Source organism: Massilia sp. ST3 (assembly GCF_018119405.1).
Classification (GTDB): domain Bacteria; phylum Pseudomonadota; class Gammaproteobacteria; order Burkholderiales; family Burkholderiaceae_D; genus Telluria.
Map to the genome: position 1 here is coordinate 1 of NZ_JAGPWC010000024.1, position 56,313 is coordinate 56,313.

Annotated in this window: 49 protein-coding genes and 2 tRNA genes (1 of these 51 only partly in view); 31 read left to right on the forward strand and 20 right to left on the reverse strand. The window is 68.5% G+C overall.

Annotation, left to right across the window (positions count from 1 at the left end; genetic code table 11):
• Positions 1–262 precede the first annotated feature (262 nt).
• From KBW98_RS10345 to KBW98_RS10385, 9 genes are all read left to right on the forward strand, one after another.
• The gene (locus KBW98_RS10345) at positions 263–1,681 is read left to right on the forward strand and encodes an SLC13 family permease (RefSeq protein ID WP_211520052.1); all 1,419 of its coding nucleotides are present in this window, start codon (positions 263–265) and stop codon (positions 1,679–1,681) included.
• 30 nt (positions 1,682–1,711) lie between these two features.
• On the forward strand, positions 1,712–3,379 hold the full coding sequence (gene mdcA / locus KBW98_RS10350) for a malonate decarboxylase subunit alpha (protein WP_211520053.1): 1,668 nt from the start codon (positions 1,712–1,714) through the stop codon (positions 3,377–3,379).
• 9 nt (positions 3,380–3,388) lie between these two features.
• A complete protein-coding gene (mdcC, locus tag KBW98_RS10355) occupies positions 3,389–3,703 on the forward strand; it encodes a malonate decarboxylase acyl carrier protein (protein ID WP_211520054.1) in 315 nt (104 codons plus the stop codon).
• On the forward strand, positions 3,700–4,608 hold the full coding sequence (locus KBW98_RS10360) for a biotin-independent malonate decarboxylase subunit beta (protein ID WP_211520055.1): 909 nt from the start codon (positions 3,700–3,702) through the stop codon (positions 4,606–4,608). Before mdcC ends, KBW98_RS10360 begins: the two co-directional genes overlap by 4 nt.
• A complete protein-coding gene (locus KBW98_RS10365; protein WP_211520056.1) occupies positions 4,608–5,324 on the forward strand; it encodes a biotin-independent malonate decarboxylase subunit gamma in 717 nt (238 codons plus the stop codon). Before KBW98_RS10360 ends, KBW98_RS10365 begins: the two co-directional genes overlap by 1 nt.
• Complete coding sequence (gene mdcG, locus KBW98_RS10370; protein ID WP_211520057.1) at positions 5,308–5,997, forward strand: malonate decarboxylase holo-[acyl-carrier-protein] synthase; 690 nt, start codon at positions 5,308–5,310, stop codon at positions 5,995–5,997. Before KBW98_RS10365 ends, mdcG begins: the two co-directional genes overlap by 17 nt.
• On the forward strand, positions 5,985–6,869 hold the full coding sequence (mdcB, locus tag KBW98_RS10375; protein ID WP_211520058.1) for a triphosphoribosyl-dephospho-CoA synthase MdcB: 885 nt from the start codon (positions 5,985–5,987) through the stop codon (positions 6,867–6,869). Before mdcG ends, mdcB begins: the two co-directional genes overlap by 13 nt.
• 1 nt (position 6,870) lies before the next feature.
• Positions 6,871–7,788, forward strand: coding sequence for an ACP S-malonyltransferase (locus KBW98_RS10380; protein WP_211520059.1), 918 nt, complete (start codon positions 6,871–6,873; stop codon positions 7,786–7,788).
• Positions 7,789–7,913: 125 nt separating this feature from the next.
• Complete coding sequence (locus tag KBW98_RS10385) at positions 7,914–8,054, forward strand: hypothetical protein (RefSeq protein WP_211520060.1); 141 nt, start codon at positions 7,914–7,916, stop codon at positions 8,052–8,054.
• Positions 8,055–8,225: 171 nt separating this feature from the next.
• Here KBW98_RS10385 and KBW98_RS10390 read toward each other — a convergent pair whose 3' ends face one another.
• Entirely contained in the window at positions 8,226–9,371 is a 1,146-nt protein-coding gene (locus KBW98_RS10390) for a GNAT family N-acetyltransferase (RefSeq protein WP_211520061.1), read from the reverse strand.
• Between the two features lie 102 nt (positions 9,372–9,473).
• Here KBW98_RS10390 and KBW98_RS10395 point away from each other — a divergent pair, with 102 nt between their 5' ends.
• Positions 9,474–11,522 (forward strand): NAD(+) synthase, encoded by a 2,049-nt coding sequence (locus KBW98_RS10395; RefSeq protein WP_211520062.1) that lies wholly within the window; start codon positions 9,474–9,476, stop codon positions 11,520–11,522.
• 24 nt (positions 11,523–11,546) lie between these two features.
• On the forward strand, positions 11,547–11,885 hold the full coding sequence (locus tag KBW98_RS10400; RefSeq protein WP_211520063.1) for a P-II family nitrogen regulator: 339 nt from the start codon (positions 11,547–11,549) through the stop codon (positions 11,883–11,885).
• Between the two features lie 100 nt (positions 11,886–11,985).
• Here the strand turns inward: KBW98_RS10400 and KBW98_RS10405 are convergent, their stop codons facing one another.
• From KBW98_RS10405 to trxB, 4 genes are all read right to left on the reverse strand, one after another.
• A complete protein-coding gene (locus KBW98_RS10405; RefSeq protein WP_211520064.1) occupies positions 11,986–12,591 on the reverse strand; it encodes a trimeric intracellular cation channel family protein in 606 nt (201 codons plus the stop codon).
• A 62-nt stretch (positions 12,592–12,653) separates the two neighbouring features.
• Positions 12,654–14,813, reverse strand: coding sequence for a GAF domain-containing protein (locus tag KBW98_RS10410; protein ID WP_211520065.1), 2,160 nt, complete (start codon positions 14,811–14,813; stop codon positions 12,654–12,656).
• A 181-nt stretch (positions 14,814–14,994) separates the two neighbouring features.
• Positions 14,995–15,663 (reverse strand): Smr/MutS family protein, encoded by a 669-nt coding sequence (locus KBW98_RS10415; RefSeq protein ID WP_211520066.1) that lies wholly within the window; start codon positions 15,661–15,663, stop codon positions 14,995–14,997.
• 18 nt (positions 15,664–15,681) lie between these two features.
• Entirely contained in the window at positions 15,682–16,638 is a 957-nt protein-coding gene (trxB, locus tag KBW98_RS10420; protein ID WP_211520067.1) for a thioredoxin-disulfide reductase, read from the reverse strand.
• 185 nt (positions 16,639–16,823) lie between these two features.
• On the opposite strand from trxB, the gene KBW98_RS10425 reads away from it, so the two are divergent.
• The 11 genes from KBW98_RS10425 to KBW98_RS10475 all read left to right on the forward strand — a co-directional run bounded on the left by KBW98_RS10425 (position 16,824) and on the right by KBW98_RS10475 (position 27,310).
• Positions 16,824–19,325, forward strand: coding sequence for a DNA translocase FtsK (locus KBW98_RS10425; RefSeq protein ID WP_211520068.1), 2,502 nt, complete (start codon positions 16,824–16,826; stop codon positions 19,323–19,325).
• Positions 19,326–19,403: 78 nt separating this feature from the next.
• Positions 19,404–20,039 (forward strand): outer membrane lipoprotein chaperone LolA, encoded by a 636-nt coding sequence (gene lolA, locus KBW98_RS10430; RefSeq protein WP_211520069.1) that lies wholly within the window; start codon positions 19,404–19,406, stop codon positions 20,037–20,039.
• Positions 20,040–20,315: 276 nt separating this feature from the next.
• Positions 20,316–21,632, forward strand: a complete 1,317-nt coding sequence (locus tag KBW98_RS10435) for a replication-associated recombination protein A (RefSeq protein ID WP_211520070.1) — start codon at positions 20,316–20,318, stop codon at positions 21,630–21,632.
• 203 nt (positions 21,633–21,835) lie between these two features.
• A complete protein-coding gene (locus KBW98_RS10440; RefSeq protein ID WP_211520071.1) occupies positions 21,836–22,036 on the forward strand; it encodes a hypothetical protein in 201 nt (66 codons plus the stop codon).
• A 142-nt stretch (positions 22,037–22,178) separates the two neighbouring features.
• Positions 22,179–23,474, forward strand: a complete 1,296-nt coding sequence (serS, locus tag KBW98_RS10445; protein WP_211520072.1) for a serine--tRNA ligase — start codon at positions 22,179–22,181, stop codon at positions 23,472–23,474.
• A 112-nt stretch (positions 23,475–23,586) separates the two neighbouring features.
• Positions 23,587–23,676, forward strand: a tRNA-Ser gene (locus KBW98_RS10450).
• 476 nt (positions 23,677–24,152) lie between these two features.
• Positions 24,153–24,806, forward strand: coding sequence for a MarR family winged helix-turn-helix transcriptional regulator (locus KBW98_RS10455; protein WP_211520073.1), 654 nt, complete (start codon positions 24,153–24,155; stop codon positions 24,804–24,806).
• Between the two features lie 100 nt (positions 24,807–24,906).
• Complete coding sequence (locus KBW98_RS10460) at positions 24,907–25,449, forward strand: carboxymuconolactone decarboxylase family protein (RefSeq protein WP_211520074.1); 543 nt, start codon at positions 24,907–24,909, stop codon at positions 25,447–25,449.
• Positions 25,449–25,997, forward strand: coding sequence for a redoxin domain-containing protein (locus KBW98_RS10465; protein ID WP_211520110.1), 549 nt, complete (start codon positions 25,449–25,451; stop codon positions 25,995–25,997). The genes KBW98_RS10460 and KBW98_RS10465 overlap by 1 nt, the downstream gene beginning before the upstream one ends.
• A gap of 55 nt (positions 25,998–26,052) precedes the next feature.
• Complete coding sequence (locus tag KBW98_RS10470) at positions 26,053–26,298, forward strand: hypothetical protein (RefSeq protein WP_211520075.1); 246 nt, start codon at positions 26,053–26,055, stop codon at positions 26,296–26,298.
• Positions 26,299–26,371: 73 nt separating this feature from the next.
• Positions 26,372–27,310 carry a LysR substrate-binding domain-containing protein gene (locus KBW98_RS10475; protein ID WP_211520076.1) on the forward strand — a complete coding sequence of 313 codons (939 nt, stop codon included), beginning with the start codon at positions 26,372–26,374 and terminating at the stop codon, positions 27,308–27,310.
• On the opposite strand, the gene KBW98_RS10480 is transcribed toward KBW98_RS10475, so the two are convergent.
• Positions 27,307–28,503: a YbfB/YjiJ family MFS transporter gene (locus KBW98_RS10480; protein ID WP_229429106.1), complete on the reverse strand. Its 1,197-nt coding sequence runs from the start codon at positions 28,501–28,503 to the stop codon at positions 27,307–27,309. The two genes, KBW98_RS10475 and KBW98_RS10480, sit on opposite strands and share 4 nt — an antisense overlap.
• 133 nt (positions 28,504–28,636) lie before the next feature.
• Positions 28,637–29,476: an alpha/beta fold hydrolase gene (locus KBW98_RS10485; RefSeq protein WP_229429107.1), complete on the reverse strand. Its 840-nt coding sequence runs from the start codon at positions 29,474–29,476 to the stop codon at positions 28,637–28,639.
• 322 nt (positions 29,477–29,798) lie between these two features.
• On the opposite strand from KBW98_RS10485, the gene KBW98_RS10490 reads away from it, so the two are divergent.
• Both KBW98_RS10490 and KBW98_RS10495 read left to right on the forward strand, forming a co-directional pair.
• Entirely contained in the window at positions 29,799–30,878 is a 1,080-nt protein-coding gene (locus tag KBW98_RS10490; protein ID WP_211520079.1) for an FAD-dependent monooxygenase, read from the forward strand.
• Between the two features lie 99 nt (positions 30,879–30,977).
• Positions 30,978–31,067, forward strand: a tRNA-Ser gene (locus KBW98_RS10495).
• Between the two features lie 285 nt (positions 31,068–31,352).
• Here the strand turns inward: KBW98_RS10495 and KBW98_RS10500 are convergent.
• The 3 genes from KBW98_RS10500 to KBW98_RS10510 all read right to left on the reverse strand — a co-directional run bounded on the left by KBW98_RS10500 (position 31,353) and on the right by KBW98_RS10510 (position 35,328).
• Positions 31,353–33,527, reverse strand: coding sequence for a bifunctional diguanylate cyclase/phosphodiesterase (locus tag KBW98_RS10500; RefSeq protein ID WP_211520080.1), 2,175 nt, complete (start codon positions 33,525–33,527; stop codon positions 31,353–31,355).
• Between the two features lie 100 nt (positions 33,528–33,627).
• Positions 33,628–34,935, reverse strand: a complete 1,308-nt coding sequence (locus tag KBW98_RS10505) for an NAD(P)/FAD-dependent oxidoreductase (protein ID WP_211520081.1) — start codon at positions 34,933–34,935, stop codon at positions 33,628–33,630.
• Positions 34,936–34,971: 36 nt separating this feature from the next.
• Positions 34,972–35,328 carry a hypothetical protein gene (locus KBW98_RS10510; RefSeq protein ID WP_211520082.1) on the reverse strand — a complete coding sequence of 119 codons (357 nt, stop codon included), beginning with the start codon at positions 35,326–35,328 and terminating at the stop codon, positions 34,972–34,974.
• 108 nt (positions 35,329–35,436) lie between these two features.
• Between KBW98_RS10510 and KBW98_RS10515 the strand changes: the two genes are divergently transcribed.
• Complete coding sequence (locus KBW98_RS10515) at positions 35,437–36,408, forward strand: LysR family transcriptional regulator (RefSeq protein ID WP_211520083.1); 972 nt, start codon at positions 35,437–35,439, stop codon at positions 36,406–36,408.
• On the opposite strand, the gene KBW98_RS10520 is transcribed toward KBW98_RS10515, so the two are convergent.
• Both KBW98_RS10520 and KBW98_RS10525 read right to left on the reverse strand, forming a co-directional pair.
• The gene (locus tag KBW98_RS10520) at positions 36,392–37,174 is read right to left on the reverse strand and encodes a DUF1080 domain-containing protein (RefSeq protein ID WP_229429108.1); all 783 of its coding nucleotides are present in this window, start codon (positions 37,172–37,174) and stop codon (positions 36,392–36,394) included. The two genes, KBW98_RS10515 and KBW98_RS10520, sit on opposite strands and share 17 nt — an antisense overlap.
• A 52-nt stretch (positions 37,175–37,226) precedes the next feature.
• Entirely contained in the window at positions 37,227–38,012 is a 786-nt protein-coding gene (locus KBW98_RS10525; protein WP_211520084.1) for a helix-turn-helix domain-containing protein, read from the reverse strand.
• 86 nt (positions 38,013–38,098) lie between these two features.
• On the opposite strand from KBW98_RS10525, the gene KBW98_RS10530 reads away from it, so the two are divergent.
• Complete coding sequence (locus KBW98_RS10530) at positions 38,099–39,316, forward strand: MFS transporter (protein ID WP_211520085.1); 1,218 nt, start codon at positions 38,099–38,101, stop codon at positions 39,314–39,316.
• 70 nt (positions 39,317–39,386) lie between these two features.
• Entirely contained in the window at positions 39,387–40,271 is an 885-nt protein-coding gene (locus KBW98_RS10535) for a cupin-like domain-containing protein (RefSeq protein WP_211520086.1), read from the forward strand.
• Between the two features lie 3 nt (positions 40,272–40,274).
• Here KBW98_RS10535 and KBW98_RS10540 read toward each other — a convergent pair whose 3' ends face one another.
• From KBW98_RS10540 to KBW98_RS10560, 5 genes are read right to left on the reverse strand one after another with little or no spacing between them, the layout of a single operon-like run.
• Positions 40,275–41,024, reverse strand: coding sequence for a FadR/GntR family transcriptional regulator (locus KBW98_RS10540; protein ID WP_211520087.1), 750 nt, complete (start codon positions 41,022–41,024; stop codon positions 40,275–40,277).
• A 31-nt stretch (positions 41,025–41,055) separates the two neighbouring features.
• Entirely contained in the window at positions 41,056–42,372 is a 1,317-nt protein-coding gene (locus tag KBW98_RS10545; protein WP_211520088.1) for an MFS transporter, read from the reverse strand.
• Positions 42,369–43,445: an alpha/beta fold hydrolase gene (locus KBW98_RS10550; RefSeq protein WP_211520089.1), complete on the reverse strand. Its 1,077-nt coding sequence runs from the start codon at positions 43,443–43,445 to the stop codon at positions 42,369–42,371. Before KBW98_RS10550 ends, KBW98_RS10545 begins: the two co-directional genes overlap by 4 nt.
• 9 nt (positions 43,446–43,454) lie before the next feature.
• Complete coding sequence (locus tag KBW98_RS10555; protein WP_211520090.1) at positions 43,455–45,689, reverse strand: TonB-dependent receptor; 2,235 nt, start codon at positions 45,687–45,689, stop codon at positions 43,455–43,457.
• Between the two features lie 58 nt (positions 45,690–45,747).
• A complete protein-coding gene (locus KBW98_RS10560; protein ID WP_211520091.1) occupies positions 45,748–47,148 on the reverse strand; it encodes an FAD-binding oxidoreductase in 1,401 nt (466 codons plus the stop codon).
• Positions 47,149–47,323: 175 nt separating this feature from the next.
• On the opposite strand from KBW98_RS10560, the gene KBW98_RS10565 reads away from it, so the two are divergent.
• On the forward strand, positions 47,324–48,067 hold the full coding sequence (locus KBW98_RS10565; protein WP_211520092.1) for an alpha/beta fold hydrolase: 744 nt from the start codon (positions 47,324–47,326) through the stop codon (positions 48,065–48,067).
• Positions 48,068–48,083: 16 nt separating this feature from the next.
• On the opposite strand, the gene KBW98_RS10570 is transcribed toward KBW98_RS10565, so the two are convergent.
• On the reverse strand, positions 48,084–51,539 hold the full coding sequence (locus KBW98_RS10570) for an indolepyruvate ferredoxin oxidoreductase family protein (RefSeq protein WP_211520093.1): 3,456 nt from the start codon (positions 51,537–51,539) through the stop codon (positions 48,084–48,086).
• 132 nt (positions 51,540–51,671) lie between these two features.
• Between KBW98_RS10570 and KBW98_RS10575 the strand changes: the two genes are divergently transcribed.
• A complete protein-coding gene (locus KBW98_RS10575) occupies positions 51,672–52,142 on the forward strand; it encodes an Lrp/AsnC family transcriptional regulator (RefSeq protein WP_211520094.1) in 471 nt (156 codons plus the stop codon).
• Here KBW98_RS10575 and dalD read toward each other — a convergent pair.
• Entirely contained in the window at positions 52,139–53,542 is a 1,404-nt protein-coding gene (gene dalD / locus KBW98_RS10580) for a D-arabinitol 4-dehydrogenase (RefSeq protein WP_211520095.1), read from the reverse strand. The genes KBW98_RS10575 and dalD overlap by 4 nt on opposite strands.
• A 106-nt stretch (positions 53,543–53,648) precedes the next feature.
• On the opposite strand from dalD, the gene KBW98_RS10585 reads away from it, so the two are divergent.
• Together KBW98_RS10585 and KBW98_RS10590 are read left to right on the forward strand one after the other, a co-directional pair.
• Positions 53,649–54,272, forward strand: coding sequence for a TetR family transcriptional regulator C-terminal domain-containing protein (locus KBW98_RS10585; RefSeq protein WP_211520096.1), 624 nt, complete (start codon positions 53,649–53,651; stop codon positions 54,270–54,272).
• On the forward strand, positions 54,265–55,155 hold the full coding sequence (locus KBW98_RS10590; RefSeq protein ID WP_211520097.1) for an esterase family protein: 891 nt from the start codon (positions 54,265–54,267) through the stop codon (positions 55,153–55,155). The genes KBW98_RS10585 and KBW98_RS10590 overlap by 8 nt, the downstream gene beginning before the upstream one ends.
• 7 nt (positions 55,156–55,162) lie before the next feature.
• Here KBW98_RS10590 and KBW98_RS10595 read toward each other — a convergent pair whose 3' ends face one another.
• Positions 55,163–56,313: the 3' portion of a PepSY domain-containing protein gene (locus KBW98_RS10595; protein WP_229429109.1), read on the reverse strand. Its footprint extends 76 nt past the window's final position; the window shows 1,151 of its 1,227 coding nt (coding positions 77–1,227); its start codon lies off the right edge, out of view; the stop codon is at positions 55,163–55,165.

Sequence of the window (56,313 nt, forward strand, 5' to 3'; positions counted from 1 at the left end):
GGGGGGGGCCGGAGGCTAAACCCCGGGTCGGGTGGAGGCCAGCGCCGCCCACCCTACGAGTACGGCCAACGAGGCGATGAGCGCACCAACCATTTCGCTGACAGTAAACATCCCACGCCCCGCGTAATTGATCTCCTCCGGTTTCGCGGCTACCTTATAAAAACAACAAAAAAGAGCATGCCCTCCACTGCGAGAGGCATATATCCGGAGACGTTTCACCCCGGCCCGGCCAATCCGGCGCCACTTGCGAAGGAGCACCCCCGTGTCCTCTCACATGATTTCCATCTACGTGCTGGCCCTGATGTTCATCGTCGCCACCGTCCTGCCCATCAACATGGGCGTCCTCGCCTTCGTCGGCGCCTTCCTGGTCGGCACCCTGGCCGCCGGCATGACGGCCAAGGGCATCATGGCCGGCTTCCCGGCCGAACTCTTCCTGACCCTGGTCGGGATCACCTTCCTGTTCGCGCAAGCCCAGAACAACGGCACCATCGACTGGCTGGTGCGCCTCGCCGTGCGCGCGGTCGGCGGCAGGATCGCCGCGATACCCTGGGTGATGTTCGCCATCACGGCGATGCTGACCGCCATGGGCGCGGTCAGCCCGGCGGCGGTGGCGATCATCGCGCCGATCGCCCTCGGCTTCGCCGTCAAGCACAACATCAGCCCGTTGATGATGGGCCTGATGGTGATCCACGGCGCCCAGGGCGGCGGCTTCTCGCCGATCAGCATCTATGGCGGCATCACCAACAAGATCGTCCAGAAGGCCGGCCTGCCGATCTCGGAGATGACCACCGCGCTGGTCAGCCTGGGCGTCAATTTCGGCGTGTGCGTGCTGCTGTTCTGCATGATGGGCGGCCTGCGCCTGATGCGTGAAGGACGCCCCGCCGCCCGCGGCGGCGCGATGCCCGCGATGCCCTTCGGCGCCCAGGTGGCGGTGGCCGCGCAGGGCCCGCAGATCTACGGCGACGCCGAATCCGAGGCCTCCAGCGAAGACAAGCTGACCCGCCAGCGCTCGGCCGACTCGCTCGCCTCTGTCGGCGCCGGCGGCGGCTCCGGCGCGGCCGCCCTGGCCAAGGCCGAAGACCATGCAGGCCCGACCTTCCAGCAACTGGCCACCGTGGCCGGCCTGCTGGCGCTGGGCGTGCTGACCCTGATGTACAAGCTGGACATCGGCTTCGTCGCCGTCTGCATCGGCCTGGTGCTGTCGCTGATGGCGCCGCAGGTGCAGAAGCGCGCCATCGGCCAGGTGTCCTGGCCCGAGATCATGCTGATCGTCGGCGTCAGCACCTATGTGGGCGTGATGCAGAAGATGGGCACCATCGACTTCGTCGGCACCAGCGTGGCCAGCCTGACCTCGCCGCTGGTGGTGGCGCTGCTCCTGCTCTTCGTGGGCGCCATCGTGTCCGCCTTCGCCTCGTCGACGGCGGTGCTGGGCTCCCTGATTCCGCTGGCCGTGCCTTTCCTGCAGAGCGGCACCGGTGTCGATCCGATCGGCTTCATCGCCGCGATGGCGGTGGCTTCCACCATCGTCGACGTCAGCCCCTTCTCCACCAACGGGGCCCTGGTGCTGGCCAGCGCCCAGGGCGTCGACCGCGACGCCTTCCTGCGCCAGCTCATGATCTACGGCGGGGCGGTGACGGTGATCGCGCCGGTCGTGGTGTGGCTGCTGTTCGTCGTGCTGTAATGACGCAGGCTTCAATTTTCGGGAAACGCCATGGATGACGCACAACGCCGCTGGGATACACGGCAAACCAACCGCAACGCCCGCCTGGAACGGGCCAGGGCGGCCCTGGGCACCGACCTGCAGGGCAAGATCGTGGGCGCCAGGCGCATCGTCGACCTGCTGCACGCCGTGCTCGAATGCGGCGACCGGGTCTGCCTGGAAGGGAACAACCAGAAGCAGGCCGACTTCCTCGGCAAGGCGCTGACGAAAGTCGACCCGGCCCGCATCAACAACCTGCACATGCTGCTGTCGGTGCTGTCGCTGCCGGAGCACCTGGACGTGTTCGAGAGGGGCATCGGCTCGCGCCTGGACTTCTCCTTCTCCGGGCCGCAGGCCGGCCGCCTGGCCAAGCTGGCCCAGGCGGGCAAGCTGAACATCGGGGCGATCCACACCTACCTCGAGCTGTTCGGCCGCTACTTCGTCGACCTGACCCCGCGCGTGGCCCTGGTGGCGGCCGAGATGGCGGACCGCGAGGGCAACCTCTATACCGGGCCGAACACCGAGGACACGCCGGCCATCGTCGAGGCCACGGCCTTCAAGAGCGGCATCGTGATCGTCCAGGTCAACCAGGTGGTCGACAAGCTGCCGCGCGTCGACATCCCGGCCGATTGGGTCGAGTTCGTGGTGCAGTCGCCCACGCCTTACTACATCGAACCCCTGTTCACGCGCGACCCGGCGCAGATCTCCGAGATCCAGGTGCTGATGGCGATGATGGCCATCAAGGGCATCTATGCGGAATACGAGGTCGACCGCCTGAACCACGGCATCGGCTTCGACACCGCCGCCATCGAGCTGCTGCTGCCGACCTACGCGGCCGAGCTGGGGCTGAAGGGCAAGATCGCCCGCTACTGGGCCCTGAACCCGCACCCGGCATTGATTCCCGCCATCGAGGCGGGCTTCGTGGAGTCGGTGCACTCCTTCGGCTCGGAGCTCGGTATGGAGAACTACATCCGCGCCCGGCCCGACGTCTTCTTCGTGGGGCCGGACGGTTCGATGCGCAGCAACCGCGCCTTTTCGCAGGCGGCCGGGCACTACGCCTGCGACATGTTCATCGGCTCGACCCTGCAGATCGACTTGCAGGGCAATTCCTCGACCGCGACCCTGGGCCGCATCTCCGGCTTCGGCGGCGCGCCCAACATGGGCGCCGACGCGCGCGGACGGCGCCATCCGAGTGCGGCCTGGCTCAAGGCCGGCCAGCAGGCGAGGGAGGGAAGGAACACGATCCCGCGCGGCCAGAAGCTGGTGGTGCAGATGGTCGAGACCTTCCGCGAGCACATGGCCCCGGCCTTCGTGGAAAAGCTGGACGCCTGGCAACTGGCCGAGCAGACCGGCATGGCGATCCCGCCGGTGATGATCTACGGCGACGACGTGACCCACATCCTGACCGAGGAAGGCATCGCCAACCTGCTGCTGTGCCGCAGCATTGAAGAACGCGAGCAGGCGATCCGCGGCGTGGCGGGCTATACGCCGGTGGGCATGGGACGCGACAAGCGCATGGTCGAGAACCTGCGCGACCGCGGCGTGATCCGGCGCGCGGAAGACCTGGGCATCGACAAGCGCATGGCCACCCGCGACCTGCTGGCCGCCAAGAACATGAAAGGCCTGGTGCGCGCCTCCGGCGGGCTGTACGATCCACCGAAGCGCTTCAGGAACTGGTGAGGAAACGACATGGAAACACTGAACTACCGCTTCGAGCACGGCGCCCGGCCGCTGGGCACGATCCCGCAACTGGTGGGCGTGGTCAGCTCCGGCAACCTGGAAGTGCTGATCGAACCCGCCCAGCTGGGCGGCGCCTGCGAGATCGAGGTACGCACCGCGGCCGTCGGCTTCGGCGCCACCTGGCAGGCCGTGATGGCCGATTTCCATGCGCGCTGGGGCCTGGCCGACGCGCGCATCTGCATCAACGACATGGGCGCCACGCCGGCGGTGGTCAGTCTGCGCCTGGACCAGGCGGTGGAGTCGGCGACAGGAGGCCAGCCATGAGCAGCTACCTGGAACTGAGCGCGCGCCAGCGCATCCCGGCGATCTTCGACGAGGGCAGCTTCGAGGAATTCCTGCCGCCTGCGGCGCGCGTCACCAGCCCGCACCTGTCGCAGCTGAACGCCCCGGTTTCCTTCGACGACGGCGTGGTGGTCGGCAAGGGCAAGCTGGGCGGGCAGACGGTGTTCGGCGCGGCCCAAGAGGGCGGCTTCATGGGCGGCGCGGTGGGCGAAGTCCACGGCGCCAAGCTGGTGGGCATGCTGCGCCGCGCGATCGACGAGGGGGCGCACGCGGTCGTGCTGCTGCTCGAATCGGGCGGGGTGCGTCTGCACGAGGCGAACGCCGGCCTGATCGCGGTGTCGGAAGTCATGCGCGCCATCCTCGACGTGCGCGCGGCCGGCATCCCGGTCGTCAGCGTGGTGGGCGGATCGAACGGCTGCTTCGGCGGCATGGGCATCGCCGCGCGCTGCGCCAACGCCGTGATCATGTCGGAAGAAGCGCGGCTGGCCATGTCCGGCCCCGAAGTGATCGAGACCGCGAATGGGGTCGAGGAATTCGACGCCCGCGACCGCGCCCTGGTGTGGCGCACCACCGGCGGCAAGCACCGCTACCTGATGGGCGATTGCCAGGCCCTGGTACCGGACGACACGGAATCCTTCCGCAAGGCCGCGCTGGAAGCCATCGCCCAGGTGCGCGGGGGCGGCGCCGAGCTGACGCTCGAGGAACTGCTGGCCGAGCAGGACATGCTGGCGCGCCGCATCCAGGACACCGAAGGCCTGCGCGAGCCGATGGAGGTCTGGAAGCGGCTCGGCATTCCCGACCCGGCCGCCGTGCCGGTGCTGGAGGCGGACGCCTTCCTGAAGCTGGCCGCCCGCCACCGCGCCACGCAGAGCAAGGGAGAACGATAATGGACTGGCATACTCTGGCGGCCCAGCTGTTCCCGGCCGGGCACGATATCGTCGAGCGCGACAACTTCCTGTCGGGCTGCGCCCAGGTCGACGGGCAGACGGTCGACGTCATCGGCACCACCGAACACGCGCCGATCGGCATCGAGATCGCGCTGGCCCAGGCGAAAGCGGTACTGCGCACGGTGCAGTCGCACCCCGGCCGGGCGATCGTGATCCTGATCGACACGCAAGGCCAGCGCCTGCGCCACCGCGACGAGATGTTGGGCATCAACAGCTACATGGCCCACCTCGGCAAGTGCGTCGACCTGGCGCGGCGCAAGGGCCACCACGTGGTCGGCCTGGTGTACGACCAGGCCCTGTCCGGCGGCTTCATCACCAGCGGCCTGATCGCCAACGCCTGCTACGCGCTGCCGGACGCCCTGATCCGCGTGATGGGCCTGCCCGCGATGGCGCGCATCACCAAGGTGCCGGAGGAACGCCTGACCGAGCTCGCCAAGGACAATCCGGTGTTCGCGCCCGGCGCCCACAACTACCTGCGCATGGGCGGCCTGCACGCCCTGTGGGAAGGCGACCTGGCCGGCGCGCTGGCCGCCGCCCTCAAGGAAGGCGGCGGTGAGGACCGCCGCATGGAACTGGGCCGCGAGCGGGGAGGGCGCCTGCTGGCCCAGCCGGTGGCGGAGGCGGTGCGCCGGGGCGGCGATGTTCGCCCGGCATGACCTGGTCTGGCTGAGCGCACGCGGCTGGGAGCAGGTCCTGGCCGCGGTCCCGCACGCCCAGGTGGGGGCGCTCGACGCCTGGTCGCGCGCCGGCTGGCCGGCGGTGGTGCGGCGGGATGAAGTGACGCAGACGGCTGACCGGCTGGCGGTGGGCTTCGCGCTGCCGCCACGGCCTGCCGATGGACTGAAGGTGAGGGTGGCGGGCAGCGTGGCCATCGCCGATGTGGAGCGCCACGCGGCCCCGCTGCCCCTGCTGGCGGCCATGGACACCGTGCCCGAACGCTGGCGCGCGGGACTGGCGGCGCTGGAGCAGGAAGCGACCGCCCATGGCTTCGTGCTGGGCGCCTACGGCTCGGTCGCGCTGCAGGCGATCACCGGGCAGGCTTACCTGAAGGAGAGCTCGGACATCGACCTCCTGCTGCGGCCCCTGAACGAGGCGCACTTGCGCGACGGACTTGCCTTGCTCGCCCGGCATGCCGTCCTGCTGCCCCTGGACGGCGAGATTGTCTTTCCCGACGGCCGCGCGGTAGCATGGAAGGAACTGCACGCGGCCATGGACGGCACAAGCAGCGCGCTTGGTACGCGGGTGCTGGCCAAGGCCATGGACCGCATTGCGCTCGTCCGGCTCGACGAGCTGCTGGCCAGCCTGGAGGAAGCGGCATGCCCGAACTGACCATCGACCGCCTGGAGGTCCCGACCGGCCCCAGTACCGATCCGCGCTTCGCCGGCCGCATCGCGCGCCTGGCCGTGCGCAGCCTGTACGCCGAGCTGGCCCTGTACCCGAAGCCGGGCCTGGTCTCGCTGGTCGACAACGGGAGCCACGAGGACATGAACGCCGAGACTTTCCTGCGTAGCCTGTTCTCCCTGCGCCGCTATTTCCGCGACATCTGCGAGGCCGGCATGCGCGACGCGCCTTTCCAGGTGCTCAAGCGCCTCGGCATCGAGGCCGAGCAGCGCATGCTGCGGGCGACCCGCGGCGTCAACACCCACCGCGGCGCGATCTTCTGCGTCGGCCTGCTGTGCGCCGCGATTGGCCGCTGCCATGCCCAGGGTGCGGCCCTGGCGCCGGCGGCGATCCGTGGCATGCTGCTGGAGCGCTGGGGCCAGGCCTTGAGCGCCCATACGGCCGACGGCAGCGTGGCCTCGCACGGTACCCGCGCCGTACTGCGCTATGCCGCCAGCGGCGCACGGGAGGAGGCGGCGCGCGGCCTGCCTTCCGTGTTCGAGACCGGTTTGCCCGCCTTGCGCCGCACCCTGGCGGCGGGCCGCGGCATGCGCCTTGCGCGGGTCGACGCGCTGTTTTCCCTGATGGCGCAGGTCAGCGACACCAATGTCTATCATCGCGGCGGCCTCGAAGGGGCGGCCACCGTCCGGCGCCATGCGCGCGCCTTCGTGGCGCGCGGCGGCACGGCGGCGCGCGACTGGATGGCGAGGGCGCAGGACAGCCACCGCCACTTCGTCGCACGGCGCCTGTCGCCGGGCGGCGCGGCCGACCTGCTGGCGGCCGTCTGCCTGGTGCATGCCGCCAGCGGGGGCGAGGCCTAGCATGGCCGCGCGGCTCATCTTGCTGTGTCCGGGGCAGGGCGCCCAGTCGCCCGCCATGTTCGACATGGCGCGCAGCGACCCGCAGGCGAGCGCGTTGCTGGACGGCTGGCTGGCCGACGCGGGCCTCGCGGACCAGCTGCTCGGTCCCGCGCTGTTCACCAACCGCGTCGCCCAGCCGGCCATCGTGGCGGCGACCTTGGCCACCTGGACCGCGCTGGGGGAGCTGAGCCCAAGGCCCGCCCTGGTGGCCGGCTACAGCATCGGCGAACTGGCCGCGCATGCCGTGTCGGGCGCGCTCGATCCGGGCGCCGCCGTCCGGCTGGCGGGCGAGCGCGCGCGCCTGATGGACGCCTGCCGGGCCGATGGCCCGCCCCAGGCCATGGTGGCGCTGTCGGGCCTGACCGTCACCCATGCCGAGGACATCCTCCAGCCTTTCGGTTTCCATCTTGCCATCGTCACCGGCGAAGACAGTTTCGTGGCCGGCGGCCCGGCCGGGCAGCGCGAGGCGCTCGCCACCCGCGCCATCGCCTCAGGTGCGCACGCCACCATGCTGCCTGTGGAAATCGCCTCGCATACGCCGTTCATGAGCGCCGCCGTCGCGCCCTTCGAGGCCCTGCTGCGCGGCCAGGCATGGCGGACGCCGGACCTGCCGGTCCTTTCCGGGATCACCGCCGAGCAGATCGACAGGGGCGGCCTCGCCATCACGCACCTGGCGCGCCAGCTGGCGGAGCCGATCCGTTGGAAGGAATGCATGGACGCCTTCGCCGAGTTCGGCGTGACGGTGGCGCTGGAGCTGGGGCCGGGCGCGGCCCTGTCGCGCATGTTGCAGACGCGCCACCCGCATATCGCCTGCCGTTCGGTGTCGGAGTTCCGTTCCCTGGACGGCGTCCGCTCCTGGCTGAATCGCCACGCAGACTAACATTCACGAAAGCGATATCTGATATTGCCACTCGGAATTGGAAATTCCGGGTGAACGCCCGTATAACGGTAGCATCGTCGTCATAGGCGGTGCCGCCCGCCGGCAGCGCAATCAAGGAGCCGCACGTGAACAAATTCATTTTCGCAGTCAAAGCCACCCTCATGGCCGCCGCCCGCGCGCGCGCCAAGCAGATCATGCTGAAGCAGGAGCAGGTTTCCCAGCCGTGGAAAGAAGTCTACAGCTCGAACGCCGGCGGCTGGAAGTAATCGCGCCGTAGCCGCAGTCGAAACAAACGGGCCCGTCATCGTACGGGCCCGTTTTCTTTTGTGACGTAGGGTTGGCGGCTCTGCCGCCGACGCGTTCAAGCAGCCGCGTCACCCGTTCACATTTCGAGCCGCAAGCGATTGTTGAACGCGTCGGCGGCGTAGCCGCCAACCCTACCGGGCGGCAGGCCCCCGGAAAGGCGTGCGCTCGTTCAGCTCATCCAGGTAGTCGTCAACGCCGCCTGCCTCGCGCTCCAGGAAGCGCTGCACCGCATCCGCAAAGGACGGATGCGCCAGCCAGTGCGCCGACCAGGTCTTGACCGGCAAAAATCCGCGCGCCATCTTGTGCTCGCCCTGGGCGCCGCCCTCGAACACGGCGATCTTCTGCTCGATGCAGAACTCCAGCGGCTGGTAGTAGGACGCCTCGAAGTGCAGGCAGGGCACGTGCTCCAGTTCCCCCCAATAGCGTCCGTACAGTGTCGTCTCGTCATGGATCACCAGCGAGGCCGCCACCGGCTGCCCCGCGCGCTCCGCGATCACCAGCAGGATATTGTCCGGCATGGCGGCGCCGATGCGGCGGAAGAAATCCAGGTTCAGGTAGGGCGTCGAGAAATGCGCCCGGTAGGTGTTGCGGTAGCAGCGGTTGAACAGGACCCAGTCCGCATCCACGGCCTCGCGCCCGCGCACCCGGCGCAGGCTCACCCCCGCTTCACGCACCTTGCGCCGCTCGGCGCGGATATTCTTGCGCTTCTTGTGCTCGAGCGTGGCCAGGAAGTCCTCGAAGCTCGCGTAGCCACCGTTCAGCCAGTGGAACTGCACCCCGCTGCGCAGCATGAAGCCGGCCGCCTCCAGCTGGCGCGCCTGGTCTTCTGGCGGGAACAGGACGTGGGTCGAGGACACCTCGCTCGCGCCCTGGGTGGCCTTGAGCACCTCGACCAGGGCCGCGCGGGCGCGGGCGTCGCGCGCCAGCAGGCGCGGGCCGCTGACCGGCGTGAACGGGATCGCGCTCAGGAGCTTGGGGTAGTAGTCCAGTCCATGGCGCTGATACGCCTCGGCCCAGGCCCAGTCGAACACGTATTCGCCGTAGGAGTGGCCTTTGACGTACAGGGGCAGGGCGGCCGCCAGTGCATCCCCCTCGTAGAGCGCGATGTACTGGGGCTGCCAGCCGGTCTCGGGCGAGGCGCTGCCCGACTCGTGCAGGGCATGCAGGAAGGCGTAGGACAGGAAGGGCGTGGCCCCGTCCTGGGCTTGCACCAGCGCGTCCCAGGACGCCTGGCCTATCTCGGAAAGAGAAGAAACGATATGCGTGCGATAATTCAAAGTGCTTCCCAAAATGACATCGATTGACAGAAGAAGTGAGCGGCCTGCTCACCGGAGCGACTCCGGTCATCCCGCGCTCGTTGCAATGCGAAAGACTCGCCCATGAACAGTCCATTCTTCAACCTCTATTCGCACCACTTCGCCCGCGTCGCGGTGGCCATCCCGCGCTGCCGCATCGCCGATCCCGCCTACAACGTCGAGCAGACCGTCAAGCTGGCGCGCCAGGCGGCGGAGCAGGGCGCGGCCCTGGTGGCCTTCCCGGAACTGGGCCTGTCGGCCTACAGCTGCGACGACCTGTTCCACCAGCGGGCCTTGCTGGACGCCTGCCTGGACGGCCTGGCCGAGATCGTCGAGGCCTCGCGCGGCATGCCGCTGGCCCTGGTCGTCGGCTTGCCGCTGCGGGTCAACCACATGCTCTTCAATTGCGCCGCCGTGGTCGCGAACGGCCGGGTACTGGGCGTGGTGCCCAAGAGCTTCCTGCCTAATTATGGCGAGTTTTACGAATCCCGGCAGTTCACGTCCGCGGATTGCGCGGCCGTGGACCAGATCGAGCTGTTCGGCGAGATCGTGCCCTTCGGCCCCAACCAGCTGTTCGAAGTCGAGAACCTGCCGCTGCTGCGCTTCCACGTCGAGATCTGCGAGGACGTCTGGGTGCCGGTGCCGCCGTCCTCCTTCGCGGCCATGGCCGGCGCCACGGTGCTGGTCAACCTGTCGGCCTCGAACGTCGTGGTGGGAAAAAGCGGCTACCGCCACCAGCTGGTATCCCAGCAGTCGGCGCGCTGCCTGGCGGCCTACCTGTACACCTCGGCCGGGCGCGGCGAATCGACCACCGACATGGCCTGGGACGGCCAGTCGCTGATCTACGAAAAGGGCGACCTGCTGGCCGAGTCGGAACGCTTCAGCGACGACTCGCACATCATCTTCGCCGACGTCGATCTGGAGCGCCTGTCGAACGAGCGCATGCACGCCACTACCTTCGCGCAGTCGGTGCGGCGCCACGCCGGCGAGGTATCCGCTTTCCGTGTGATCCGCTTCACCCTCGACCTGCCGCTGCAGGGCGTGCTGCCCTTGAACCGCAACGTCGAGCGCTTCCCCTACGTTCCGGCCGACCGGGCGCGCCGCGACGAGCGCTGCACCGAGGTCTACAACATCCAGGTACAGGCCCTGATCCAGCGCCTGTCCTCGAGCGGCATCAAGAAGGTCGTCATCGGCGTCTCGGGCGGCCTGGACTCGACCCATGCGCTGCTGGTCTGCGCCAGGACCATGGACCGCCTGGGACTGCCGCGCACCAACATCCTGGCCTATACCATGCCGGGCTTCGCCACCAGCGAGCGCACCCTGAAGCAGGCGCGCGACCTGATGCAGGCGGTGGGGTGCAGCGCCCAGGAGATCGACATTCGCCCGAGCTGCATCCAGATGCTCAAGGACCTCGGCCACCCCTATGTGGAAGGGAAGGCGGAGTACGACATCACCTTCGAGAACGTGCAGGCCGGCGAGCGCACCAACCACCTGTTCCGCCTGGCGAACTTCCATAATGCGCTGGTGATCGGCACCGGCGACCTGTCCGAGCTGGCGCTGGGCTGGTGCACCTATGGCGTGGGCGACCACATGTCGCACTACAACGTCAACGCCAGCGTGCCCAAGACCCTGATCTCCTACCTGGTGCGCTGGGTGGCCGAGACCGGCGCCGTGGTCGACGGCGGCAAGGAGGTGCTGCTGAATATCCTGAACACCGAGATCAGCCCCGAGCTGGTTCCCGGAGGGGCCAGCGACAGCAAGCCTGCGCAGAGCACCCAGGACGTGATCGGACCCTACGAGCTGCAGGACTTCAATCTCTATTACATCCTGCGCTTCGGCTTCAAGCCGAGCAAGGTCGCCTTCCTTTCCTACTGCGCCTGGCACAAGCGCGAGCAGGGCAAGTGGCCGGACCCGGACGGCGTGCGCAACGAGTACGAGCTCGCCGCCATCAAGCGCAACCTGTCGATCTTCCTGTACCGCTTCTTCAAGACCAGCCAGTTCAAGCGCTCCTGCGTGCCGAACGGACCGAAGGTCGGCAATGGCGGCTCGCTATCGCCGCGCGGCGACTGGCGCGCCCCGTCCGACTCCGAGGCCACCGTGTGGCTGGACGACCTGGCGAACATTCCCGACTAACGAGATTTTTATAAGAGGATGACCATGAAACAGATTACCTGCGTGATCAAGCCGTTCAAGCTCGACGAGGTGCGCGAGGCGCTGGCCGAAGTGAACGTGACCGGCCTGACGGTGACGGAAGTGAAGGGCTTCGGCCGCCAGAAGGGCCATACCGAGCTGTATCGCGGCGCGGAATATGTGGTGGACTTCCTGCCGAAGGTGAAGATCGAGGTCGTGGTGGACGATGCGATGGCGGACCAGGTGGTGGACGCCATCATCAAGGCGGCGCGTACCGGCAAGATCGGCGACGGCAAGATCTTCGTGCAGAACGTGGAGCAGGTGATCCGGATTCGTACCGGCGAGACCGGCGCGGACGCGGTCTGAGCACGCAAACTTGAACCCCCGCCTTCGCGGGGGTGACGCAGCAGCGGCGCGCAATGTAGGGTTGGCGGCTCCGCCGCCGACGCGTTCAACGCACGCCTGCTTAACGCCCCATCCGCATATCGAACCGCCAGCTCAGCAACCTCAACCCGCTGATGAACAAGGCGCTCGACCACAGCGCAAAATCATGCGGCGCATCGTACTTGCGCATCAGGAGGAAGAGCCAGTTGCCCAGGAAGGCGCAGATCGCATACGGCTTCCCGTCCCGGAACACCATCGGCACCTCGTTGCACACGATATCCCGCAGCACCCCGCCGAAGATCCCCGTGATCACTCCCATCATCGAGGCGATGAAGATCGGCATGCCCGCGTCCAGCGCCGCCGACACCCCCGCGATCGAGAACAGTCCCAATCCCACCGCGTCGGCGATGACGATCAGGCGTTCCGACACGATCTGGCGCAGGGTGCGAATCAGCGGCGATGCCACCAGGGCCAGCACGAAGATCAGGATCGCGTATTCCTGGTGCGTTACCCAGAACAGGGGCCGCTTGTCGAGCAGGATGTCGCGCAGGGTGCCGCCGCCGAACGCGGTGATGAAAGCGACCGTAAACACGCCGACCAGATCCATGCGCTTGCGCCTGGCTTCGATGAAGCCCGAGAAGGCGCCGACCAGGATCGCCATGATTTCGATGAACTTGATGAGGGTCATGCAGGTGCGGGTAGCAGGGGACCTTGCTAGACTACCACGCGACTTGGCATTTCGGTAAGCCTCTAGGACGCCAGCGGCAGCCGCACCGCGAACACCACCCGCCCGTCCTCGTAACGGTAGGTGATCTCGCCCCGATGCTCCTGCACGATCTGCTGGGCGATGTGCAAGCCCAGGCCCAGGCCCGTGCGGTTGCGCGGATTGTTCAGCGAGGCATGCTTGTACGGGTTGAACAGGTTGGCCACGATGTCCGCCGGGATCGGCGCCGCATGGTTCGACACCTCCAGCACCGCCATGCCGTCCTGGCGGAACAGGCAGGCGCGGATCGGCTGCCCCGGCTCGCCATGGTGGCGCGCATTGCTCAGCAGGTTGGACAGCACCTGGCCGAGACGGCCCTTGTCGGCGTCCACCAGCGCGCTTTCATCGCACGCGAGCTCGAACACGATGGCCGGATAGGCAAGGCGCGCCTCGTCGATCAGGTCCTTCACCAGGTCGGACAGGTCGATGCGCTCGGGCGCCATGCCGAGGGCCATGCCGCGGTCGAGGCGGCTCATGTCGAGCACCTGGCCGATCATGCGCTGCATGCGGCTGGTCGAGGACTGGATGCGCTTGCCCAGGCCCTGCTGGTTGTTCCCGCGTTCCAGGACCATGCCCGCCATGTTGATCGAGTGGAGCGGGTCGCGCAGGTCGTGGCCGAGCATGGCCAGCAGCTGGGCGCGGGTGGCCTCGTGCTGGGCACGGCGCGACGCGGTCGCGCGCATCAGTTCGGCCAGGGTCAGGCGGGCGTTCGACAGCACGGCCGCTTCCCAGGGATGGGCCTTGCCGCGCACCGTCTCGTACCAGGCGTCGAAGGAGCCGCGCGGGGTCAGGCGGGTGCCCAGCGGACCGACCTGCTCGGTCTTTTCCGGACGGCCGCCCCAGGCCACCTGTTCGATTTCTTCCACGCGCAGCAGCACGCACCAGCCCTGGGACGCGGGATCATAGGGCAGGGCGAGCATGCCCACCCACTTGCCCAGGCGTGCGTGCAGCTCGGGCGGCCAATCGGCCAGCGATTCGCGCGTGACCAGGTCGTGCGGCTCCGCCGGCAGCGAGGCCACCACGGCCTCGGCCAGCCCGGGCGGCAGCGCGCCGTGGGTGACGATGCGGCCGTCCAGGCAAGCCACCATGGCTTGCGCATTCGAGGATCCGATCAGCTCCTCCGCGTGCCGCGCCAGGATATCGAGCGGGTCCTCGTCCAGCAGCAGGGCCTCGACCAAGCGGGTGCGCATGGTGGCCGCCTGCTCCACCAGCTCCGCGTCGCGGCGCGCCTCGAGGCTGTGGATGGTCGAGGCGATCACCTGGGCCAGCACGTCGGCCGCCATGCGGATCGCGTAGGGCACCAGCTTGCGCGACATGTGGTGGCAGGCGATCAGTCCCCACAGGCGGCCGTTGATGACGATCGACACGCTCATCGACGCGCCGACCCCCATGTTCTTCAGGTATTCGATGTGGACCGGCGACACGCTGCGCAGTACCGCGAAGCTCAGGTCGAGCGGTTCGGCGCCCGGTTCGCCCAGCAGCGGCACGGCGTTGTAGTCGACGTCGGCAATCATGCGCAGGGTGTTGAGCATGTACAGGCGGCGCGCCTGGGCCGGGATGTCGGATGCCGGATAGCGCTGGTGCAGGTAGGGCGTCAGGTCCTCGCGGCGCGCTTCGGCGACCACGTCGCCGCTGTCGTCGGGGCGGAAGCGGTAGGCCATCACGCGGTCGAAGCCGGTGAACTCGCGCACCTGGCGCACCGCCGCGTCCAGCAGGCCTTCGATGGATTTCTGGCGGCGCAGGCGGTCGATCGAACCGTGCGCCTTGACGGCAAACAGCACCACTTCCTCGGCCGGCGTCTCGCGCGCCTCGAACTCGGCCACGATGCGGCCGTTCGCGCAATGCACCACGCAGTCGTAGTCGGCGTCATTGATGACCAGCGAGGACACCGCCGGCGCGCTCTCGTCGTCGCGCGGCGCCATGCTCAGCGCGATCAGTTCATGCGCGGCCTCGGGTAGCGGCAGGGCGTCGAAGGCTGCGCCGAGCAGGGGTTCGATGCCGAGCAGAGCAGGCGCATTCGCGCTCCAGCCTTCCAGCGTGCCGTCGCGCCGGAAGAACAGCAGCGCTCCGTGCGGCTGGATCGAACCTGGCAGGTGGATCGGCTCGTCCGCGCAGGACTGCAGGTCGACCTGTCGCCCGTGCGCCATCTGAACTGCTTGCCTTGCCTTCAATCGAGGTCCTTTCGCGGATGGAGGGGCACGTGCAGGTGCAGATGCACGGGGTCGTGCGCATTCTACCGCTTGCGGCGCATGGCAGGCACGAATTGCAACATTGTAAATGAAATGTGTTACATGAAAGACACGCCGCCGTGTCATAAAAGGCGTGGATTCAATCTTCGAGAGCGGAACGGAGAAGGACGATCAGGGCGCCATGGCCGCCGTCGGCGCGGCCGGCCACGCAGAAGGCCACGACCTCGCTTTTCTGCACCAGCCAGCTGTGCACGATCCCGCGCAGGACCGGTTCGCCCTTGGGCGAGCCATAGCCGATCCCGTGGATGACGCGCACGCAGCGCACGCCGCGCTTGTTGGCGCGGTGGAGGAAATCGGTGAGCGCGTCGCGCGCGCCGTCGCGGTTCAGGCCGTGCAGGTCGAGCTCGTCCTGCACCGGCCAGTGGCGCTTGCGCAGCTTGCGCACCACGTCGGGGCCGACCCCGTCCTGGGCGTAGCTGAGGGTAGGGTCCTCGTCCAGCAGGCCCTCCACGTCGAACTGGTCGGACAGCGATTCGCGCAGCACGGCGGCGGTTTCCTCCTCGGGACTGAGGGGCCTGGCGGGCGCCGCCACCTTGTTCGGCGCCACATACACCGGGCGGTGCACATAGCGGTTCGATTCCGGCAGCTTCTTGACGTCCTGCACCGCGCTGCGGAACTCCACGGCGCGTTCGCGCGCGATGCGCTCCTGCTTCTCGCGCTCGGCCTTCTCGATGGCGCGCAGGCGCTCGTCTTCCTTGAGCTTGTCGCGCAAGCCCTTCAGTTCGGAAAATTCCTTCATGCCCGCCATCGTGCTACTCCGTCAATATCAGCTTTCCAGCGCTTCCAGGTAGCGCTGGGCGTCCAGCGCTGCCATGCAGCCGGTGCCGGCGCTGGTGATCGCCTGGCGGTAGATATGGTCCTGCACGTCGCCGGCGGCGAACACGCCCGGCACGCTGGTGGCGGTCGCCATGCCTTCGGTACCCGACAGGGTCTTGATGTAGCCGTCCTTCATCTCGAGCTGGCCGTCGAAGATGCCGGTGTTCGGCTTGTGGCCGATCGCCACGAACAGGCCGTGCACGCTCAGGTCCTTGGTGGCGCCGTCGGTGGTCGACTTGATGCGCAGGCCGGTCACGCCGCCTTCGTTGCCCAGGACTTCGTCCAGGGTGTGGTTATATTCCAACACGATCTTGCCTTCCTCGACCTTCTTCAGCAGGCGGTCGACCAGGATCGGCTCGGCGCGGAACTTGTCGCGGCGGTGGACCAGGGTGACCTTGTTGGCGATGTTCGACAGGTAGAGCGCTTCCTCGACCGCGGTGTTGCCGCCGCCGATGACCGCCACTTCCTGGTTGCGGTAGAAGAAGCCGTCGCAGGTGGCGCAGGCCGACACGCCCTTGCCCATGAAGGCCTGTTCCGATTCCAGGCCCAGGTACTGGGCCGAGGCGCCGGTGGCGATGATCAGGGCGTCGCAGGTGTACTCGTGGGCGTCGCCCACCAGGCGGATCGGCTTTTCATTCAGGAAAGTAGTATGGATATGGTCGAACACGATCTCGGTGCTGAAGCGCTCGGCGTGCTGCAGCAGGCGCTGCATCAGTTCCGGGCCCTGCACGCCCATCGGGTCGCCTGGCCAGTTTTCCACGTCCGTGGTCGTCATCAGTTGGCCGCCTTGCTCGACGCCAGTCACCAGCATCGGTTTCAGGTTCGCGCGGGCTGCGTACACGGCAGCGCTGTAGCCGGCGGGACCGGAACCGAGAATCAGGACTTTGGCGTGTTTGGTAGTAGTCATGGCGGCACTTCCTAGGTATATAGACAGACGGAAATTGGGGACGACCGGGGCAGGAATCAAGGCCGGCCGGAGCAGCCGGGATTATAGACGATGATGCACACAAGCATGAATCGTGGTCCAACGCGGCCATATATCCTTTAAAATGGGGGGATCGTCCTTACGAACTCTCTAGCAGCACCCCCAGCATGAGCAAGAATTCTCCAGCAGCCACCTCAGGTTACACCCGCACCCAGGGAGCCGCCCGCCAGCCGCTGCCAGGCCGCCTTTCGCGCCTGCTGCACGAGGCGCGCTGGATCGCCGGCGCCGTCGCCTTCCTGTATTTCGTGCTCATTTTGTTAAGTTACAACAAGGCCGACCCGGGCTGGTCGCACGCCAACGTCGTCCCCAGGATCGCCAACCTGGGCGGCCGCGCCGGCGCCTGGCTGTCCGATTTGTTGCTGTTTATCTTCGGTTTCTCGGCCTGGTGGTGGGGCGTGATCTTCCTGCGCCAGGTCTGGCGCGGCTGGCGCCGTCTCACCGACAAGCTCGGCGCCACCGCCGGCGAGCCGGAACACCATGGCGAGATGTACGTCCGCTGGATCGGCTTCGGCCTGATGTTCGCCGGCAGCCTGGGCCTGGAATACCTGCGCATGTGGTCCTGGCACGTGGAACTGCCGCGCGCCCCGGGCGGCGTGCTGGGCCAGCTGATCGGCCACGCGGCCCACGTCACTTTCGGCTTCACCGGCGCCACCTTGCTCCTGCTGCTGCTGTTCGGCCTGGGCTTCTCGCTGTTCTTCCAGGTGTCCTGGCTGGCCGTGGCCGAGCGCATCGGCGAGACCGTCGAACGCGCCGTGGACTGGTTCCGCCTGCGCTACGAAGACCACGAAGACCGCAAGCAGGGCGAGGCCGCGGCCGTCAAGCGCGACGAGGTGGTCGTGCACGAACGCGCGAAGTTCACCGAAAAGCATTCGAACGCCCCGATCGCCGTGGTCAAGGCCGAGCCGAGCTTCGATTCGCTGCCGCCGCCGGCACCTGCCGCGCCGTCCGTATCCGCGCCGGTGTCTGCGCAAATGCCCGTTGCTGCACCGGCTGCAGCGCCGCTGCCGAGCGCCCAGGCCGCCGCCCCGAGCATCAAGATCGAGCCGCAGATGGTCAATGTGCCGAAGTCCGAGCGCGCCCAGAAGGAAATGCAGACGCCGCTGTTCCACGAGCTGGACGGCGACTCGCCGCTGCCGCCGCTGGCGCTGCTGGACGAAGCGCCGCCGGCCCAGGAAACCGTGGCCGTCGAGACCCTGGAATTCACCAGCCGCCTGATCGAAAAGAAGCTGTCCGACTTCGGCGTCGAAGCCAAGGTCGTGGCCGCCTATCCGGGGCCGGTCGTCACCCGCTACGAGATCGAGCCGGCCACCGGCGTCAAGGGCAGCCAGATCGTCAACCTGGCGCGCGACCTGGCGCGTTCGCTGTCGCTGACCTCGATCCGCGTGGTCGAGACCATCCCCGGCAAGAACTACATGGCGCTCGAGCTGCCGAACCCCAAGCGCCAGATCGTGCGCCTCTCCGAGATCGTCGGCTCCAAGGTGTATGGCGACAGCGCCTCCGCGCTGACCGTCGCGCTGGGCAAGGACATTGCCGGCAAGCCGGTCTGCGCCGACCTGGCCAAGATGCCCCACCTGCTGGTGGCCGGCACCACCGGCTCGGGTAAGTCGGTCGGCATCAACGCCACCATCCTGTCCTTGCTGTACAAGTCCGACCCGGCGGACGTGCGCCTGATCCTGATCGACCCGAAGATGCTGGAAATGTCGGTCTATGAAGGCATTCCGCACCTGCTGGCGCCGGTCGTGACCGACATGCGCCAGGCCGGCCACGCCCTGAACTGGGCCGTGAACGAGATGGAGCGCCGCTACAAGCTGATGTCCAAGCTGGGCGTGCGCAACCTGGCCGGCTACAACGGCAAGATCGTGGAAGCGGCCAAGCGCGAGGAGCACATCCCGAATCCGTTCTCGATCATGCCGGACAACCCGGAGCCGCTGGAGAAGCTGCCGACCATCGTCATCATCATCGACGAATTGGCCGACCTGATGATGGTCGTCGGCAAGAAGGTGGAAGAGCTGATCGCCCGTATCGCCCAGAAGGCGCGCGCGGCCGGCATCCACCTCATCCTTGCTACCCAGCGTCCCTCGGTCGACGTGATTACCGGCCTGATCAAGGCGAACATCCCGACCCGTATCGCCTTCCAGGTCTCGAGCAAGATCGACTCGCGCACCATTCTCGACCAGATGGGCGCGGAAACCCTGCTGGGCATGGGCGACATGCTCTACATGCCGCCGGGCACCGGCTTGCCGATCCGCGTCCACGGCGCCTTCGTGTCGGACGACGAAGTGCATCGAGTTGTAAAACATCTTCAGTCGCTGGGCGAACCGAACTACATTGAGGGCATTCTCGAAGGCGGGACGCTGGAAGAAGGTGGCGGCGCCGACGGGGCGCCGGCGGGCGAGGGCGGCGGCGAGTCGGACGCCATGTACGACCAGGCTGTGCAGGTCGTGCTCAAGAACCGCCGCGCCTCGATCTCGCTGGTGCAGCGCCACCTGCGCATCGGCTACAACCGCGCCGCGCGCCTGCTCGAGCAGATGGAGCAAAGCGGCGTGGTCTCGCCGATGCAGTCGAACGGCAACCGCGACATCCTGGTGCCCGCCACCAGCGCCGAATAATCCCGCTAACCGTAGGGTTGGCGGCTACGCCGCCGACGCGTTCAACGCACGTCGGCGGACCCAACAAGAGGAATGCCGATGAAATTCACGCGTCAACGTATCGCACTCTGCATCGCAGCAGCCACCCTGGCCATCTCCGGCGCCGCCCAGGCCAGCGCCCTGGACCAGCTGAAAGCCTTCGCCTCCGGCACCAAGGCCGCCAGGGGCGAGTTCACCCAGCAGCAGCAAGGCAAGGCCAAGAACGGCAAGGCCGCGCCCGTCTCGAGCGGCAGCTTCGTATTCGCCCGTCCCGGCAAGTTCATCTGGACCTACCAGAAGCCCTACGAACAGGTGCTGCAGGCCGACGGCGACCAGCTCTACATCTACGACAAGGACCTGAACCAGGTCACGGTCAGGAAGCTGGGCAATGCGCTCGGTTCCTCGCCGGCCGCGATCCTGTTCGGCAGTAACAACCTGGAGCAGAACTTCACCCTGTCCGAAGCGGGCGAACGCGACGGCGCGGAATGGCTGACCGCGGTGCCCAAGTCGAAGGACACCAGCTTCGAGCAGATCGGCATCGGCCTGAAGGGCGGCGTGCCGGTGGCGATGGAGCTGAAGGATGCCTTCGGCCAGACCTCGGTGCTCAAGTTCACCAGCTTCCAGCGCAACCCGCAGCTGGGGGCGCAGCAGTTCAAGTTCGATATTCCGCAGGGGGCGGATGTCGTGAAGCAGTAAAGCACGCCAGCAGTATTGTCTACCTCGGCACGTCGTTCCGGCGAAGGCCGGAACCCAAGTTTTACGCACTCCACGAGCGTTAAGTGCCAGTGGCTGCGCATGCGAGCTTGGATTCCGGCCTTCGCCGGAATGACGTTTGGAGGAGGTGTGGGTGGATACATGCCGCGATTCCTGCCCTGCAGCCAGGCACCCCCATGCGCTACACTACGCGCGTCCCACACCATTCGACAACAATGACCCAGACGCCCGTATCGCTGGTCCGCGCAGGAGGCCGCCATGGATGACCTTTTCAAGACCGAACCCTCGCCGCCCCTGGCCGAAGCCCTGCGTCCGCGCACCATCGGCGAAGTCATCGGCCAAAGCCACCTGCTGGGCGAAGGCAAGCCGCTCAACCTGGTGTTCAAGTCGGGCAAGCCGCACTCGATGATCCTGTGGGGCCCGCCCGGCGTCGGCAAGACCACGCTGGCGCGCCTGACCGCGTATGCATTCGACTGCGAATTCATCGCGCTCTCGGCCGTACTCTCGGGCGTGAAGGACATCCGCGCGGCCGTCGAGCAGGCCGAGCACTACCTCCAGCAGGGCAAGCACACCATCCTGTTCATCGACGAGATCCACCGCTTCAACAAGTCGCAGCAGGACGCCTTGCTGCCCTTCGTCGAATCGGGCCTGGTGACCCTGATCGGCGCCACCACCGAGAACCCGTCCTTCGAGGTCAACTCGGCGCTGCTCTCGCGCTCCCAGGTGTACGTGCTCAAGGCCCTGAGCGACGACGAGATGCGCCAGCTGCTCAAGCGCGCCCAGGAGCGGGTGCTGCAGCACCTGAGCTTCGACGAGGTCGCGGTCGACACCCTGGTCGGCTATGCGGATGGCGACGCGCGCCGCTTCCTCAACCTGCTCGAGCAGACCAAGACCTCGGCCGACACGGCCGGCGTCATCCGCATCACGCGCGAGTTCGTCGAAAACGCGCTGACCCTCAACGCGCGCCGCTTCGACAAGGGCGGCGACAATTTCTACGACCAGATCTCGGCCCTGCACAAGTCGGTGCGCGGCTCGCATCCGGACGCGGCCTTGTACTGGCTGTGCCGCATGCTCGACGGCGGCGCCGATCCCAAGTACCTGTCGCGCCGTATCGTGCGCATGGCCTGGGAAGACATCGGCATCGCCGACCCGCGCGCGATCCAGCTGGCCAACGACGCCGCCACCACCTTCGAGCGGCTCGGCTCGCCGGAAGGCGAGCTGGCGCTGGGCCAGGCGGTGATCTACCTGGCGATGGCGGCCAAGAGCAATGCCGGCTACAACGCCTTCAACGCGGCCATGGCTTTTGTCCGCAAGGACAAGTCGCGCGAGGTGCCGGTCCACCTGCGCAATGCGCCGACCAAGCTGATGAAGGAACTCGGCTACGGCCACGAATACCGTTACGCGCACGACGAGCCGCATGCGTATGCGGCGGGCGAAACCTACCTGCCGGACGGGATGCCGGAACCCGGCTGGTACGCGCCGGTGCCGCGCGGTCTGGAAGCGAAGATCGGCGAAAAACTGGCCTGGCTGCGCAGCCTGGACGACGCGGCGCGCCCGGACGAAGAGGGCGCCTAGAGGGGACTGGAGCGCGCCCTTGAGCTCTTCTGCGCGCTACCGCGCCCATCATGCAGACATCGCGCAATCGGAACACGCTCCGTCCGCGCAATCCGCATTCTGCACCATCTTTTTTACGCTTCATCGCAAGTCGATGGTGTCTTCACGGGTCGATCGGTAAAGTTCAACCATACCGAATCACTTTTGACCTGAAGGAGAACACCATGAACATCCGTAAAAACTTCGAAGCCCTGTTCCTCGCTTCCGCCGCCCTGGGCCTGGCCGCCAGCTTCGCCACCGCCAACGAGCGTCCGGTCGAGATCCTGCAATCGACCACGCCGAGCCTGGAAAGCATGAACGTGCAGACCATCGTCGTGACCGCACCGCGCCTCACCGCTGCCGAGAAAGCCAGCCTGAACGGTTGAACCGTGAGGGCTGGCGGGTAGCCCGGCAAGGACGAACTGCTCCGTTGCCGAATCTCGCAACGAATCTCGCAAAGGAATCTGGATGATTCCGGCTGTCGGCTTGGTACAATTGTGTTTTCGACATACGCAAGTCCAACCCGACATGATAGACATCCAACTTCTTCGCAAAGACATCGATACCGCCGCCGCACGACTGGCGACGCGCAAGTTCCAGCTGGACGTGGCCACCTTCAATGCCATCGAAGCGGAACGCAAGGCGATCCAGACGCGCACCGAGGAACTGCAGGGCAAGCGCAACTCGCTGTCGAAGCAGATCGGTATGCTCAAGGGCAAAGGCGAAGACACCACGGCGGTGATGGCCGAAGTGGCCGGACTGGGCGACGAGCTCAAGGCCAACGAAATCGCCCTCGGCGAGGTGCAGGCCAAGATGGCGCGCTTCATGGAAGCGGTGCCCAACCTGCCGCACGAGAGCGCACCGCAGGGCATGGATGAAACCGGCAACGTCGAAGTGCGCAAGGTGGGCGTCCCGCGCGCATTCGACTTCGAGGTCAAGGACCACGTCGACATCGGCGAGCGCCTGGGCCTGGACTTCGACACCGCGACCAAGCTGACCGGCTCGCGCTTCTCGATGATGAAAGGCGGCATGGCCCGCCTGCACCGCGCGCTGGCCCAGTACATGCTGGACACCCATACCGGCCAGCATGGCTACACCGAATGCTACACCCCCTACATGGTCAATGCCGACTCGCTGCGCGGCACCGGCCAGCTGCCGAAATTCGAAGCCGACCTGTTCTCGGTGAAGAAGGGCGGCGCGGAAGGCGAGGGCGAGAACTTCTACCTGATCCCGACCTCGGAAGTGTCGCTGACCAACGTGGTGCGCGACGAGATCGTGGCCCTGGACCAGCTGCCGGTCAAGATGACGGCCCACACCCCGTGCTTCCGCTCGGAGGCGGGCAGCTACGGCCGCGACACCCGCGGCATGATCCGCCAGCACCAGTTCGACAAGGTCGAGATGGTCCAGGTGGTGCATCCGGAGCAGTCCTACGCGGCGCTGGAAGAGATGGTCGGCCAGGCCGAGTTCATCCTGACCTCGCTGGGCCTGCCTTACCGCGTCATGCTGCTGTGCACCGGCGACATGGGCTTCTCGGCCGCCAAGACCTACGACCTGGAAGTCTGGCTGCCGGCGCAGAACACCTACCGCGAGATCTCCTCGCTGTCGAACTGCGAAGCCTTCCAGTCGCGCCGCATGCAGGCGCGCTTCCGCAATGCCCAGGGCAAGCCGGAACTGCTGCACACCCTGAACGGCTCCGGCCTGGCCGTGGGCCGCACCCTGGTGGCGGTGCTGGAGAACTACCAGCAGGCAGACGGCAGCGTGATCATTCCGGAAGTGCTGCGTCCCTACATGGGCGGCCTGGAACGCCTGGCGCCGGCCGCTTGAGAGATTGGGCGCAGGGGAAAATGACACGGCGGTGAAATTTTCCCTTCCCTTTTCCGGGATAGCCGCTATAATGGCGGTCTCTTGCAGCTCACAGCAAGAATCGACCGAATCAGGAGAGGTGGCAGAGTGGTCGAATGTACCTGACTCGAAATCAGGCGTACGGGTGACCGTACCGTGGGTTCGAATCCCACCCTCTCCGCCAGTAGTAATAAAAAAGGCTCCCGACGGGAGCCTTTTTTATTGCGTACGGCGAAGGAGGGAGCCACCAATGTGGCTCCCGCGTGGGATTCGAAGCCGGGCGCTTGCCAGCGCCCGGGCGGCCTGCGGGATGTAGGCGAATCCCACCCTCTCCGCCAGTAGTAATAGAAAAGGCTCCCGACGGGAGCCTTTTTTATTTTCGGCGCCCTCGCTGCAGGGTGGACGGGTCCCCCGTCCACGCGGTGATCGTTATCGCTTGAATCATCGCGCACGTCGCGGCGGACGCTGGTCGAACGCGTGGACGGGAGACCCGTCCACCCTACGATCAGCACACCGGTAGGGTTGGCGGCTCCGCCGCCGACGCGTCGATTGTTGGCCCCTTCGATACCGCGCCCGCCTCCTCGTCCACCAACCCACCGCTATCGCCTCGATTAATTAGGACTCCTTGACATATTCCTGACTCCTGTTATTCTAGCGCCCATGGACATCCAACCAGAAACCCCATGGGACAGCACGCCGGACATCTCGGCGCGCATCGTGACCGCCATCGGCCGCATCGCCACCGTGCTGCGCTCGGGGATGTGGGAGGTGTCGACGGGCGAAGGCCTGAACCCGGCCCAGGCCGAGATCCTGCAATTGCTGCAGCACCGTACCCGCGGCGTGCGCCTGAGCTGGCTGGCCAAGCAGCTGTCGATTTCGCCGGCCAGCGCCAGCGATTCGGTCGCGGCGCTGGTGGGCAAGGGACTGGTGCGCAAGGCGAAGGCGGACGACGACGGCCGCGCCACGGCCTTGCACCTGACGGGGGAAGGGGAGCAGGTTGCCGCGCGCCTCGCACACGCGCTGTCCTTCGCCGACACGGCCGCCTCGCAGCTGCCGCAGGGCCAGCAGATCCAGATCCTCACCGGCCTGTTCAAGCTGATCGCCGAGCTGCAGAAGACCGAGCGCTTCCCGGAGCTGCGCGCCTGCCTCTCGTGCCGCCACTTCGAGGCGAACAAGTACCCGGGCGAGGCGGTGCCGCACCATTGCGCCCTGGTAAATGCGCCCTTGCCGATTTCCTTCCTGCGCATCGACTGCGCGGAACACGAACCGACCGACCCGCTGACCCAGCGCCGAAATTGGGAAAGCTTTGCCTGAGATTTTTTTTGCGCCAAATAGTTAGGACTCCTATTTTCATCATGTGATGTAGGGTGAATCGGCCGCACCCATGACCGGCCAGCCAATGAAGGAGAACACCATGTCCCGTATCGAACTCGTCAACCCATCCAAGGCCCAGGGCGCCGCCGCCGCGCTGCTCCAGCAGATCGACGGCGCCTTCGGCGTCGTCCCGAACATGTTCCGCGCCGTCGCCAACTCGCCGGCCGCGCTCGAGAGCATGTGGGCTTCCTTCGGCGCCCTTGGCCATGGGACGCTGGGCGCGCGCCTGGGCGAGCAGATCGCCGTCGCCATCGCCGACCGCAACGACTGCGCATACTGCCTCGCCGCGCACACCGTGCTGGGCCAGAAGGCCGGCGCCAGCGCCCAGGAAATGGCGGCCGCCCAGGCCGGCGAATCGGACGACCCGAAGACCGCGGCCGCGCTGAAGTTCGCGATCGCCGTGGTCGAGAGGCGCGCCCACGTCGGCGAGGCCGATGTCGCCGCCCTGCGCCAGGCGGGTTTCGATGACGGCGAGATCGTCGAGATCATGGCGCACGTGGCCCTGAACCTGTTCACCAACTATGTGAACGTGGCCTTCAAGGTGCCGGTCGACTTCCCCGGTGTGAAGCTGCGCGCCAAATGATGCCCCCGACCTCGTCTCACGCGGCACACCCTGCACCGGAATTCGAGGTCTCGGCCTGGCTGAACGCGCCAGGCCCGGTGACCCTGGCTTCCCTGCGCGGCATGGTGGTGGCCGTCTACGCCTTCCAGATGCTGTGCCCAGGCTGCGTCGCGCACGCGATCCCGCAGGCGCAGTCCATCGCCCGGCACATCGGGCGCGACGACCTTGCGGTGCTCGGCCTGCATACCGTGTTCGAGCACCACGAGGCGATGAACGAGAACGCGCTGCGCGCTTTCATCCACGAGTACCGGATCGGCTTCCCGGTCGGGATCGACCGCCCCGCGGCGCGCGGCCCCATGCCGAGCACGATGGCGCGCTACGGCATGCGCGGCACGCCGACCCTGCTGCTGTTCGACCGCGCCGGCGTGCTGCGCCACAGCCTGTTCGGGCATGTGCCCGACATGCAGGTGGGCGCGCTGCTCGGGCAGCTGCTGGCCGAACCCGCGCCGTCCGGCTGTGGCGACGGCGGCTGCCTGGTCCCGCCCGGAAGCGCCGCCTGGCATGCCTAGCGGCGCCGGCTGGACCCACCGTCATCAACCTGAATTCACGACAAGGAGAAACCCAATGAAGGACCCATTCGACACCCGCGCAGCCACCTTCTACCACGACGGCTGCGCGACCTGCCTGCAGATCGCTTCCACCCTGGCGCGCCTGACGCCGGCGCTGGAAGTGGTCGACCTGAGCCAGCAGGGCGAGCGCATCGCCGAGGCGGAGCTGCTCGGCGTGAGCGCGCTGCCCTGCCTGGTGGCGGAAGGCGAACTGCTGCCGGTCAGCCAGCATTCGGTCCTGGCCGAACTCGGCGTGCACTGAGCCATGCGCCGGGCGGCCAGCGGGCTTCCTGGTCCGGTGGTAAGCTGGTTGCCCCCAACCAGTCGAGCGGCGCATGCGTACCGGCGAACTCCGGCGTTTCCATTACTTCCTGATCCTCGCGCGCGAGCTGCATTTCGGCCGCGCCGCGGAGCTGTGCTTCATCACCCAGCCCGCCCTCAGCCAGCAGATCGCGCGGCTGGAAGAAGCGGTGGGCGTGCCGCTGTTCGTGCGCGACGCCCGCGGCGTCAGCCTGACCGAGGCCGGCAAGGTGTTCCGCGACGGCGTGCAGCGCGTCTTCGACCTGATCGAGCAGACCACGCGCAGCACGCGCGAGGCCGGGCGCTTCGAGGACCTGCGCCTGTCCGTCGGGCTCAAGGAATACGCCAACGTGGCCTTGCTGCCGCTGGCGCTGGCACGGCTGCAGGCCCTGTACCCGGGCATCCGCCTGGACCGCCACGAGATGGGCGCGCCGGCCCAGCCCGAAGGCTTGCAGCGCGGCGAGATCGATGCCGGCATCGGCGTCATGTTCGACGATCCCGGCCCGGGTCTGCCGGCGGACGGCGCCATCGCCAGCCGGCGCCTGATGGCCTCGCGCTGGCGCCTGCTGGTGCGCGAGGACCATGCGCTGGCGCAGGCGAGCGAAGTGGACCTGGACAGCCTGGTACGCCAGCCGCTCATCATGTTCGCGCGCGACGTCAACCCGGCCGTGTACGACCGCATCCTCGCCGCCTGCCGCGAGACCGGCCGGGAAGCCAACATCGTCTACGCGACCACCCAGGTGCAGGCCGGCGTGCAGCTGGCGCGCGCCGGCATGGGCTGCATGCTCGGCACCGGCTACGTGCTGGGCGATGCGCTGCCGGGCATGCGGGCGATCCCGGTGGCGGGACTGGCGCCGCTGCTGATGCATGCCTTTTGGCGCACGAACGAGAGCCGGCCGCTGGTGCTCGACTTCATCGAGGTCGTGGCGGAAGAGGCGCGCCGCCTGGCGCTCGGCGCCGGGCCGGAGTCCTAGCCCTCCCGGCGCAGCATCCCGCCGAGCAGGTCGAGCAGCAGGGCCAGCGCGAAGGCGCCGCCCGCCGCCATGAACAGCACACGGTGCTGGCCTCCGTTGCGCGCGAATACCCAGGACAAGCCGTACCCCGCCAGCGCCTGGAACAGCGCGAACATGCTGGTCGAGCGGCTCCAGGCCGCGTGCTGGGCCGCATGCCGGCCGGGCAGCAGCTCGTGCAGGCGTCCGATCATCAGGGTCACCACCCCGGGCGTGAAGGCGCCCAGCAGCAGGCTGGCCGCCAGCAGGGAAGGCGCCTGCGGCCAGGCGGCCATCAGCAGCGCCGCGGCGGCGGCCAGCAGCAGCCCGAGGCGCAGGGCGCGGCCGAAGCCGATGCGGTCGGCCAGCAGGCCGTAGAGCATCGGACCCGACACCGCGCCGGCGCCGTAGACGACCCAGTACAGCGCGCCCTGCGCCGTGCCTTGATGGAGGCCGCGCGCCACGTAGTCGACCAGGAACACGGCCGCCGGCACCAGACCCACGGCCACGGCGGCGTATTCGGCATACAGCAGGCGCACCCGCAGCGGCAGGGCGGCGACCGGCTCGGCGCGCTGGGCCGCGGCGTCGCGCGCCGGCCAGGCGCGCCATGACAGCGCGCTGAGCAGGGCGGAACAGGCGGCCAGGCCCAGCCAGGCGGCGGGCAGGCCGGCACGCAGCAGCGGCGGCACCAGGACGCCGGACAGGGCGATCCCGGCGCCGACGCCCATGAAGATCGCGCCGCCCGCCATCCCGCGCCGCGCCGGCGCCACCATCGGCAGCACGGTCTGGGCCACCAGCACCATGACCACGGCGCCGGCGAATCCGGAGACGAAGCGCCAGGCGAAGAACCAGCTCAGCGACAGCGGCGCGGCGCAGGCGGCGAAGGAAAGGGCGGCGGCGGCCATCATCGCCCGCAGCATGGCGCGGTGGCCCCAGCGCGCGCCCATGCGCCGGCCCAGCAGGGCGCCGGCGAAATAGCCGGCGAAGTTGGCGGCGCCCAGCCAGACCACGTCGCCGGGCGCGAACCAGCCGGCCTTGATCAGCTCGGGGATCAGCGGCGTATAGGCGAAGCGCGCCAGGCCGATGGCCACCAGGCTGGCGCACAGGCCGGCGAAGACGGCGTAGGAAGCAGAAGGGCCGGTGCAGGCGCCGGCCAGGGATGTGCAGCGGGTGGTCAAAAAGGGGCTCCCTTCGGATGCGGGACCGGCCGCAATGCCGGTCCGAGCAGCCATCCTAGGGCCTGCGTCCGGCCGTGGCCAATCACATCGGGGGAGGCTGGCGATAAGCCCGGGCTTATCGCCAGAGGGGAGGTCAGCCGCGCAGGAAGGCCAGCAGGTCGGCGTTGAGCTGGTCCTTGTGGGTGGTGGCCAGGCCGTGCGAACCGCCTGCGTAGACCTTCAGGGTTCCTTGCGGCAGCAGCTCGACGGCGCGGCGCGCGGTGGTGTCGATCGGGACGATCTGGTCGTCGTCGCCGTGGATGACCAGGGTCGGGATGTCCATCTTCCCGAGGTCTTCGGTGAAGTCGGTTTCCGAGAACTGCTGGATGCAGGCGTAGGCGCTCTTGAGGCTGCATTGCATGCCCTGCAGCCAGAAGGTGTCGCGCACGCCTTCCGAGACCTTGGCGCCCGGACGGTTGTAGCCGTAGAAGGGCAAGGTCAGGTCCTTGAAGAACTGGGCGCGGTCGGCCAGCACGCCGGCGCGGATGCCGTCGAACGCGTCCATCGGCACGCCCTTCGGATTCGCCGGCGAGGCCATCATCTGCGGCGTCACGGCGCCGACCAGCACGGCCCTGCTCACGCGGCCCGTGCCGTGGCGGCCGATGTAGCGCGCGACTTCGCCGCCGCCGGTCGAGTGGCCGACCAGCATGGCGCCGCTCAGGTCGAGCGTTTCGATCACGGTCGCGAGGTCGTCGGCATAGGTGTCCATGTCGTTGCCGTGCCAGGCCTTGCTCGAGCGGCCGTGGCCGCGGCGGTCGTGGGCGATCACGCGGTAGCCGTGCTCGGCCAGGAACATCATCTGGTCTTCCCAGGCGTCGCCCGACAGCGGCCAGCCATGGCTGAACACGACCGGGACGCCGTGGCCCCAGTCGGTGATGTGGATCTGGGCGCCGTCGTGGACGGTGACCTTGTCGAGGGTGCGGGTGCCTTTCATGCTGAATCCTTTCTGCGGGGCGGAGGGGGAAAACGCCAGTGCGGCGCACCACGGCATTCTGGAATCCGGCGCCGGGCCCGTCCATGCGGACGAAGGGATAGGCGCGGCCCACACCTTCGTGCTGTGCCGCCTCCATCCCTCGAAGACATTTTTTTTATTGGCATGTTCTCAACGCAAGGCAGTCGTCTTACACTGGCGGTAAATACGCCCGGAGAGATGCGATGCACGCACATGCCGCAGCCCAGCTGCCAGCCGGTCCGCACGCCTGTTGCGGCCTGGCCGAGGGCATGGCGCGCGCCTCCGCCTGCATGCCGGGGAACCCATGAGCGCCGCGCCGCGCGCACTCGTGATCGGCGGCTCGCTGGGCGGGCTGCTGGCGGCCAATGCGCTGCGCGCGGTGGGCTGGGAGGTCGAGGTATTCGAACGCTCGGTAGGCGAGCTGAGCAGCCATGGCGGCGGCATCGTGCTGCAGCCGGACGTGCTGGCGGCCTTGCGCTTCGCCCAGCTCGATCCCGAGCGCCTGCCCGGGGTGCAGTCCGGCGAGCGCATCTACCTCGACCGCGGCGACCGCATCCTCCAGCGCGCCCACCAGCCGCAGACCCAGACTTCATGGACCGTGCTGTACCGGACCTTGCGCGCCGGCCTGCCGCCGCAACACCTGCATGCGGACCGGAACTTCCTGCGCTACGAGCAGGCGGAGCAGCGGGTCACGGCGCATTTTTCGGACGGCACCAGCGAGAGCGGCGACCTGCTCGTTGGCGCCGACGGCGCGCGCTCGGCGGTGCGCGCGCAGATGCTGCCCGGCCTGGCGCCGCGCGCGGCCGGCTATGTGGCCTGGCAGGGCATGGTGCCCGAAGCGATGCTGCCGCCCGCCACGCGCGACAAGCTCGACGGCGCATCCGTGTTCCAGCAGGGCGACGGCCACCTCCTGATGGCCTGCCTGGCGCCCGGCGAGCACGGCGCGGTCGAGCCCGGCAAGCGATGCTGGAACTGGACCTGGTACCGCCGGGTGGGGTCGGACGAGACGCTCGACGCGATGTTGACGCCGAAAACCTTGTTCGAGGATGCGCGCCAGCTGGCCGCGCCGTCCTTCCGCGTGCTGATCGACACCACCGAGAGCCCGCTTGCCCAGGCGGTGGTCGACCTGGAAGTGCCGAAGATGCTGGACGGCCGCGTCCTGCTGTGCGGCGACGCCGCCTTCGTGCCGCGCCCGCACACGGCGGGCAGCACCGCCAAGGCCGCCGCCGACGCGCTCACCCTGGCGATGCTCCTGAGCCAGCGCCAGGCGTCGCCTGACGTCGGCCTGGCGCAATGGGAACAGTTGCGCCTGACGGCGGGGCAGGGCATGGTGATGGCGGGCGCCGCGATCGGCGACCGGATCATGGGCATGTCGCGCTACTGAGGGATCCGTTGAAAAGTTGCAGTTCGTCACTTGCACTGTTCACGAGGGCTCCGCTATAATGCGGCCTCCTGCAGCTCACAGCATGAATCGACCGAATCAGGAGAGGTGGCAGAGTGGTCGAATGTACCTGACTCGAAATCAGGCGTACGGGTGACCGTACCGTGGGTTCGAATCCCACCCTCTCCGCCAGTAGTAATAAAAAAGGCTCCCCATGGGAGCCTTTTTTATTGCGTACGCGGAAGGAGTGAGCCACCAATGTGGCTCACGTGTGGGATTCGAAGCCGGGCGCTTGCCAGCGCCCGGGCGGCCTGCGGGATGTAGGCGAATCCCACCCTCTCCGCCAGTAGTAATAAAAAAGGCTCCCCATGGGAGCCTTTTTTATTTTCCGCATCAGGTATCGCGAACCCACCCTACGGTAAGGTATGGGAATGTAGGCGAATCGAGCTTCTGCGCCAGTCATCGTCGCATCCTGTACTAAGCCTTCGGCGCGGCCGTCAGAAAAGCATGCAGCTGCTCGCGCGGCAAGGGCCGGCTGAACAGGTAGCCCTGGAAGGAGTTGCAGCCGCAGCGTCCCAGCAGTTCGCGCTGGGCCGGCGTCTCGACGCCTTCGGCGATCACGCCGATCTGCATCGCCCGTCCCAGCGCGATGATGGCGTCGACGATGGCCAGGTCGCGCCGGTCGCTCAGGAGATTGCGCACGAAGGACTGGTCGATCTTGAGCTGGTCGAGGGGCAGGCGCTTCAGGTAGGCGAGCGAGGAGTAGCCGGTGCCGAAATCGTCGAGCGAGAAGCAGACTCCGTGCTTTCTCAGCTGCCTGATCTTGCCGATCGCGCTCTCGATGTCCTCCAGCAGCATCGATTCGGTCAGCTCGATCTTGAGGCGCTGCGGCGCCGCGCCAGACTCGGCCAGCACCGCCAGCACGCCGGCCACGAAGCCCGGCTGGCGGAACTGCAGCGCGCTGACGTTGACCGCGACATGGACGGCCTCGGTCGCCGGGTCGGACGCCATCCGCACCAGCTGCGCGCAGGCTTCCTCGAGCACCCAGCGTCCTAGCGGCAGGATCAGGCCGGTGTCCTCGGCCAGGGGAATGAATTCCGCCGGCGACACCATGCCGCGGTGAGGATTCTGCCAGCGCACCAGGGCCTCGACGCCGGTGACCGTCCCCTCGCTGTCGAGCTGGGGCTGGTAGTGGAGCAGGAACTCGCCCCGTTGCAGGCCATGGCGCAATTCCGCCTCCAGCCCGGCGCGCGCCAGCGCCGCCGCCTGGATCTTCGGATCGAAGAAGCGGACGGTGTTGCGGCCCGCCGCCTTGGCCTGGTACATCGCCAGGTCGGCGCGCTTGAGCAGTTCGGTGGTGGTCGAGGCCACGTCGCCGAACAGGGTCACGCCGATGCTCGGCGTGATGTGGCGCTCGTGGCCGTCGAGGTTGAAGGAGCTGCTCAGGGCATCGAGTATGCGGCGCGCGACCTCGCTGGCGTGCGGCGCGGCCGCCTCGTTGCAGGCGCCGATGTCTTCGAGGATGATGACGAATTCGTCGCCACCGAGCCGGGCCACCGTGTCGCGCGCGGCGACGCTGGCCACCAGGCGCTTGGCGACCAGGTCGAGCAGAAGGTCGCCGTTGTCGTGGCCGATCGTGTCGTTGATCACCTTGAAGTTGTCGAGGTCCAGCAGCAGCACCGCGCCCATGCGCGCGACCCGCGTGTGCAGGGTCACGGCGTGCGCCAGGCGGTCCATGAGCAGCTGCCGGTTCGGCAGGCGCGTCAGGGTATCGTAGAAGGCCAGCCTGCCGATCTCCTCGTAGGCCAGCTTCATGTCGTGGATGTCGGTGGTGGTGCCGTACCACCTGACGATGTTGCCTTTGCCGTCGCGGATGGGCATGCCCTTGGCCAGGTGCCAGCGGTAGCTGTGGTCGGCGCGGCGCAGGCGGTACTCGGCCGAGAATACCTCGCCCGTGCGGACCGAGTCCATCCAGGTGGCGATGGTGCGGTCGACGTCGTCCGGGTGCAGCAGCTCGATCCATTGCTGGCCGATGCGGCTGATGTCGGGAATGCCGGCGTAGTCGAGGATAGCCTGGTTGGCGAAGTCGATCAAGCCTTCCGGGTTGGCCGACCAGACGATGTAGGGCATGGAATCGGCCAGCTGGCGGAAGCGCTCGTGCTGAGGCTCGGCGGCGTCGCGCCGGTATCGGTCCAGCTCGAGCTGGGCCATGACCGCCTGCGCCAGCGTACGTAATCCATCGAGCTGGTCTAGCGTAGGCGCGCGGCGCACCCGGTCCATCACGGCCAGCGCGCCAAGGACGAAGCCGTCTGGCGTGACGAGCGGCGCGGCGGCATAGAAGCGCCATCCGTCCGCCTCGGCGCCGGCCGGCGACGGCCCGCCCAGATCCGGAAGCACGAGCGCGTCGCGGTCCGCCAGGACCTGCGCGCACAGCGAATCGGCGCGCGCCACCTCCCGGCTGGCCAGGCCCACCAGCGCCTTGCGCCACTCGCGCTTTGTGTCGAGGAAACAGATCGCCGCCATGGAGGTGCCGAACAGCGCCGCGGCCAGCCTCGCCAGCCGGTCGAAGCATTCCTCGGGACCGGTATCGAGAATGTCGTAGCTGTGCAGCGCGCCCAGGCGGCCTGCTTCGTTCGGATCGTCAAGTGACATGGTCGGCCGATGAAGTTGACGGATGCACCCTGGCGGGCGCACTTCATTCTAGCCAATCCATCCACCGGGCCTTGCATGATTGCCCTCGAGTAATAACTCCTCAATGCCACTTGACGGGCATCAGCATCTTCGAGCGGCACCAGCGCGCCACCATGTGGCCGATCATGCGCGGCAGGCCCACATGCGACATCACGTAGCGCTCGTAGGTCATGCGGTACATGAGGCTGGCGATGGCCCCGCGCACCCGCAGGTTGCGCTTGCCGACCGCGCGCAGCAGGATCCCGACGGTGCCCGAACGTCCCAGGGTCACCAGGGTGCCGTAGTCGCGGTAGGCGAAGCGCGGCGGCGTGGCGCCAGGGCGCCGGGTCAGCAGCCCGGCCAGGAAGGCCGACTGCTGGCGCGCCGCCTGGGCCGTCGGCGGAATCATCTGGCTGCGGTCCGGCTGCACCAGCGAACTGCAGTCGCCCATCGCGTACACGCGCGGGTCGTCCACGGTCTGCAGCTGTTCGTTCACCAGGATCTGCCCGTTGCGGTTGGCGCCCAGGGCCGGCGCGATGGCAAGCTGGGGCCCGCGCACGCCGGCCGCCCACACGGTGAGCGCCGCCGGGAACACCCGGCCGTCCTCGGTGCGCACTTCGCGCGGGCCCACTTCCGAGACCGCGGCGCCGGTGCAGATCTCGATCCCCAGTCCCCTGAGCTTGCGCACCGCCAGCGCCGAGACCGCGGGGTCCAGGCCAGGGAGCAGGCGCTGGCCGCGCTCGAGCAGGCGGATGCGCACCTGGCGCGAGGCGCCCAGCCCGCTCAGCCGGTATTTCACCAGGGTGTCGACCGTGTGGCGCAGGTCGGCCGCCAGTTCGATGCCGGTCGGGCCGGCGCCGACGATCACGATGTCGACCAGCGGCGCACTGGTATCGCGCAAGCCGGCTTCATGGAAGGCGTCGCGCCGCGCCCCGGTGGCGGCGCAGGCATTCAGGAAGCGCTGGCGGAAGGCCTCGGCCTGGCCCACGCTGTCCAGGGAAAGGCAGTGCTGCCGGGCGCCCGGCACGCCGAAGAAGTCGGTGACCGAGCCGAAGGACAGCACCAGCCGGTCGTAGTGCACCGTGGCGGTCGCTGCGTCCTCGCGCGGGCGGCGCAGCCGCACCTCCAGGCTGCGGGTGGCGCGGTCGATGCCGACGATCTCGCCGCATACGAACTCGAAGCCGCTTTCCAGCGCCTGGCGGGCGTAGTCGATGTGGTAGTGCGCGGGGTCGATCAGGCCGGCCGCCACCGAGTGCAGCAGCGGCTTCCAGAAATGGGTAGGGGCGCTGTCGACCAGGATGACGCGGCGCACCGCGCCGCGTGTCCGGCCAAGACGCGTGGCCAGGTCGAGCCCCGCCACCCCGCCGCCTGCAATCACGACTGTTTCCATACTGTCCTCCTTGAAATGAAAGAATGCTTGCCGATGCTAGGCGCGGATGCGCAGGCGCTCGCGGCGCGCGGCCTGCAGGGCCGGCTGCGAGGCGGCGACCACCAGCGCTTCGTCCGGCGCCAGCTCGAGCGCGCGCAGCACTACCGAATAGGGCGCCTTGTGGCCGCGCGCGGCGTAGTTCGCGCCCGTCAGCACGACGGAAAAGATATGGTGGGCGGTGTCGCCGAAACGCTCGCGCAGGCGCAGGCCGGCCTCGTGGTGCGGCAGCTCGGTAACCAGGGCGCAGTGCCGTCCCTGGTGGATCGCTTCGTCGAGGAGCTTGCCGGCTTCCAGTGGCGCCGCGTTTTCCGTGGCGAAGGCCGACAGGTCGAAGATGATCGCTTGTGCTGGCATGTGTTTCCCCTTTCCGGACAGTGAAGTGGTATTGACGGTTTCACTATACGGCCGCACAAGTTAAAATAAAAATCAGAAATTCCAGAAAACCGATAAGGAAACGCTTATATGTATCCGGCCAGTTTCAAGCAGCTCCAGGCCCTGGTCCAGGTGGCGCGCCACCAGAGCGTGTCGCGCGCCGCCGAAGCCATGCACGTGACCCAGCCGGCCGTGTCGCTGCACCTGAAACTGCTGGAGGAAGCCGCCGGCACGCCGCTCACGCGCAAGCAGGGACGCAACATCCAGATGACCTCGGCGGGGGAGCTGCTGGTCGGGTATGCGGAGCGCATCCTGAAGCTGTGGGAAGAAGCGGGCGACGAGATCGCGGCCTTCAAGGGCGTCACCAGCGGTACGCTGCGTATCGGGGCGGTGATGACGGCGGAGCACCTGCTGCCGGCGATGCTGGTGCGCTTCACCACCGGCCGCCCGCACGTGCGCATCCGGCTGCAGGTGGGTTCGCGCCCGGAAGTGATCGGGATGCTGAGCCGCGACGAGATCGACCTGGCCATCATGGGGACGCCGCCGCGCGAATTCCCCACCAGCGCCAGCCGCTTCGCGCGCCACCCGATGGCCTTCTATGCGGCTCCTGGCCACCCCTTGCTGAAGGCGCGCGCCATCGCGCTGCCGGAACTGGCCGAGCACAACCTGCTGGTGCGCGAGCGCGGCTCGGGCACGCGCGCGGCGGTGGAGAAGCTGTACCAGGACGCCGGCGCGCCGCTGTCGATCGGGTCTGAGCTGTCGAGCAACGAGGCGATCAAGCAGATGACGGCGGCCGGGCTGGGCGTGGGCTTCCTGTCGGTGCACGCCTGCACGCTGGAGGTGCGCAACAAGCTGTTGCTGGCGCTCGACGTGGCGGGCACGCCGGTATCGGCCGACTGGCACGTGATGCACAAGGCGGGGCACGCGATTCCGACGGTGGCCGCCGCCTTCCACGAGTTCATCGTCGAGCACGGGCAGCAGGTCATCCACGACGAACTGGAAAGGGAGCGGCGGCCAGGCGGCGCCAGGCGCCGCGCGACAGGCCTCAGTGCAAAGGCCTGACCCAGATATTCCGGAAGCTCACCGGGTCGCCATGGTCCTGCAGCCTGATCGGGGCCGGGCCATGCTTGCGGTAGCCCGGCGCGCCGATGTACATGGTCTCGCCCCGCAAGGCCACGTGGTGCTGGACCAGCACGCCGTTGTGCAGGGCCGTGACGTAGGCGGGCGACGCCAGCGCGCCGTCGGCCTTGAAGCGCGGCGCGGTCCAGATGATGTCGTAGGCCTGCCACTCGCCGCGCCCGGCGCAGGCGTTCACCAGAGGGATGTGCTGCTTGTAGAGGCTGGCCGCCTGGCCGTTGGCGTAGGTCCTGGTGGCCTCGGCGCAGTCCAGCACCTGGATCTCGTAGCCCGTGCCCTTGCCGGTCGAGGCCAGGAACACGCCGCTGTTGCCGCGTTCCTGGCCGCTGCCTTTCAGGGTGCTTGGCGCGCGCCATTCGAGGTGCAGCTGGTAGTCGAGGAAGGGGCGCCGGGTCTGGATATCGCCGCTGCCGGCGCGCACGCTGAAGGCGCCGTCCGCCACCGTCCACGCGGCGGCTTTGTCCGGCGCGTCGGCCGCTACCCACTCGGCCAGGTCCTTGCCGTCGAAGAGCACGATGGCGTCCGAGGGCGCCCGATTGGGCGCGGCCGGCGTCACGCGCCTGGGCTCGGGCTTCCACACTTCGGTATCTTCGGGCTTCGCCTGCGGGGCGGCTTGCGCAGTCCAGGCCAGCACCATCCAGGCCAGCACCATCGGGCCGCGCATGACTGCTGCGCGTTTTCTTGCGTTCATCGTGTCTCCTTTGTGTGGGGCAAACGGCATTCTAGAGGAAGATGCGCCCGGCTTACTTGCGGCGCTGCTCGTCCGCGAAGAAGGCGGAGGGCGTGCTGCCGAAGCTCTTGCGGAACATCGCCGTGAAGGCCGACTGGCTCGCATAGCCGAGCTGCTCGGCCACCTGCCACAGGGGAACGCCGCGCGCGATCAGCGACGCGCCGTGGGCCAGGCGCACCTGCTGGCGCCACTGGCCGAAGCTCATGCCCAGCTCCTTGTCGAACAGGCGCGCCAGGGTGCGTTCGGAGGCGCCGCTGGCCTGGGCCCACTGGGCCAGGGTCTGGGTGTCGTCGGGCGCGGCGATCAGGGCCGCGCACAAGGCCTTCAGGCGCTTGTCGCGCGGCAGGGGCACGCGGATCGGGCGCGAGGGCGCGCGCGCCAGTTCGTCCAGGATCAGCTCTCCCAGCAGGGCGGCGCGGTGAGGGGGCGGCGGATCGCCTCCCGCGATCAGGGCCGCGATCAGCTCGCGCAGCAAACTGCTCACTTCGACCACGCGGCAGGATTCGCCGGGGAAGGGATCGCGCGAGGCATGCACGCGCAAGGGGCTCAGGCGCGCCGCTTCCAGCATCGTCACCTCGTGCTCGACCTGGGGCGCGATCCAGATTGCACGCTGGGGCGGCACGATCCAGCTGCTGCCTTCCGCACTCACCCGCATCATGCCGTTGGCGGCATAGGTCAGCTGTCCCCAGTCGTGGCTGTGGGCGCCGACGTTGGCGTCGGCAGGCAGGTCGCGCGCCGACAGGCCGACCGGGCATTCCGGCGTCGGCCCGGGGCCGGGTGTGGGCGGATAGCTTTTCATGACAGTAATTCGACAAATCTTGACGCTCTATCTTAAATCGGACGGACCGCTTTTGCTTACACTGGCCTTTTCAGCAAAGGATAGTCATGAGCTCAGACGACAACACCGTCCGCCAGGACGCCCGCGTGATCGGCCTCGTGGGCCTGGCGCACGGCATCTCCCACTTTTACCACCTGATCGTGGCGGCCCTGATCCCCTGGCTCAAGCCCGCTTTCAACCTGAGCTACACGGAACTCGGCCTCCTGATGACGGTGTTCTTCGTCGTCTCGGGCGTGGGGCAGGCGATGGCCGGATTCGTGGTCGACCGGGTCGGCGCCCGTGCAGTGCTGTTTTCCGGCGTGGCCATGCTGGGCGTCTCCGCCCTGGTGCTGTCCGGCGCCGGGAGCTATCCGGGCCTGGTGCTGGGAGCCTTGCTGGCGGGTCTCGGCAATGCCGTGTTCCACCCGGCCGACTACACCTTGCTGAACCAGCGCGTTTCGCGCGCCCGGCTGGCGCACGGCTTTTCCGTGCACGGCATTAGCGGCAACATCGGCTGGGCGGCGTCGCCCATCTTCCTGACTTCGATCGCCGCCACCCAAGGATGGCGCGCCGCGCTGCTGTGGGCGGCCGTGCTGCCGGCCTGTGTACTCGCGGCGCTGGTGCTGAACCGGCACGCGCTGCGTCCCGACCCGATTGCGCCCAAGGGCAAGACGCAGGCCGGCCAGGACGGCACGCTGGACTTCCTCAGGCTGCGTTCGGTGTGGATGTGCTTCGGATTCTTCCTGCTGACGGCGGTGGCGCTGGGCGGCATCCAGAGCTTCGCCTCGATCAGCCTCGAGAGCCTGTACAGTATTTCGCGCGAGCTGGCCACCAGTTCCTATACGGCCTACATGCTGGCCTCGGCGGTGGGCATGCTGGCCGGCGGCTTCCTCGGCGCGGGCGCCAGGCACCATGACCGCACCGTGGCGCTGGCCTTCGCCGCCGCGGCCGCGCTGGCCCTGGTGCTGGCGGCGGGCGCCGGGCCGTCCTGGATGGCGCTGCCGCTGATGGGCCTGATCGGCCTGTGCTCGGGCGTGGCCGGTCCCTCGCGCGACCTGATGATCCGCGCCGCCGCCCCCAAGGGCGCCACCGGCCGCGTCTACGGCGTGGTGTATTCCGGCCTGGACAGCGGCCTGGCGATCGGCCCGCTGCTGTTCGGCCTGGTGATGGATGCCGGGCGTCCGGGCTGGGTGTTCGCGGGAGTGGCCCTGTTCCAGGCGCTGGCGATCGCCACCGCGGTCGGCGTCGGCGGCAGCACCCGGGCGCGCCAGCTGGCGCCGGCCTGAGGGAATAGCAAGTTCGCGGCGCATGCGCTATCCTGTCGCCCCACGTTGATTTTCAGACCAGGACGACAAGATGGCGGGTGCGCCCGACAAGACCAGGCTACCGCCGCTGCCGGCGGATTCGGACGCCGCCCGGCAGGCCCGCGCGCAGCGCGATGCCCAGGTGCGCGGCGTCAGCTCGATCGAGGCGATGCGCCAGGCGATCAAGGAGGCTGCAAGCAAGCTACCCTCGATCGAGGCACTGCCGCGCCTGAAAGCGCCGACGGCGGCCGTTTTCCGGGAGCAGGCCGCGCGCGGCCTGCCTTTCCTCATCGACGGCGTCGCCGGGCGCTGGCCCCTGTGCGCCATGACGCCCCAGACCCTGCGCGAGCGCTTCGCCGCGCTGCCGGTGCGCGCCCGTGTCGGCGACTACGTCAATACGGCCTTCGCGCCCGACCGCGCGATGCAAGACATGTCGATGCTGGCGTACCTGGACCTGGCGGCGCAGGGAACGGAAGGACTGCCGCCCTACCTGGGCAACCTGGAACTGCGCGAACTGAACCGCTTCTGCCACTGGCCGGCTTATTTCACTAAACCTGGCCCGCCGCGCTTCTGGATGGGGCCGGCGGGAACGGTGACGCCGCTGCACGCCGACTACGACGACAACCTGTTCGCCCAGGTATGGGGATCGAAGCGGATCTTCCTGGCGCCGCCCCACCACGACGAGTTCCTGTATCCGCGCGAGGCCAACGCGCTGCTGTTCGGCTCCCCGTTCGACCCGGAAGCGCCGGATTTCGACCGCTTTCCGCTGGCGCGCCAGGCGGCGCTGGTCGAACTGGTGGTGCGGCCGGGCGACATGCTGTACGTGCCGGCCGGCTGGTATCACCAGGTGCGTTCGCTGAGCTTTTCGCTGTCGTCCAACCGCTGGTCGCGGGCGCTGCCGCTGGCCCTGGGCGATGGAGAATCGCTGAGGCCGTAAGCCTCAGGCCACGCGCGGCTGGGACTCGGCCGTGTCGGCCGCCTCGCGCCGGGTGACGTGGACGATCGAGATGTCGAAGTGGTAGGACATGGCCGTGACCGCGCCCATGGCGTCGCCCGAGCAGATCTTGTCGACCACGGCTTCGTGGGCGTCGATCACGCGCGCCAGTTCCGCCTCGCTGCGGCGGTCGTCGAAGTGGATGCGCGAGGACGCCTCGACCGGGGTGCGCAGGGCGGCCAGCAGGATGCTGTTGAGCGGATTGCCGCTGGCCTCCGCGATCACGGTGTGGATCGCGGTGTCGCAGGCGACCCGGCGCGCATGGTCCGAGCCGGCCGAGCGCATCTGCGCCACCAGTTCGCGCAGCTGCTGGCGTTGTTCCGGCGTGGCGTAGCGCGCCGCCAGCTGGGCGGTCTGCAGCTCGATGGCGCGGCGGGTCTCGATCACGTGGGCCACGCTCACCTGGGCGGTGGTGAGCGCGTAATCGAACACCTGGGCCAGCACGTGCGGGTCGATCGCCTTCAGGCGCGGCTTGCGCCCGCCCTCGATCTCGAGAATGCCCAGCGCGGCCAGGGTGCGGTAGGCCTCGCGCACGCTGCCGCGGCTGACCTTCAGCTCGAGGCCGATCTGGACTTCGCTCGGCACCGTGTCGCCCGGGCGCAGCTGTTCGCGGTTGACGAGCGCAAGCAGGTGGCGCGCCACCTGCGCGGAGAGAGTCGGGCGTTCGAGCGAGGGAAGGGGGGCGATCTGGTTCATCGAAGCAGCCTAGCTTTTCTGTCCACCGCTGTCAAACGGTCGGGCCGGGCGTGGGGTAGACGCGCGCGATCCGTTTGCCCAGCAGCCAGAAGAACAGGCCGGTGAACAGGTTGATCAGGGCCACCAGGGTCATCGACATGCGCAGGCCGTCGACATTCGCCCCGGTGTTGAGCGCATCGCTCAGCATGCCCACGATCAGCGGCCCCATGCCCTGGCCGATTACCACCCCGACCACGCCGATGATGGCGACCGCGGTGGCGCGCGCCTGCGGCGTCACCAGGTCCTGGACGGTGCCGAATACCGGGCCGGCCAGGGTACCGGCCACGAGGAAGGTCAGGAACAGCAGGGCCATCGCGACCAGCGGATTCGGCACGTAGAAGCTGGCGATGAAGGGGAGCAGCACGCCCCAGCTGACCCGGGCCGAGTAGCGCGCGCCCCAGGTGCGCGATCCCTTGCCGAATTTCACCGTGAGCTGGCCGCCGATCAGGGCTCCGATGCCGCTGGCCAGGCCGATGCACAGGCCCAGGCCCAGGCCGATGGCCATCGGGCTCATGGCGAAGGCTCGCTCGAAGTAGCTGGGAAGCCAGGCGGCGACGGCGCCGGCCAGGCCGACGAAGGCGAAGGCGAACACCAGCATGAAGAAGCAGCGCAGGTCGCCCAGCTGGGTCCAGATGCTGGCGCCCAGGCTGGACGGCGGCGGCTGGTCCACGCGCAGCGGTTCGCGCACCGTAAAGTGGAAGACCAGGGCCATCACCATGCCCAGCACGCCCAGGATGATGAAGCCCATGCGCCAGCCCACGGTCTGCACCAGGATGCCGCCGCCGAGCATCCCGCCCAGCATGCCCAGGTAGACGCCGCAGAAGTGGGCGCCGTAGGCGCGGCCGCGCAGCTCGCGCGGGTAGTAGTCGCCCAGCATCGAGTGGCTGGCCGGCACGCAGCCCGCCTCGCCCACGCCGACGCCGATGCGCGCCGCCAGCAGCAGGGCGAAGCTGGTCGCCATGCCCGACAGGCCGGTCATCAGGGTCCAGGCCACGAAGCTGAGGAAGATGATGCGTTTGCGGTTGCCGCGGTCGGCCATGCGCGCCAGCGGGATCGAGACGATCCCGCCCAGCAGCGCGAAGGCCAGGCCGGTCATCAGGCCGAGCTGGGTGTCGCTCAGCAGGAATTCCTTCTTGATCGGCTCCATGAACATGGAGATGACCACTTTGTCGACCGAGCACATGAAGCCGACCACGGCCAGCGCCACCAGCACATAGGTGCGGTAGGCGTCGCTGAACTGTTTCGGCGCCACGGCGGCCGTCGATGCGCTGACCGGCATGGCGCCGGCATCCAGGGTTCCGTTATTCATGCCGCCACCTCTTTATCCAGTTGCTTGAAACCCAGCGGCGTCCAGGCCGCCGGTGCCGATTCCATGAAGCGCCGCAGCTCGTCCGCCCACAGCGCCGCGTCGGCGCCGGAAGCGAAGTGCCCCTTGTCGCTGTCGAGTTCCACGTAGGACCAGCGGTCCGTGCCCGGCTGCCGGGCGACGGTCCGGGCCAGCGTGGGCGAGAACACCGCGTCGCTGCGCGACAGCACGTACAGCACCGGGGCGCGGATTGCCTCCAGGCGTCCGCGCAGGTCGAAGCCCTCGGCCGCTTCCATCAGCGCCACCAGCGAAATCGGGTCGAAGCCGAGCGCCCACTCGCGCGCCAGGCGCGCCACTTCGCGGGCGCGCTCGGCGGGGTCGGGCAGGCGCGGCGCCAGCTCGGCGTCGACGCCGTAGCGGGTCAGGGTCTCGATGCGCATCGCGGTCAGCCGCTCGGCCAGCGCCTGGCTGTCGCCGGCCTGGTAGACGGGCCAGGCCGGGTCGGCGCTGAAGCCTTCCAGCAAGGCGCGGGCGGCGCCGGGCGGGTTCGGATGCCAGGGTGCGCCGACCGCCGCGACCACGCGTTCCACGAAGTCCGGGTAGCTGAGCGCCCACTGGAAGGACTGGTAGGCGCCGAACGAAGGACCGGCCACCGCCGCCAGGCGCCTGACACCGAGGGCGGTGAGCAGCTGCTTCTGCAGGCCGACGATGTCTTCCAGCGCCAAGGCGGGGAAGGCGGCGCCGTAGGGGCGGCCGCTGGCCGGATCGATGCTGCCCGGGCCGGTCGAGCCGTAGGACGAGCCGGTCATGTTGGGGCAGACCACGAAATAGCGGTCCGTGTCGATCGGCTTGCCCGGTCCCACCAATTCGCTCCACGAGCCTTCGGCCACGTTGGCGTCGGGGTCGAGCATGGCGGGGCCGGTGGTGTAGCCGTGCAGGACCAGCACCGCGTTGGCGCCGTCCGCGTCCAGCCGCCCCATGCTGCGGAAGGCGATGGTCGGGGCGGCCAGCACGGCCCCGCTGGCCAGGCGGTAGTCCGGGCCGGTGTGATAGTGCAGGATGCTGTGGTTGCCCATGGCGGTCTCTCAGAAGCGGTAGCTCAGGTCGGCGCCAATGGTGCGCGGCGCGATGACGCTGGCGCCGAAGGGGCTGCCGGCCGGGCTCAGGCTCTGCGACTTCAGGAAGGTGACGCCGTCGCTGTTGCCCAGGTTCTTGGCGTAGAAGGCCAGGCGCCAGTTGCCGTTCTCGATGCCGCCGTTCAGGTTGACGGTGGTGTAGGCGTCCACGTCCTTGGCGGCGCGCTGGCTGAAGTCGGAGCGGCGCTCGCCGGTGTAGTTGATGGTGCCGCCCGCGTAGGCGCTCCATCCCTTGGTGAGCGGCCAGCGGTAGTTGGCGCCCAGCGAGCCGCTCAGCTTGGGCACGAAGGGCAGGCGGTCGCCATCCAGGCCGCCGGCGGCCGGTGCATCCTCGCTCAGCTTGGCGTCGGTGTAGCCGGCGGAGGCGCGCAGCGCCAGGCCGGCAAGCGGGAAGTAGGAGATCGCCAGTTCCGCGCCGCGGCTGGTGGCGGCGCCGCCGTTGACGATGAAGTTGAAGCCGGCCGCGCTGGTCTGGATCTGGATGTCCTTCCAGTTGGTGCTGAACAGGGCCGCCTCGATCGAGACGCGGCCGCCGTCGATCACCGACTTGTAGCCGACTTCGTAGCTGGTCAGGGTGTCGGGCTGGAAGGTCTGCGGCGCCGGCGCGGCATCGGTCGGCGGCACCGCGTTCGGGCCGCCCGGGCGGAAGCCGGTGGCCACGCGGCCGTACAGGGCGTCGGTGGCGGACGGCTTGTAGCGCGCGCTGGCCAGGTAGGTGGTCTTGTTTTCCTTCGAACCGGAATTGATCAGGACCGGGGTGGGGCCGACCAGCAGGCCGCGGTAGTCCTGGGAGTAGACCTGCTCGTCCTTGCCGTGGCGGATGCCGGCCATCAGGTCGAATGCGGGGCTGAGGGCGTAGGTCGCGTTGGCGAACAGCGAGTATTCCTTGTAGCTGGTGTCGATCGAGGCCTTGACGATGGACGGCAGCGGGTAGTCCTGGCCGGTGGTGGTCGAGAACGGGCGGAAGCCGGGGATGCGGTTGGTGTTGTCTTCCTTGGTGTAGTACAGGCCGCCCTCGTATTCGAGCTTGTCGTCCAGGGCCTGGGAACGCAGGCGCAGTTCCTGCGACACGCGGCGGGTGCTGGTGCCCTGGGCGTACTGGATGCCCAGGTCCGGCAGGCCGAAGGCGGCGCCCAGCGCCACCCCGTAGCCGAAGCTGCCGTCCAGGCCCTGCGAGGCGTCGACGTCCTGCACCGTGGTCGAGGACACCAGTTCGAAGGCGCCCAGCTGGCCGTTGAGGGTGATGTTGGCGACGTCCAGGCTGGCCGAGGACAGCTCGTCGGCGAAGCGCTTCTGGGTCAGTTCGCCGTACAGCGGGCGCAGCGAGACCGGGTCGACGTCCACCAGGCTGTTGCCCTTCGACTTCACCTTCTGGGTCAGCGCGAAGGCGCTCAGCTTCCATTCGGGGTTGATAATCCAGTTGAAGGCCACGCGGCCGCCCTCGACCTTGGCTTCGTTCACGTCCTCGCGGCCATCCGTACGGTCGATGTAGCCGGCGTCCGTGCGGCTGAAGCCCGAAACCCGCAGCGCCATGCTGCGCTCGCCGATCGGCACGTTGAGCGAGAAGCGGCCGGTCTTGCCATTGCCGCCGTCCTTGACCGTGTTGCCGCCCAGGGTGACGCTGCCGCGCAGCTTGCGGAAATCCGGGGCCGAGGTGACGTAGCGCACCAGGCCGCCCATGGCGCCGGCGCCGTACAAGGTGCCCTGCGGACCCTTGAGGATCTCGACCCGCTGCAGGTCGGCCGGATCGATGTCGGGCGTGACCGCGCTGCCGGCCGCGTAGGCGTTGACCGAGCCGATCGGCGCTTCGTCGATGTAGAAGGCCGTGGTCGATGCCGACTGGTTGACGCCGGTGGTGATGCCGCGCAGGGTCACCTGGGTGAAGCCCTGGCGGAAGGAGGACAGGGACATGCCCGGCACCTGGGCCACGTAGTCTTCGAGGCGGATCTTGCCGTCCTTGGTGAGCTGGTCGGTGTTGACCGAGGTGACCGAGGCCGGCACGTCGATGGCCGCCTGCTCGCGCTTCTGCGCGGTGACGATCACCTTGTCGATGCCGCTCTCGTTGATCGCCGGGTTGGCCGTGGCGGCGGCTTCCTGCGCGTGAATGGGCAAGGCGGCGAAGGCGCAGAGGAGCGATACCGCCGTGGCGGTGGCGGTGCGGGCGAAGCGCGGTGCGTGGTGCATGATGTCTCCAGTTTTTTGGATTTATGTTTTATTGGTGCTGCGGTGATGCGGGCGGCGGCTAGCCGAAGATCTTGCCGGGGTTGAGGATCGAATGGGGGTCCCAGGCGGCCTTGATCGAGCGCATCAGGTCGACGACCTCGGCGCCGTATTCGAGCAGCAGCTTGGATTTCTTGCCCATGCCGATGCCGTGCTCGCCGGTGCAGGTGCCGCCGGCCGCCAGTGCGCGGTCGACCATGGCCGCGTAGACGCGCTCCACGGCGGCGTGTTCGTCCGGCCGGTCCGGCATCGGCATGAACAGCACGTGGAAGTTGCCGTCGCCGACGTGGCCGAGGATCGGGGCCACCAGGCCTTCCGCGTCGATCATGGCGCGCGCCTCGGCCACGCTGTCGGCCAGGGCCGACATGGGCACGCAGATATCGGCCACCACGCTGACGCAGCCGGGACGCAGGGCCAGGGCGGCGAAATAGGCGAGGTGGCGCGCATGCCACAGGCGCGAACGGTCTTCGGGGCGGGTCGCCCATTCGAAATTGGTGCCGCCGTGGCCGGCCGCGACTTCCTGCGCCAGCTCGGCCTGTTCCTTGACCGCCAGCGGGGTGCCGTGGAATTCCAGGAACAGGGTCGGCGATTCGGGCAGGCCCAGGTTGGAATGCAGGTTGCAGGCGCGGACCTGGTGCTCGTCCAGGAATTCGATGCGCGCGAAGGGCACGCCCGACATCGACAGTTCGGTGACCGCATCGACCGCCGCCGCCAGGGTCGGGAAGGCGCAGCTGGCGGCCGCCACTTCCGCCGGCAGCGGATGCAGGCGCAGGGTGATTTCGGTGATCACGCCCAGGGTGCCTTCGGAGCCGGTGAGCAGGTGCACCAGGTCGTAGCCGGCCGAGGACTTGCGCGCCCGGGTGCCCAGCTTGACCAGGCGGCCATCGGCCAGCGCCACTTCCAGGCACTGCACGTTGTGCGCCATGGAGCCGTAGCGCAGGGTGGTAGTGCCGGAGGCGCGGGTCGAGACCATGCCGCCGATGGTGGCGTTGGCGCCCGGGTCGACCGGGAAGAACAGGCCGGTGCCTTTCAGGTAGCCGTTCAGGGCTTCGCGCGTGATGCCCGGCTGGACCACGCAGTCGCTGTCCTCGGGGTTGACGGCGACCACCGCATCCATGCGCGACATGTCGATGCACACGCCGCCGTAGGGGGCGCTGACGTGGCCCTCGAGCGAGCTGCCGGCGCCGAAGGCGATGACCGGCACGCGGTGATGGTTGCACAGGGCCAGGATGGCGCTGACCTCGTGCTTATCGAGTGGCCAGACCACGACGTCAGGAGGCAGGCTGGTAGCCAGGCCTTCGCCGCGTGCATGCTGCTCGCGCACGGCCTGGGCCACGCTGACCCGGTCGCCGTAGCGTTCGCGCAGGGGGGCGATTACGGCGTCGACCGGGCCGAAATGCGTCAGAGGGTGTCTCGTGCTCATTCTCCGTCCTTGTTGGAACTGTTTGTTGTGCAGCCGAGAATACGCTTGCCCCGTCAACCTGTCAAACATGTTTGATATGTGACGCCGGGGATACACCCGTCCTGGGTCGAATATGCCATAGCTTTCCCTAGACCTGTATGATATGTTTTCTAAATACAAAAAAATAGGAGACAGCATGCAGACCGACCAAGCCGCCGTAATCCTGGTCCACGGCGCCACCCTCAACGGCCGTTCCTGGGACCCGGTGCGGCGCCTGATCGACCCACGCCTGCGCGTGCTGGCGCCGGACCTGCCGGGCCATGGAAAGCGCCGCGGCGAGCCCTATACCCTGCAGGGCGGCATCGATACGGTGGTCGCATGCGCCCGCGAGCTGGGCGACGCGCCCTTCATCCTGGCCGGCGATTCGCTGGGCAGCTACACCTCGCAGGCCGCCGCCGCCGCGCTGCCCCAGGACCGTCTCAAGGGACTGGTGCTGGGCGGCGCCAGCCACGAATTCATTGGCCGGCCGGTGCTGCCCTACGCGGCCAAGGCCATGATGTTCAAGGTGCTGCTGGGCTTATTCGGCGAAGACAAGCTGGTCGAGCGCAGGATGCCGGCGGCGCTGCGCGAATGCGGGATGGCGGAAGAGGATGTGGCGGCGACCATGGCGGCCGGGGTGAGCCTGAAGGTCTTTCCCCAGGCGGTGGCGGCCTTGCGCGGATTTGACTTCCGTGCGCGGCTGGCGGCGATCCAGCAGCCGACCATGTTCATCAACGGCGACGCCGATACGAATCACGTGCGCGGCGAGGCGCATTACGTCGCCGCCGCGCGCCAGGCCAGCGTGCACCGCTTCCCCGACTGCGACCACGGCGTCAGCCTGCGCCGCAGCCCGCAATACGCGGCGCTGCTGAACGAATTCGCTGGCCGCGTCCTCGCCTGAGGACGCGGCGCTAACTTCACCTGGTGCCGGTAGGCCGCAATGCCTGCGGCTCGGCCGCCAGGAGCTCGGCGCGCTTGCGCCAGTAGGCCTCCATCGCCTCCTGCTTGACCGGCCCGAAGCCGCGGATTTCCTGCGGCAGGGCGGCGATCTCGCGCGCCCAGTCCAGGCGCTCGCGGTCCAGGTCCGCGCACAAGCCGTCGATGGTGGCCAGGTAGTCGGCCGCCAGGCGGCGCTCCTCGCGCCGCTCGTGGGTGCGGCCGAAAGGATCGAAGCGGCTGCCGCGCAGGAATTTCAGGCGCGCCAGCATGGCGAAGGCGGGCAGGATCCACGGGCCAAACTTGCGTTTCTTCGGCCGCCCGGTGGCCGGGTCGATGCGCGACATCAGGGGCGGGGCCAGCCACAGGGACAGCTTGCCGGTGCTGGAGAACTGCGTCGCCAGCGCGGCCTTGAACTCGGCGCTGCCGTAGAGGCGCGCCACCTCGTACTCGTCCTTGTAGGCCATCAGGCGGTAGGCGTTGTGCGCCACTGCGCGGCTGAAGTCCTCGCCGGCGCCGGGGATGCGCTGCTCCGCCGCGTGGGCGGTGCACACCAGCGCGCGGTAGCGCTCGGCGTAGGCCTCGTCCTGGTAGGCGGCCAGGTCGGACGCGCGCAGGGCCAGCAGCTCGTCCAGCGTCTGCGGCGCGGGCGCGGGCGGGGCGTTCACCTCGCCCAGCGCGTCCGGCCGCGCCGCGGCGATGCGGCCCCAGGTGAGGGCGCGCAGGTTGAGCGCTACGGCCGCCCCGTTCAGTTCGATGGCCTTCTCGATGGCCGCCAGCGACAGCGGCACCAAGCCTCGTTGCCAGGCATAGCCGAGCATCAGGGTGTGGGCCGTCACGGTATCGCCGAACAGCGACTGGGCCAGCGAGGCGGCGGCCACGGTGTGGAAGCCGGCCCCATTGCAGCGCTGGCGCACGCGGTCGAGCATCAGCTTGGTCGGTTGCGTGGCGTCGCGCTGGCGCACCACGGCCGAGGTCGGGGTTTCGTCGGTGTTGACGATGGCCGCCGTGCGCGCCGGCGACAGGCGCGCCAGGTTGTCGCTGGCGGTGGCCACCACCAGGTCGGCGCCCAGCAGCAGGTCGGCCGCACCGGGACCAACGCGCACCGCGCCGATGCCCTCCGGCGTGCCCGCGATGCGCACCTGGCTGACCACGGCGCCGTTCTTCTGGGCCAGGCCGGTGAAGTCCAGCACGGTCGCGGCCTTGCCTTCCAGGTGGGCGGCGGCGCCGAGCAGGGCGCCCATGGTCAGCACGCCGGTGCCGCCGATGCCGGTCACCACCACGTTGAAGCTGTCCGCCAGCGCCGGCACGGCGGGCTGCGGCAGGCCGGCCGCCAGCTCCGCTTCCAGGGTGCGCAGGCGGCTGTCGTCCGGCTTGCGCAGGCGCGCGCCTTCGATTTCGACGAAGCTGGGGCAGAAGCCCTTGGCACAGGACAGGTCTTTGTTGCAGGCGCTCTGGTTGATCTTGCGCTTGCGCCCGAAGGCGGTTTCCAGCGGTTCGATCGAGATGCAGTTCGACTGCACCGAGCAGTCGCCGCAGCCTTCGCACACGCGCTCGTTGATGAACATGCGCTTGTCCGGGTCGGGTAGCTGCTTGCGCTTGCGGCGGCGGCGCTTTTCGGCCGCGCAGGTCTGTTCGTAGACGATGGCGCTCACGCCAGGGATCTCGCGCAGTTCGCGCTGGACCGCGTCCAGCAGGCTGCGGTCGTGCACCGTAACGCCGGGCGCCAGGTCTTGCGCGCCGTGCCAGCGCGCCGGGTCTTCCGACACCAGCGCGATGCGGCCCACGCCTTCCGCATGCAGCTGGCGGGTGATGCGGGCCGGATCGATCACGCCCTCGGCGGCCTGGCCGCCGGTCATGGCGACGGCGTCGTTGTACAGGATCTTGTAGGTGATGTTGGTCTTCGCCGCCACCGCCGCGCGGATCGCGAGCAGGCCCGAGTGCTGGTAGGTGCCGTCGCCCAGGTTCTGGAACATGTGCTGCGTGCCGGAGAAGGGCGCCGCGCCCAGCCACTGGGCGCCTTCGCCGCCCATCTGCGAGAAGGTGGTGGTCTTGAGCTCGGGCTGGGCCAGGGCCATCACGTGGCAGCCGATGCCGCCGCCGGTGCGCGAACCTTCCGGCGTGCGGGTCGAGGAGTTGTGCGGGCAGCCGGAGCAGAAATAGGGCGCACGGATCGGGATGACGGCGGCCGGCAGGGCGGCGCGCGGCGCGTCGATGCGCGCCAGGCGCTCGCGCAGCACGGGCAGGGCGGCGCCGAAACGCGCGGCGAGGGCGCGGGCCACGATCAGGGGCGAGAACTCGGAGATTTCCGGCAGGACGGCGCCACCCTTGCCGCTAATGCGGGGCCGCTGGGCCTCATCGAGGTCGTAGAGCGCGTCCTTCAGCTGGGCTTCGACATTGCTGCGCTTTTCCTCGACCACCAGCACTTCCTCGTGGCCGGCGGCGAAGGCGCAGGCGCCCTCGGTTTCCAGCGGCCAGCTCATGGCCACCTTGTAGACCGAGATACCGAGTTCCGCCACGTCCCCGGCGTTCAATCCCAGGTCGGTGAAGGCCTGCATCAGGTCCTGGTGGGCCTTGCCCACGGTGACGATACCGAAGCGGCGAAGCGGCGCGTCGATGACGGCGCGGTCGAGGCGATTCGCGCGGGCCCAGGCGCGGGCGGCTGGCAGGCGTTCCTCGATCAGGCGGCGTTCGAGCTCGGCGCGCTGGCCGGGCCAGGCGATGCGGGGGTCCCAGTTGTAGCCGTGCGTGGGCGCAGCTTCATCAGGCGTGACGAAGGCGGGCGCGTCCGGCAGGTCGAAGGTGGCGGCGGTTTCGACCACTTCCGCGATGGTCTTGAGGCCCACCCACAGGCCGCAGTAGCGCGACAGGGCGATGCCGGCCAGGCCCAGTTCGATGACCTCGCGCACGCTGGCCGGCTGCAGCACCGGCATCGAGGCGGCATGGAAGATGCCGTCGGTCTGGTGCGGGTACATCGAGGATTGGGCTGCATGGTCGTCGCCGGAGACGGCCAGCACGCCGCCCAGCCTGGAGGTGCCCAGCATGTTCGCGGTGCGGAACACGTCGCCGGTGCGGTCCACGCCCGGGCCCTTGCCGTACCAGATGCCGAACACGCCATCGACGCGCGTCGGGCCGTAGGCGCTGTGCATCTGGGCGCCCCACAGCGCGGTCGCGGCCAGGTCTTCGTTCAGGCCGGGCTGGAACACGACGTCGTGGGCTTCCAGGTCCTTGTGCGCCTTCCACAGCTGCTGGTCGTAGGCGCCCAGTGGCGAGCCGCGGTACCCGGAAACCAGGCCGGCCGTCGACAGGCCCTGCGCGCGGTCCAGGCGGCGCTGCAGCATCGGCAGCAGCACCAGGGCCTGGATCCCGGTGAGGAAGACGCGGCCTTGCGCCTGTTGATAAATGCTGGCGCGCGGCGCCTGCCGTGAAAGCTCCATGTCCTGTCTCCATGCTTGTTGTTCGATACCGGAATTCTAGGAGCAAGGGCGGAGCGATTGGGACTGAAAACGACTGGAATGCACGGCCATTTTGGCGTACATTGCTACCCGATTAAATAAGCGTAGGCGAATATGACTAGCGAGATCGAGATCGACAGGATAGACCGCAAGATCCTGCAGCACCTGGCCCAGGATGGGCGCATCGCCTGGAGCGAGCTGGCCGACTTGGTCGGCCTGTCGCTGACGCCCACCCTGCGCCGCGTGCGCCGGCTGGAAGAGGCGGGCTACATCCAGGGCTATGTGGCCAAGCTGGACGAGGCCCGGCTGGTGGGGCGCATGAGCGTGCTGGTGGCGGTCACCCTGAGTTCGCAGTCGGAAGAAGCGCTGGCGCGCTTCGAGGAAGCGATCGCCGCCGCGCCCGAGGTGATGAGCTGCTTCCTGATGACGGGCGACGCGGACTACAGCCTGCGCGTGGTGGTGCCCGACCTCGAAACCTACCACCGCTTCCTGACTCGCACCTTGACCCGGATTCCCGGCGTGGCCCACATCAAGTCCGGCTTCGCGCTGCGCACCGTCTTGAACCGGGCCTCGCCCCTGGCCTAGGAAACGGCCTGCGCCAGCGGCAGGATGCGCAGGTGGGCGGTGCGCACGGCCGCCGTGAGGATGGCGGAGCCGGCCAGGTCGCCCCAGATCGCGGGCTCGGCGCAGAAGGCCGCCACCTGATCCGACGATCCCAGCACGCGTTTCTCGAAACCGGGCTCGAAGGCCGCGTCGCGGTAGTCGGCCTGTACCAGCCCTTCGCGCCAGCGCCACAGGAAGGCCAGGTAGAGGGCGGGCAGCGGCGTCACCGCGTCCAGCGCCAGGCCGCGCGCCATGCGTTCGCGGATGGTGGGCACGATGAATCCGGGCAGCTTGGCCAAGCTGTCGGCCAGCACGCGCTCGACCGTGTCGCGCACGGCGTCGCTGGAGAAACGCGCGATCACGGCGTCGCGGTAGGCTTCCAGGTCGACCGGGCTGGGACGCAGGCAGTCGAACACCGCGTTCGTCACGTAGTCGCGCACCAGGGCGGCGATGCGCGGGTCGCGGATGGCTTCGTGGATCGAGTGGTAGCCGAGCAGGGCGCCGGCCCAGGCGATGCAGCTGTGGCTGGCGTTGAGGATGCGGATCTTGGCTTCCTCGTAGGGCGTCACCGAGGCCACCAGCCGCGCGCCTGCCTGCTCCCAGCATGGGCGGCCGTTGCGGAAATCGTCCTCGATCACCCATTCGATATAGGACTCGCTCATCACGGCCGCCGGATCGTCGCGCCCGGTGGCCGCCAGCACGCGCTGCCTCAGCTCGGGCGTGGCGCGCGGCGTGATGCGGTCGACCATCGCATTCGGGAAGCTGGCGTTCTCCTCCATCCATGCCGCCAGCTCGGCCTCGCCAGCCTGCACCAGGAAGGCCGCCAGTCCCTGGTGCACCCGTTCGCCGTTGTGGCGCAGGTTGTCGCAGCAGAGCAGGGTCAGCGCGCCCGCGCCCGCGCCGGCGCCGCGGCGGGCGCGCAGGATGGCGGCCAGCACGCTGTAGATGGTGGCGCCGGCGCGGCCCCGGCGCGTATCCTCCAGGCTCGCCCGCAGCTCCTGCGAGGACAGGTCGAGTTCACCGCGGGTGTCGAGAAAGTATCCGGCCTCGGTGACGGTGAAGGACACGATGCGCGTGACCGGATCGGCGCCCTGCGTCACCAGCGGCGCCAGGCCGGGAACAAAGGGAACGACGGCGCCGATGGCGCCGATGCGGCGGTAGGCGCGCTCGCCGTCCGGCGTCACCGTCTCCAGCGTGTAGGCGCAACCCTGGGCGCGCAGCGCTTCGCTGACGTCGGCGGGATCGGGGCGGATGTTTCCCGCGACGATGGTCCAGCGCCGGTCGCCCGCATCATGCAGATCTTGCAGGTAGGCGGCCTGGTGGGCGCGGTGAAAGGCGCCCAGGCCAAGGTGGAGGATGCGCAGCGGCGTTGTCGTGTCCATGGTTCCTGTCCGATAGGTCTGTGCAGTTTTACTTGTGAATCAAGGAAATTTCTGCCAATCTTATATCAACCTGTATGACAGGTTAAAACTATTTAGGAGACCAGCCGTGGTAGCAGCCAGAAAATCGGAGTCGACCCGCGCAGCGATCATCGAGCACGCGCTCGGCGTAGCCAGCCATGACGGCCTGGAAGCGCTGACCCTGGGAACGCTCGCGGATTCCATGAAGATGAGCAAGAGCGGCGTGTTCAGCCGCGTCGGCTCGCGTGAAACCCTGCAGTTGGCGGTGCTGGCGAACTACCGCCAGCGCTTCGAGGCGCAGGTGCTGCACCCGGCGCGCATGACGGCGCCCGGCCTGCCGCGCCTGCGCCGCCTGTTCGACATGAGCCTGCTGCAGGTGGAGTCGGGCAAGTCGGCCGGCTGCTTCTACATCAGTTGCGCGGCGGAATACGACGACCGTCCAGGCCCGGTGCGCCACGCGCTGACCAGCAGCGTGACGGCCTGGCGCGACGCCTTCGGCGAAGCGGCCCGGGGCGCGGTGGAACAGGGCCAACTGGACGCGGCGACCGACCCGGAGCAGCTGGTCTTCGAGATCTACGCCTTGCTGCTGGCCGCGCAACACGACGCGCGCCTGCTGGAACAAACCGGCGCCGCGACCCGCGCGCGCGCCGGCTTCGAGCGCCTGCTGGCGCGCTGCGGCGCCCACACCGAGAGGAGAAGCAGCCATGCATGACGAGGATCCACAGGCGGCCCTGCGCCGCATGCTGCGCGAGCAGATGCCCGGCATTCCGGAGCGCGACATCGGGCGGTTCGCGGCGGCCCTGAGCGTGGCCGAACCCTATGTAGCGCCGCCGGTCCCCGACAGCGTGCCCGCAGGGCGGCTGGAACGCCGTCGCCACCGTTCGCACAGCGTCTATCCGGGCGTGGAACGCGACTACGTCCTGTATGTGCCGCAGCAGTACCGCGAGGGCGCCGAGGCCGGCCTGATGGTGTTCCAGGACGGCGCACGCTATCTCGGCCCGGAGGCGAACAGCGCGCGCGTGCTCGACCAGCTGATCGACGAGGGCGCAATCCCGGTGACGATCGCCCTGTTCGTGGAGCCGGGCGAAACCGGTCCCGGCCTGCCGGTGTACGGCGGCGCGGGCAACCGCAGCATCGAATACGATGCCTCCGGGCCGGATTACGCGCGTTTCCTCCTGGAGGAACTGCTGCCCGAGGCATTAGCGGGCTACCGTGTCAGCGCCGACCCGGCGCGCCGCGCGATCGCGGGACTCAGCTCGGGCGGCCATTGCGCCTTCAACGCCGCCTGGGAGCGCCCCGACGCCTTCGGCAAGGTGCTGAGCCACTGCGGCAGCTTCGTCGACATCCGCGGCGGCCGCACCTGCGCCAGCCGGGTGCGGCGCGAGCCGCCGCGTCCCCTGCGCGTGTTCCTGCAAACCGGGGAGCACGACCTCGACATCCTGTTCGGCGACTGGCTGCTGGCCAACCGCGAGCTGGCCGCGGCGCTGGCCTACCGCGGCATCGAACACCGCCTGGTGGTGGGCGAGGGGAGCCACTCGCTCAAACACGGCGGAGCCATCCTGGCGGAGTCGCTGCGCTGGCTCTGGCGGGAATGAAGCGCTCTTAGTCGACGCTGGCCGCGACCTTGGCCGGCTCGGCCGGCGCAGCCGCGGGTGCAGGCGCCGGCGTCTGGCGCTTGGCCGGCTTGCGGCGGAACTTGAGCCAGATGACCAGGCCGGTGATGAAGAAGGCCAGCGGCGTGAGGCCGGCCACGCTGACCAGGATGCGCCCGGCCAGGCCGACGATCTCGCCGGTGTGCAGCGGAAACATGGTGCTGACCAGCCAGTCGCCGCCGCTTGCGGTGAGCGGATCCAGCACCCGCAGCAGGGCGCCGCTGCCCGCATCGACGCTGACGCGGGTGGCGCCCGAGCCCTGGCGCAGCTCGCCCGGCTGGCGCACCCGCACTTCGAAGGGCTGCTCCGCCTTGGCCGGGATGCTCACGCGCGAGATGCGTCCTTCGGGAAAGCGCGCCTGCGCCGCCGCCATCGCCGCGGCGATGCCGATGCGCGGATCGGCGGCGTCGCTGGCGTTCGTGACTTTCGTGTTCGGCGTCAGCGGCGTTACGGCGCGGATCCCCGGCGTCACCCAGTCCGGCATGTTGAAGTACACACCCGTCAGCGCCAGCACCAGCAGCACCGGCGCCGTATAGAAGCCGGCCGCGCGGTGCAGCTGGAAGCTGAACTTGGGCCAGTTGCCGCCATGGCGCACGGTGATGGCGTTCCAGAAGGCGGACAGGGTCAGCTTGGGCCACCATACCACGATGCCCGTCAGGGTCAGCAGGAACAAGGCCACGCCCTGCACGGCGATCACCAGCTTGCCGGCGTCGCCCGACATCAGGTAGCGGTGCAGGTGGAACAGGGTCGGCATCAGGAGCGGGCGCGACAGGCCGGCCTCGCCCCAGTTGCGCTCGCCCAGCACCTCCAGGCTGGCCGGATCGACCATCACCTGGCGCACCACGGCCTGCTCCCAGCTCGAGGCCGGCTTGGCCGGGCGGTACCAGGCCACAAACACGTCGCCATGCACCTCGGGCAGGAACAGGGTGTCCGGACGGCCGTAGGCCGGGTCTTCGAGAAGGCGCTCCACCACCGCAGCCGCCACGCCCGGCTCGGTGTAGGCCGGCTGGCCGGCCACCTTGCCCGCCGGCGGCGCCACCTGCAGCAGCCCCGGATTGAGCCAGGCGTCGAGCTCGTGCCGCCAGCTGAGCAGGGAGCCGG

What these genes read in the sequence shown, in the direction of transcription:
- mdcA (WP_211520053.1), top strand. Translation starts at nt 1,712, where the DNA reads ATGGATGACGCACAACGCCGCTGGGATACACGGCAAACCAACCGCAAC.
- mdcC (WP_211520054.1), top strand. Translation starts at nt 3,389, where the DNA reads ATGGAAACACTGAACTACCGCTTCGAGCACGGCGCCCGGCCGCTGGGC.
- KBW98_RS10360 (WP_211520055.1), top strand. Translation starts at nt 3,700, where the DNA reads ATGAGCAGCTACCTGGAACTGAGCGCGCGCCAGCGCATCCCGGCGATC.
- KBW98_RS10365 (WP_211520056.1), top strand. Translation starts at nt 4,608, where the DNA reads ATGGACTGGCATACTCTGGCGGCCCAGCTGTTCCCGGCCGGGCACGAT.
- mdcG (WP_211520057.1), top strand. Translation starts at nt 5,308, where the DNA reads ATGTTCGCCCGGCATGACCTGGTCTGGCTGAGCGCACGCGGCTGGGAG.
- mdcB (WP_211520058.1), top strand. Translation starts at nt 5,985, where the DNA reads ATGCCCGAACTGACCATCGACCGCCTGGAGGTCCCGACCGGCCCCAGT.
- KBW98_RS10380 (WP_211520059.1), top strand. Translation starts at nt 6,871, where the DNA reads ATGGCCGCGCGGCTCATCTTGCTGTGTCCGGGGCAGGGCGCCCAGTCG.
- KBW98_RS10395 (WP_211520062.1), top strand. Translation starts at nt 9,474, where the DNA reads ATGAACAGTCCATTCTTCAACCTCTATTCGCACCACTTCGCCCGCGTC.
- KBW98_RS10400 (WP_211520063.1), top strand. Translation starts at nt 11,547, where the DNA reads ATGAAACAGATTACCTGCGTGATCAAGCCGTTCAAGCTCGACGAGGTG.
- KBW98_RS10405 (WP_211520064.1), bottom strand. Translation starts at nt 12,591, where the DNA reads ATGACCCTCATCAAGTTCATCGAAATCATGGCGATCCTGGTCGGCGCC.
- KBW98_RS10410 (WP_211520065.1), bottom strand. Translation starts at nt 14,813, where the DNA reads ATGGCGCACGGGCGACAGGTCGACCTGCAGTCCTGCGCGGACGAGCCG.
- KBW98_RS10415 (WP_211520066.1), bottom strand. Translation starts at nt 15,663, where the DNA reads ATGGCGGGCATGAAGGAATTTTCCGAACTGAAGGGCTTGCGCGACAAG.
- trxB (WP_211520067.1), bottom strand. Translation starts at nt 16,638, where the DNA reads ATGACTACTACCAAACACGCCAAAGTCCTGATTCTCGGTTCCGGTCCC.
- KBW98_RS10425 (WP_211520068.1), top strand. Translation starts at nt 16,824, where the DNA reads ATGAGCAAGAATTCTCCAGCAGCCACCTCAGGTTACACCCGCACCCAG.
- lolA (WP_211520069.1), top strand. Translation starts at nt 19,404, where the DNA reads ATGAAATTCACGCGTCAACGTATCGCACTCTGCATCGCAGCAGCCACC.
- KBW98_RS10435 (WP_211520070.1), top strand. Translation starts at nt 20,316, where the DNA reads ATGGATGACCTTTTCAAGACCGAACCCTCGCCGCCCCTGGCCGAAGCC.
- KBW98_RS10440 (WP_211520071.1), top strand. Translation starts at nt 21,836, where the DNA reads ATGAACATCCGTAAAAACTTCGAAGCCCTGTTCCTCGCTTCCGCCGCC.
- serS (WP_211520072.1), top strand. Translation starts at nt 22,179, where the DNA reads ATGATAGACATCCAACTTCTTCGCAAAGACATCGATACCGCCGCCGCA.
- KBW98_RS10455 (WP_211520073.1), top strand. Translation starts at nt 24,153, where the DNA reads ATGGACATCCAACCAGAAACCCCATGGGACAGCACGCCGGACATCTCG.
- KBW98_RS10460 (WP_211520074.1), top strand. Translation starts at nt 24,907, where the DNA reads ATGTCCCGTATCGAACTCGTCAACCCATCCAAGGCCCAGGGCGCCGCC.
- KBW98_RS10465 (WP_211520110.1), top strand. Translation starts at nt 25,449, where the DNA reads ATGCCCCCGACCTCGTCTCACGCGGCACACCCTGCACCGGAATTCGAG.
- KBW98_RS10470 (WP_211520075.1), top strand. Translation starts at nt 26,053, where the DNA reads ATGAAGGACCCATTCGACACCCGCGCAGCCACCTTCTACCACGACGGC.
- KBW98_RS10475 (WP_211520076.1), top strand. Translation starts at nt 26,372, where the DNA reads ATGCGTACCGGCGAACTCCGGCGTTTCCATTACTTCCTGATCCTCGCG.
- KBW98_RS10485 (WP_229429107.1), bottom strand. Translation starts at nt 29,476, where the DNA reads ATGAAAGGCACCCGCACCCTCGACAAGGTCACCGTCCACGACGGCGCC.
- KBW98_RS10490 (WP_211520079.1), top strand. Translation starts at nt 29,799, where the DNA reads ATGAGCGCCGCGCCGCGCGCACTCGTGATCGGCGGCTCGCTGGGCGGG.
- KBW98_RS10500 (WP_211520080.1), bottom strand. Translation starts at nt 33,527, where the DNA reads ATGTCACTTGACGATCCGAACGAAGCAGGCCGCCTGGGCGCGCTGCAC.
- KBW98_RS10505 (WP_211520081.1), bottom strand. Translation starts at nt 34,935, where the DNA reads ATGGAAACAGTCGTGATTGCAGGCGGCGGGGTGGCGGGGCTCGACCTG.
- KBW98_RS10510 (WP_211520082.1), bottom strand. Translation starts at nt 35,328, where the DNA reads ATGCCAGCACAAGCGATCATCTTCGACCTGTCGGCCTTCGCCACGGAA.
- KBW98_RS10515 (WP_211520083.1), top strand. Translation starts at nt 35,437, where the DNA reads ATGTATCCGGCCAGTTTCAAGCAGCTCCAGGCCCTGGTCCAGGTGGCG.
- KBW98_RS10520 (WP_229429108.1), bottom strand. Translation starts at nt 37,174, where the DNA reads ATGAACGCAAGAAAACGCGCAGCAGTCATGCGCGGCCCGATGGTGCTG.
- KBW98_RS10525 (WP_211520084.1), bottom strand. Translation starts at nt 38,012, where the DNA reads ATGAAAAGCTATCCGCCCACACCCGGCCCCGGGCCGACGCCGGAATGC.
- KBW98_RS10530 (WP_211520085.1), top strand. Translation starts at nt 38,099, where the DNA reads ATGAGCTCAGACGACAACACCGTCCGCCAGGACGCCCGCGTGATCGGC.
- KBW98_RS10535 (WP_211520086.1), top strand. Translation starts at nt 39,387, where the DNA reads ATGGCGGGTGCGCCCGACAAGACCAGGCTACCGCCGCTGCCGGCGGAT.
- KBW98_RS10540 (WP_211520087.1), bottom strand. Translation starts at nt 41,024, where the DNA reads ATGAACCAGATCGCCCCCCTTCCCTCGCTCGAACGCCCGACTCTCTCC.
- KBW98_RS10545 (WP_211520088.1), bottom strand. Translation starts at nt 42,372, where the DNA reads ATGAATAACGGAACCCTGGATGCCGGCGCCATGCCGGTCAGCGCATCG.
- KBW98_RS10550 (WP_211520089.1), bottom strand. Translation starts at nt 43,445, where the DNA reads ATGGGCAACCACAGCATCCTGCACTATCACACCGGCCCGGACTACCGC.
- KBW98_RS10555 (WP_211520090.1), bottom strand. Translation starts at nt 45,689, where the DNA reads ATGCACCACGCACCGCGCTTCGCCCGCACCGCCACCGCCACGGCGGTA.
- KBW98_RS10560 (WP_211520091.1), bottom strand. Translation starts at nt 47,148, where the DNA reads ATGAGCACGAGACACCCTCTGACGCATTTCGGCCCGGTCGACGCCGTA.
- KBW98_RS10565 (WP_211520092.1), top strand. Translation starts at nt 47,324, where the DNA reads ATGCAGACCGACCAAGCCGCCGTAATCCTGGTCCACGGCGCCACCCTC.
- KBW98_RS10570 (WP_211520093.1), bottom strand. Translation starts at nt 51,539, where the DNA reads ATGGAGCTTTCACGGCAGGCGCCGCGCGCCAGCATTTATCAACAGGCG.
- KBW98_RS10575 (WP_211520094.1), top strand. Translation starts at nt 51,672, where the DNA reads ATGACTAGCGAGATCGAGATCGACAGGATAGACCGCAAGATCCTGCAG.
- dalD (WP_211520095.1), bottom strand. Translation starts at nt 53,542, where the DNA reads ATGGACACGACAACGCCGCTGCGCATCCTCCACCTTGGCCTGGGCGCC.
- KBW98_RS10590 (WP_211520097.1), top strand. Translation starts at nt 54,265, where the DNA reads ATGCATGACGAGGATCCACAGGCGGCCCTGCGCCGCATGCTGCGCGAG.